General features: G+C 59.3%; 47 protein-coding genes (2 of these 47 only partly in view). 39 read left to right on the top strand and 8 right to left on the bottom strand.

All coding sequences use genetic code 11. The features are described from left to right. From B0G52_RS08070 to B0G52_RS08125, 11 genes are all read left to right on the top strand, one after another. Positions 1-1,797, top strand: partial view of an SLC13 family permease gene (locus B0G52_RS08070; protein WP_094043316.1) — the 3' portion only. The gene continues 66 nt to the left of window position 1, outside the view; only the last 1,797 of its 1,863 coding nucleotides appear in the window; its start codon lies off the left edge, out of view; the stop codon is at positions 1,795-1,797. Between the two features lie 291 nt (positions 1,798-2,088). Next, positions 2,089-3,174 carry a 3-phosphoserine/phosphohydroxythreonine transaminase gene (gene serC / locus B0G52_RS08075; protein WP_094043013.1) on the top strand — a complete coding sequence of 362 codons (1,086 nt, stop codon included), beginning with the start codon at positions 2,089-2,091 and terminating at the stop codon, positions 3,172-3,174. Between the two features lie 14 nt (positions 3,175-3,188). Next, complete coding sequence (serS, locus tag B0G52_RS08080) at positions 3,189-4,469, top strand: serine--tRNA ligase (RefSeq protein ID WP_094043014.1); 1,281 nt, start codon at positions 3,189-3,191, stop codon at positions 4,467-4,469. 166 nt (positions 4,470-4,635) lie between these two features. Next, positions 4,636-5,004 carry a CidA/LrgA family protein gene (locus B0G52_RS08085; RefSeq protein ID WP_158223628.1) on the top strand — a complete coding sequence of 123 codons (369 nt, stop codon included), beginning with the start codon at positions 4,636-4,638 and terminating at the stop codon, positions 5,002-5,004. Continuing rightward, the gene (locus tag B0G52_RS08090; RefSeq protein WP_094043016.1) at positions 4,979-5,668 is read left to right on the top strand and encodes an LrgB family protein; all 690 of its coding nucleotides are present in this window, start codon (positions 4,979-4,981) and stop codon (positions 5,666-5,668) included. The genes B0G52_RS08085 and B0G52_RS08090 overlap by 26 nt, the downstream gene beginning before the upstream one ends. A 306-nt stretch (positions 5,669-5,974) precedes the next feature. Continuing rightward, positions 5,975-6,448, top strand: coding sequence for a cytochrome c oxidase subunit II (locus B0G52_RS08100; RefSeq protein ID WP_233162481.1), 474 nt, complete (start codon positions 5,975-5,977; stop codon positions 6,446-6,448). 14 nt (positions 6,449-6,462) lie between these two features. Then, positions 6,463-8,106: a cbb3-type cytochrome c oxidase subunit I gene (locus tag B0G52_RS08105; RefSeq protein ID WP_233162483.1), complete on the top strand. Its 1,644-nt coding sequence runs from the start codon at positions 6,463-6,465 to the stop codon at positions 8,104-8,106. Positions 8,107-8,115: 9 nt separating this feature from the next. Continuing rightward, positions 8,116-8,754, top strand: a complete 639-nt coding sequence (locus tag B0G52_RS08110; protein WP_094043018.1) for an SCO family protein — start codon at positions 8,116-8,118, stop codon at positions 8,752-8,754. Continuing rightward, on the top strand, positions 8,751-9,308 hold the full coding sequence (locus B0G52_RS08115) for a hypothetical protein (protein WP_094043019.1): 558 nt from the start codon (positions 8,751-8,753) through the stop codon (positions 9,306-9,308). Before B0G52_RS08110 ends, B0G52_RS08115 begins: the two co-directional genes overlap by 4 nt. Positions 9,309-9,406: 98 nt before the next feature. Further along, positions 9,407-9,835, top strand: a complete 429-nt coding sequence (locus B0G52_RS08120) for a DMT family transporter (protein WP_094043020.1) — start codon at positions 9,407-9,409, stop codon at positions 9,833-9,835. Then, positions 9,835-10,149, top strand: coding sequence for a DMT family transporter (locus B0G52_RS08125; RefSeq protein ID WP_094043021.1), 315 nt, complete (start codon positions 9,835-9,837; stop codon positions 10,147-10,149). Before B0G52_RS08120 ends, B0G52_RS08125 begins: the two co-directional genes overlap by 1 nt. A 17-nt stretch (positions 10,150-10,166) precedes the next feature. Here the strand turns inward: B0G52_RS08125 and B0G52_RS08130 are convergent, their stop codons facing one another. Further along, a complete protein-coding gene (locus B0G52_RS08130) occupies positions 10,167-13,127 on the bottom strand; it encodes an ATP-binding protein (protein ID WP_158223629.1) in 2,961 nt (986 codons plus the stop codon). Between the two features lie 195 nt (positions 13,128-13,322). Here B0G52_RS08130 and B0G52_RS08135 point away from each other — a divergent pair, with 195 nt between their 5' ends. The 7 genes from B0G52_RS08135 (at position 13,323) to gcvH (ending at position 19,602) form a co-directional block, all read left to right on the top strand. Next, positions 13,323-13,916 carry a DJ-1/PfpI family protein gene (locus B0G52_RS08135; RefSeq protein WP_094043023.1) on the top strand — a complete coding sequence of 198 codons (594 nt, stop codon included), beginning with the start codon at positions 13,323-13,325 and terminating at the stop codon, positions 13,914-13,916. A gap of 502 nt (positions 13,917-14,418) precedes the next feature. Beyond that, the gene (locus tag B0G52_RS08140; protein ID WP_094043024.1) at positions 14,419-14,748 is read left to right on the top strand and encodes a helix-turn-helix domain-containing protein; all 330 of its coding nucleotides are present in this window, start codon (positions 14,419-14,421) and stop codon (positions 14,746-14,748) included. Between the two features lie 25 nt (positions 14,749-14,773). Beyond that, positions 14,774-15,094 (top strand): hypothetical protein, encoded by a 321-nt coding sequence (locus tag B0G52_RS08145; RefSeq protein ID WP_094043025.1) that lies wholly within the window; start codon positions 14,774-14,776, stop codon positions 15,092-15,094. Between the two features lie 120 nt (positions 15,095-15,214). After that, entirely contained in the window at positions 15,215-16,339 is a 1,125-nt protein-coding gene (gcvT, locus tag B0G52_RS08150) for a glycine cleavage system aminomethyltransferase GcvT (protein WP_094043026.1), read from the top strand. Next, entirely contained in the window at positions 16,336-17,691 is a 1,356-nt protein-coding gene (gene gcvPA / locus B0G52_RS08155) for an aminomethyl-transferring glycine dehydrogenase subunit GcvPA (protein ID WP_094043027.1), read from the top strand. Before gcvT ends, gcvPA begins: the two co-directional genes overlap by 4 nt. Next, the gene (gene gcvPB / locus B0G52_RS08160; RefSeq protein WP_094043028.1) at positions 17,688-19,145 is read left to right on the top strand and encodes an aminomethyl-transferring glycine dehydrogenase subunit GcvPB; all 1,458 of its coding nucleotides are present in this window, start codon (positions 17,688-17,690) and stop codon (positions 19,143-19,145) included. Before gcvPA ends, gcvPB begins: the two co-directional genes overlap by 4 nt. A gap of 67 nt (positions 19,146-19,212) precedes the next feature. Beyond that, a complete protein-coding gene (gcvH, locus tag B0G52_RS08165) occupies positions 19,213-19,602 on the top strand; it encodes a glycine cleavage system protein GcvH (protein ID WP_094043029.1) in 390 nt (129 codons plus the stop codon). Between the two features lie 17 nt (positions 19,603-19,619). Here the strand turns inward: gcvH and udk are convergent, their stop codons facing one another. Together udk and B0G52_RS08175 are read right to left on the bottom strand one after the other, a co-directional pair. Next, entirely contained in the window at positions 19,620-20,234 is a 615-nt protein-coding gene (udk, locus tag B0G52_RS08170) for a uridine kinase (RefSeq protein WP_094043030.1), read from the bottom strand. 139 nt (positions 20,235-20,373) lie between these two features. After that, entirely contained in the window at positions 20,374-22,299 is a 1,926-nt protein-coding gene (locus B0G52_RS08175) for a beta-N-acetylhexosaminidase (protein ID WP_094043031.1), read from the bottom strand. Positions 22,300-22,531: 232 nt separating this feature from the next. Here B0G52_RS08175 and B0G52_RS08180 point away from each other — a divergent pair, with 232 nt between their 5' ends. From B0G52_RS08180 to B0G52_RS08210, 7 genes are all read left to right on the top strand, one after another. After that, positions 22,532-23,368, top strand: coding sequence for a carbohydrate ABC transporter permease (locus B0G52_RS08180; protein ID WP_094043032.1), 837 nt, complete (start codon positions 22,532-22,534; stop codon positions 23,366-23,368). Positions 23,369-23,484: 116 nt separating this feature from the next. Further along, positions 23,485-24,849, top strand: coding sequence for an ABC transporter substrate-binding protein (locus tag B0G52_RS08185; protein WP_094043033.1), 1,365 nt, complete (start codon positions 23,485-23,487; stop codon positions 24,847-24,849). A 70-nt stretch (positions 24,850-24,919) separates the two neighbouring features. Beyond that, positions 24,920-25,828, top strand: coding sequence for a carbohydrate ABC transporter permease (locus B0G52_RS08190; protein WP_233162485.1), 909 nt, complete (start codon positions 24,920-24,922; stop codon positions 25,826-25,828). A 49-nt stretch (positions 25,829-25,877) separates the two neighbouring features. Then, complete coding sequence (locus B0G52_RS08195) at positions 25,878-28,253, top strand: discoidin domain-containing protein (RefSeq protein WP_094043035.1); 2,376 nt, start codon at positions 25,878-25,880, stop codon at positions 28,251-28,253. Positions 28,254-28,408: 155 nt separating this feature from the next. Next, complete coding sequence (locus B0G52_RS08200; protein ID WP_094043036.1) at positions 28,409-29,836, top strand: DUF4185 domain-containing protein; 1,428 nt, start codon at positions 28,409-28,411, stop codon at positions 29,834-29,836. Positions 29,837-29,856: 20 nt separating this feature from the next. Beyond that, positions 29,857-30,840 (top strand): ROK family protein, encoded by a 984-nt coding sequence (locus B0G52_RS08205; RefSeq protein WP_094043037.1) that lies wholly within the window; start codon positions 29,857-29,859, stop codon positions 30,838-30,840. Continuing rightward, the gene (locus B0G52_RS08210; protein WP_094043038.1) at positions 30,803-33,424 is read left to right on the top strand and encodes a glycoside hydrolase family 38 N-terminal domain-containing protein; all 2,622 of its coding nucleotides are present in this window, start codon (positions 30,803-30,805) and stop codon (positions 33,422-33,424) included. Before B0G52_RS08205 ends, B0G52_RS08210 begins: the two co-directional genes overlap by 38 nt. A gap of 74 nt (positions 33,425-33,498) precedes the next feature. Here the strand turns inward: B0G52_RS08210 and B0G52_RS08215 are convergent, their stop codons facing one another. Next, entirely contained in the window at positions 33,499-34,398 is a 900-nt protein-coding gene (locus B0G52_RS08215) for an AraC family transcriptional regulator (protein ID WP_094043039.1), read from the bottom strand. 337 nt (positions 34,399-34,735) lie between these two features. On the opposite strand from B0G52_RS08215, the gene B0G52_RS08220 reads away from it, so the two are divergent. The 4 genes from B0G52_RS08220 (at position 34,736) to ku (ending at position 39,786) form a co-directional block, all read left to right on the top strand. Then, positions 34,736-36,475: a class I mannose-6-phosphate isomerase gene (locus tag B0G52_RS08220; protein WP_094043040.1), complete on the top strand. Its 1,740-nt coding sequence runs from the start codon at positions 34,736-34,738 to the stop codon at positions 36,473-36,475. 27 nt (positions 36,476-36,502) lie between these two features. Beyond that, positions 36,503-37,456, top strand: a complete 954-nt coding sequence (locus B0G52_RS08225) for an ROK family protein (RefSeq protein WP_094043041.1) — start codon at positions 36,503-36,505, stop codon at positions 37,454-37,456. A gap of 7 nt (positions 37,457-37,463) precedes the next feature. Then, positions 37,464-38,882: a sialate O-acetylesterase gene (locus B0G52_RS08230; protein ID WP_094043042.1), complete on the top strand. Its 1,419-nt coding sequence runs from the start codon at positions 37,464-37,466 to the stop codon at positions 38,880-38,882. Positions 38,883-38,949: 67 nt separating this feature from the next. Continuing rightward, positions 38,950-39,786, top strand: coding sequence for a non-homologous end joining protein Ku (ku, locus tag B0G52_RS08235; RefSeq protein ID WP_094043043.1), 837 nt, complete (start codon positions 38,950-38,952; stop codon positions 39,784-39,786). 406 nt (positions 39,787-40,192) lie between these two features. On the opposite strand, the gene B0G52_RS08240 is transcribed toward ku, so the two are convergent. From B0G52_RS08240 to B0G52_RS08250, 3 genes are all read right to left on the bottom strand, one after another. Next, positions 40,193-41,116 (bottom strand): transposase, encoded by a 924-nt coding sequence (locus B0G52_RS08240; RefSeq protein ID WP_158223630.1) that lies wholly within the window; start codon positions 41,114-41,116, stop codon positions 40,193-40,195. 1,187 nt (positions 41,117-42,303) lie between these two features. Further along, positions 42,304-43,431, bottom strand: coding sequence for a transglutaminase domain-containing protein (locus B0G52_RS08245; protein WP_094043045.1), 1,128 nt, complete (start codon positions 43,429-43,431; stop codon positions 42,304-42,306). Positions 43,432-43,560: 129 nt separating this feature from the next. Further along, positions 43,561-44,436, bottom strand: a complete 876-nt coding sequence (locus tag B0G52_RS08250; RefSeq protein WP_094043046.1) for a helix-turn-helix transcriptional regulator — start codon at positions 44,434-44,436, stop codon at positions 43,561-43,563. A gap of 117 nt (positions 44,437-44,553) precedes the next feature. On the opposite strand from B0G52_RS08250, the gene B0G52_RS36130 reads away from it, so the two are divergent. The 10 genes from B0G52_RS36130 (at position 44,554) to B0G52_RS08300 (ending at position 57,192) form a co-directional block, all read left to right on the top strand. Then, positions 44,554-46,056 (top strand): L-fucose/L-arabinose isomerase family protein, encoded by a 1,503-nt coding sequence (locus tag B0G52_RS36130; RefSeq protein WP_094043047.1) that lies wholly within the window; start codon positions 44,554-44,556, stop codon positions 46,054-46,056. 19 nt (positions 46,057-46,075) lie between these two features. Beyond that, complete coding sequence (locus B0G52_RS08260) at positions 46,076-47,125, top strand: autoinducer 2 ABC transporter substrate-binding protein (protein ID WP_233162487.1); 1,050 nt, start codon at positions 46,076-46,078, stop codon at positions 47,123-47,125. Beyond that, complete coding sequence (locus B0G52_RS08265) at positions 47,115-48,950, top strand: sensor histidine kinase (protein ID WP_094043048.1); 1,836 nt, start codon at positions 47,115-47,117, stop codon at positions 48,948-48,950. Before B0G52_RS08260 ends, B0G52_RS08265 begins: the two co-directional genes overlap by 11 nt. After that, positions 48,937-50,607 carry a response regulator transcription factor gene (locus B0G52_RS08270; protein WP_094043049.1) on the top strand — a complete coding sequence of 557 codons (1,671 nt, stop codon included), beginning with the start codon at positions 48,937-48,939 and terminating at the stop codon, positions 50,605-50,607. Before B0G52_RS08265 ends, B0G52_RS08270 begins: the two co-directional genes overlap by 14 nt. Beyond that, positions 50,591-50,917: an L-rhamnose mutarotase gene (locus tag B0G52_RS08275; RefSeq protein ID WP_094043050.1), complete on the top strand. Its 327-nt coding sequence runs from the start codon at positions 50,591-50,593 to the stop codon at positions 50,915-50,917. Before B0G52_RS08270 ends, B0G52_RS08275 begins: the two co-directional genes overlap by 17 nt. 122 nt (positions 50,918-51,039) lie before the next feature. Beyond that, positions 51,040-52,575, top strand: coding sequence for a sugar ABC transporter ATP-binding protein (locus B0G52_RS08280; RefSeq protein WP_094043051.1), 1,536 nt, complete (start codon positions 51,040-51,042; stop codon positions 52,573-52,575). Further along, complete coding sequence (locus tag B0G52_RS08285) at positions 52,572-53,612, top strand: ABC transporter permease (RefSeq protein WP_094043052.1); 1,041 nt, start codon at positions 52,572-52,574, stop codon at positions 53,610-53,612. Before B0G52_RS08280 ends, B0G52_RS08285 begins: the two co-directional genes overlap by 4 nt. Before the next feature lie 3 nt (positions 53,613-53,615). Next, on the top strand, positions 53,616-54,605 hold the full coding sequence (locus tag B0G52_RS08290) for an ABC transporter permease (protein WP_094043053.1): 990 nt from the start codon (positions 53,616-53,618) through the stop codon (positions 54,603-54,605). Positions 54,606-54,702: 97 nt separating this feature from the next. Continuing rightward, entirely contained in the window at positions 54,703-55,767 is a 1,065-nt protein-coding gene (gene rhaS / locus B0G52_RS08295; protein WP_233162489.1) for a rhamnose ABC transporter substrate-binding protein, read from the top strand. A gap of 66 nt (positions 55,768-55,833) precedes the next feature. After that, positions 55,834-57,192, top strand: a complete 1,359-nt coding sequence (locus tag B0G52_RS08300; RefSeq protein ID WP_094043054.1) for a methyl-accepting chemotaxis protein — start codon at positions 55,834-55,836, stop codon at positions 57,190-57,192. Between the two features lie 62 nt (positions 57,193-57,254). Here the strand turns inward: B0G52_RS08300 and B0G52_RS08305 are convergent, their stop codons facing one another. Further along, a protein-coding gene (locus B0G52_RS08305; RefSeq protein ID WP_094043055.1) for a lipoate--protein ligase family protein crosses the window boundary here: on the bottom strand, positions 57,255-57,671 show its 3' end. The gene runs 432 nt beyond the window's last position; the window shows 417 of its 849 coding nt (coding positions 433-849); its start codon lies beyond the right edge, outside the window — the gene reads right to left on this strand; the stop codon is at positions 57,255-57,257.

Genomic DNA, 57,671 nt, shown 5'->3' on the forward strand with positions numbered 1-57,671 from the left:
AAAGTGCGTTCCGATCTGGTAGCGGTCGGAGCGCTTATTCTGTTAATGCTGTGCGACATCTTGACGCCCGGGGAGGCGCTGTCCGGATTTTCCAACTCCGTCGTCATTATGATGGTCGGCTTGTTCGTCGTCGGCGGGGGGATCTTCCAGACCGGACTGGCGAAAATGGTCAGCAGCAAAATGCTCCAACTGGCCGGCACGAACGAAACCCGGCTGCTCGTCATGATCATGGTCGTCACCTCGGCGATCGGCGCGTTCGTCAGCAACACGGGGACGATCGCCGTCATGATGCCGATTGTCGTCAGCCTGGCGATGAGCGCGGGGACGAATCCGGGGAGGCTGCTGATGCCGCTCGCTTTCGCCAGCAGCCTTAGCGGCATGCTGACGCTGATCGGAACGCCTCCCAACCTGGTCATCCAGGAGACGCTTCAAGCGGCGGGATATACGGCCGTCTCGTTTTTCACCTTTACGCCGATCGGCCTTGTCTGCATCGTCGTAGGCGTCGTCGCGCTGCTCTTCCTTCGCAGGTTCCTGCCGAAGAACGACCGGGATGCGGACGACGGCCGCCGGGGCCGCTCGCTGCAAGACCTTGCCCGGCAATATCAGCTTAGGCAGAACCTGTACCGCGTTCAGGTCGGAGCCGGTTCGCCGGTGTGCGGCAAGCGGCTGCACGAGCTTGATATCTCCGCCAAGCACGGCCTGAACATTATCGAGATCCGGCGCAAAATTTCGGCCAAAAACCAGTTTTTCAAGACGATCAACCAGGAAATTGCCGCTTCTCATACGATCATCGAAGAAGAAGATATTTTGTACGTGCACGGTCCTTTCGAGAGCGTACAGGCGTTTGCGCTGGACAATGGCCTGAAGATGATGGACCGCCGCGTCCCCGAGAACAAGCAGGCGCCCGGTTCCGAGCAGTACGCCACGGAAGACGTCGGCATCGCCGAGGTGATGCTCACGCCGACCTCGCGGCTTATTAACCGGCTGATCAAGGAATCCGGCTTCCGCGAGAAATACCGCGTGAACATTCTCGGCATCCAGCGCAAGGATCAATACCTTCTGCACAACCTGAAGGAAGAGAAGATGCGCTTCGGCGACGCGATGCTCGTGCAGGGCACGTGGCGGGACATCGCCCGGCTCGCCACCGAGCCGGACGTCGTGGTCGTCGGCCAGCCGATCGAGGAAGCGCGCAAGGTGACGATGGACAACAAGGCGCCGATCGCCGCCGGCATTATGGGGCTGATGGTGCTGCTGCTCATCTCCGAGCTGATTCCGGCCGTGGCGTCGGTCATGATCGCGGCTGTGCTGATGGTCGCGTTCCGCTGCGTGCGCAGCATGGAGGACGCCTACAAGACGATCAACTGGGAGAGCGTCGTGCTGATCGGCGGCATGATCCCGATGTCGATCGCGATCGAGAAGACGGGGGCGGCGGCGCTGCTGTCCGACGGAATGGTCGGCTTGCTGGGCGGCTATGGACCGCTTCTCCTGCTGGCGGGCGTCTACTTCACGACGTCGCTGCTGACGATGTTCATCAGCAACACGGCCTGCGCGATCCTGCTTGCGCCCATCGCGCTCGCGGCCGCTCTGCAGCTGGGCGTCAGCCCGTATCCGTTCCTGTTCGCCGTATCGGTCGGAGCGAGCATGTGCTTCGCCTCGCCGTTCTCCACGCCGCCGAACGCGCTCGTCATGTCGGCCGGCCGCTACCGGTTCTCGCACTATATCAAGGTCGGTCTGCCGCTCCAGATTATTATGGGGGTCGTCATGGTCGCGGTGCTTCCGCTGTTTTTCCCTTTTTGACGGCCGGTTGTTGACAGACGGCTGTGAAGACGTTAGTATAATCAACAATCGAACATTCGGATCATGCCTGTGAAGAGCATCCAACTCGGAGGCGTTTTCGTCAAGAACGGCCCGGTCGCCCGCGCCGTATCCTAAGCTTACCGGCCCCGCCCGTTATCGCGGAACCAAGAGGATCGGAACGCGCCGCGTTCCGGTCAAGTTGGGTGGCACCGCGAGCAGACGCTCCTCGTCCCAATTCGGACGAGGGGCGTCTTTTGTCGTATCCATCCAACTAAGGGAAGGTTGAGGAGCATGAAGAGAAGCTGGAATTTCAATCCGGGACCGGCGGCGCTGCCGCTGGAAGTGCTGGAGCGGGCGAAGGAAGCGTTCGTCGAATATGGAGACCAGGGCCTGTCGCTGCTGGAAATGTCGCATCGAAGCAAGACGGTGGAGCGGATCGTCGAGGAGACGGAGAGACAACTGCTCGATCTGATCGGACTGCCGACGGGATATCGGGTGCTGTTCATGGGAGGAGGAGCGAGCGCCCAATTCGCGCTTGTTCCGATGAACTTCCTTCTGCCGGGGATAACCGCGCGTTACCTCGTATCCGGCAGCTTCGCGGAGAAAGCCTATAAAGAGGCGAAAACGGTCGGTCAGTCGGAAGTGTTGGCGAGCGGCAAGGCCGAGGGTTGGAGGAGGCTCCCGGACTTGCGGCAGATGGAGATCGCTCCCGACACCGCCTACGTTCACATGACCACGAACAATACGATCGAAGGCTCGCAGTTCCGCGACTTACCCGATACCGGAGAGGTCCCGCTGATCGGGGACATGACGAGCGACATTTTGAGCCGCAGGCTGAATTGGACGAAATTCTCGCTGATCTACGCGGCTGCGCAGAAGAATCTCGGCCCCGCTGGCGTGACGGCCGTCATCGTCAAGGAAGAACTGCTGAAGGCGGGCAACGCGGACATTCCGGCGATTTTCCAGTATCGCACCTGCGCCGAGCACGGTTCGCTCTATAACACGCCTCCGGTCCACGCCATTTACATGATGAAGCTGACACTGGAGTGGACCGCACGCCAAGGCGGCATCCCGGAACTGGAGAAGCGGAACGAGCGGAAAATAGGGTTCCTCTACGAAGCGATCGACACCGGGGACGGATTTTATCGAGGGATCGTGGAGAAGCCGTATCGCTCGATGATGAACGCGACGTGGCGAATGCCGGACGAAACGTTGGAGAAGCAATTCTTGCTGGAAGCGGAGCGGGAAGGCTTTATCGGTCTGGCCGGCCACCGCAGCGTCGGCGGGCTGCGCGCTTCCGCCTACAACGCGGTGCCGGAGGAGGCCTGCAAGGCGCTTGCCGAATTTATGAACGATTTCCGCAGGAGATGCGGATAGAGGGGGACGAACGAATGTTGGATATGGCGTATATAAGAGAGAATGGCGAACTGCTGCAGCGGACGGCCGACGGTAAGGGCATCGCTTTGTCGGTGGCGGAGCTGATCGAACGGGACGATCGGAGAAGAGGGCTGCTTCGCGAGGTCGAGAGGCTGCGCGGGGAGCGCAACCGGTTGTCGGAGCTGGTCGGCAGGCTTCTGAAGCAAGGAGCGACGGAGGAAGCGGAGCCGGCAAGAAAGGAAGCTCAGGCGACAAACGACGAATTGGGCGTGCTGGAAGCCGAGTTGGTCGAAGTCGAGGCAAGCTGCCGGAAGCTGATGCAGCTTGTCCCCAATCCCGTATCGGCGGATACGCCGGAGGGTAAGTCGGATGCGGACAACGTGGAGGTTAAGCGGGTCGGGGAGCTCCCGAGCTTCGAATTCGAGCCCCTCAGCCACGTGGAGCTTGGAGAGAAGCTTGGCATTGTTGACCTGCCGCGCGGGGTGAAGATCGGAGGCGCACGCCAGTATGTACTGAAAGGTATGGGCTGGCATCTGCACCGGGCGGTACAGCAACTCGCAATGGACGTATTGGAAAGCCGGGGCTTCACGCTGTTGGACGTTCCGTTGATGGTGCGCGGCGAAGCGCTGCTGAACACCGGATTTTTCCCGACGGGTGAAGACCAGGTGTTCTCGATCGCCGAAGAAGACCGGTATTTGGTCGGTACTTCGGAAGTGAGCCTGGTATCGTACCTCGCGGGCGAGATCGTCGAGCTGGACGGTCCGATCCGGTTGGCGGCGGCGACGGCGTGCTTCCGCAGAGAGATCGGTTCGTCGGGGCGCGATGTGCATGGGCTGTACCGCGTACACCAGTTCTCGAAGGTCGAGCAGGTCGTCGTCTGCGAGAACGACCCCGAGCTGTCGGAGCGGCTGCTGCAAGAAATTACGGACAACGCCGAGCGCATTTTGCAGCTGCTGGAGTTGCCCTACCGGATCGTCGCCGTCTGCATCGGCGACATGTCGCAGAAGACGCACAAGCAGTACGACATCGAGACGTGGATGCCGAGCCGCCAAGCTTACGGCGAGACGCATTCGGCCTCGAATCTGCTCGACTTTCAGGCGCGGAGGGCGAACATCCGCTATCGGGACGAAGCCGGCAAGCTGCGCTATTGCCACACGCTGAACAACACGGCGATTGCGACGCCGCGCATCCTGATCCCGCTGCTGGAGAATCATCAGAGGGAGGACGGTTCGGTCTACATTCCCCGCGCGCTAAGACCGTACTTGGGCGGCAGGGAGGAGCTTCGGGCGGATTAAGTAAATGAAGCATGAACGAAGGAACGGAGCTTCCCTTGGCGACCAGGGAGGCTCCGTTTTACATGAGGGTCGAAAAAAACTCTTCCCAGCGCCCGCATCCCAAGAGAGAATAGACGGAGAAGCGCAATCGCCCCAATTACATTATGACAAGGGAGTGTCAGCGATCGTGAAAGGCATCGCGATCTTGATCGCGTTCTATTTGGCGGGAGTCGCGCTGGAGGCGTGGCTCCGTCTGCCGCTGCCGGCCAACGTGACCGGCATGATTCTGCTCGCGCTCGCCCTGTTCTCGGGCATCGTGAAGCTGGAATGGATCGAGAAGGAATCCGGGCTGCTGCTCCGGCATATGGGCTTGTTCTTCGTACCGGCGATTGTGGGAACGATCGCGTTCGCGGACATGATCCAGTCGCATTGGATGTACGTCATTGCCGGCGTCGTTCCCGGCACGCTGCTCGTCATGGCGGTCTCCGGCTTCGTGACGAAGGGATTAAGCCGAAAGGAGAAGAACGTCCATGACTCTGCCGACGTGGCTGGATAACCCGGCGTTCGGCGTCGGGTTGACCCTGCTGGTCTATTGCGCGGCGGTAGGGTTCAGGAGCAAACGGCGCGGAATCAACCCGCTCGTCGTCACCTCGTTATTTCTGATCGTATTCCTCTCGGTAACGGGAATTCCGTACGAAGCCTATCGCGCCGGAGGAGATTGGATCGCTTACGGGTTGGGTCCCGCGACGGTCGCGCTGGCGGTTCCTCTCTACAAGCATGCGGCCGCTATCCGCCGAATGCTGGGTCCCGTCCTTCTAGGCATAATCGCCGGTTCGATTCTTTCCCTGGCCGCCGTGTTGCTGCTGCTCTATATTCCCGGAAGTCCGAGAGAGCTGCTCCTGTCGATGCTGACGAAGTCGGTATCCTCGCCGATCGCCCTTGAGATCACGAAGCGAACGGGCGGCATTCCTGAGCTAAGCGCCGTGTTCTCGGTTTTGTCCGGCCTGTTCGGCAGCGTAGCCGGCCCGGCGTTCATGCGGATATGCGGCATCCGCGGAGACGTTCCCCTCGGCGTCGGCATCGGCACGAGCTCCCACGGGATCGGAACGGCCCGCGTGCTGCTGGACTCGGAGTGGGCGGGCGGCGTCAGCGGCTTCTCGATGGCCGCGGCGGGAATCGCGACTTCCATTTTGATGATACCGGTATACGGCTGGCTGTAACGCCCCGATTTGACGTTTTCATGACGTCTTGTCGGGGCTTTTCGTTTTTTCTTCGTTAATGTGATTCGTATCACGAACTCGAATTCCCGATCCGCTACGATAACAGCAGGAACCATTATTCATCGAAAGGGGCGTTCGGCGATGGAGTCCGCGAAACCGAAACGCGAAGAGGATCGGAACGATGAGGTCCATTCGCAAAAAGGCACTTTATTTTCCGTATTCATGCTCGGAGCTTTTATTGCTCTTTTGTTCGTCGTAGTGTTCGGTCTGTATATGTCGAGAGTGTAGCCGGAGGGAGGGATTAAGATGAAGCTGAAAATGCATCGGTACGAAGAAATATGGTTAGTTTGCGGCATTTCCCTGATTGTCGTATTTATGCTCATCACCGGGTACCAGACGTTCGCTCTGGACATGGGGCCTCCGAGTCACATGGAGACGATCGATCCGCAGAAGGTGGACGAGACGGCTCCGTTCGACAAACCGGGCGTGTACAAGATCGGAGAGGACGAGTATGAAGTGGTCATGTCGTTGGAATCGTTCGCCTTTACGCCTGTGGACATCGAGATTCCCGCGGGCTCGACCGTGCATTTCATTTTGACTTCCAAGGACGTGACGCACGGCTTCGAGGTGGCGGGCACCAACGTCAACGCGATGGTCATGCCGGGCTATATCCAGAAAATTTCGCAGAAGTTCAGTAAAGCGGGCGAATATTTGATCGTCTGCAACGAATACTGCGGAGCCGGCCACCAGTACATGAGCACGATCATCAAAGTCGTATAGAGGAGGCGAGTCGATTGAATAAGCTGCTGGGAGCCCAGCCGAAGGACGCGGCCCTGTCGAGAACGTATTTGTTCGTAGCCTTCGCGGCACTGCTGCTGGGCGGCATCATGGGATTGCTGCAAGCGACGGAACGGGCAGGATTGTTCGAAATGCCAAGCTGGTTTACTTATTATCAAGCTTTGACGACGCACGGCATCGTGCTGGTCGTCGTGCTGACCGCGTTTTTCACGATCGGTTATTTCTACGCGGCGTTATCGCACACGTTGGGCGGTCTGCTGCCTAAAGTCAGGAAAATGGCGTGGATCGGCTTCGCGCTGAAAATCATAGGCTTCGTATTCGTCGTCATTCCCGTCGTGATGAACAAAGCCACCGTTATGTATACGTTCTACCCGCCGATGAAAGCGTCCCCGTACTTCTATATCGGCTTGGTGTTTATCGTGCTGGGCGTGTGGATGTGCGCGTTCGGGGCTTTCGTTCAAGTCGCCACCTGGAGAAAAAACAACCGAGGACAGCATCTGCCGATTCTATCCTTCTTCGCCACCGGCGTGTTCGTGCTGCTGTTCTTCGGCAGCCTCGGCGTGACGGTCGAGGTGCTGACGCTGATCCCTTGGGCGTTCGGATGGACGAAGACGGTCAACGTCATGGTCAGCCGCACGCTGTTCTGGTCGTTCGGGCATACGCTGGTCAATATCTGGTATTTGACGGCGGTGTCCGCCTGGTACGTCGTCGTGCCTAAGGTGATCGGCGGAAGAAGGTTCAGCGACGTGCTGACGAGATTCGTCATCATCGCCCTCGTCATCACGAACATTCCCGGAGGCTTCCACCACCAGATTATCGACCCGGGCATGTCGCAGTCGCTGAAATTCATGCACGTCTTCATGAGTCTGGTCATCGGCATTCCTTCCATGATGACGGCGTACGCCATGTTCTCCGTCTTCGAGCGCCGCGGCAGAGAGCTTGGAGGCAAAGGGCTGCTCGGCTGGTTCAAAAAAATGCCGTGGGGCGACGTCCGGTTTCTGGCCCCGTTTATCGCGATGGTCGCGTTTATTCCCGGAGGAGCGGGCGGTATCGTACAGACGACGAACCAGTTGAACCAGGTCGTGCACAATACGCTGTGGGTCGTCGGCCACTTCCATCTGACGGTCGGCACGTCCGTCATTCTGACTTTCTTCGGCATCAGCTATTGGTTGATTCCGTTCGTCTCCAAACGCGTATTGACGCCGCGCATCAACAAGCTGGGGGTCATCCAGACGATCTTCTGGACGATCGGCATGCTGATCATGACGGTTTCGATGCACATTTCCGGCCTGCTCGGTGCGCCTCGCAGAACCTCCTATACAACGTATGGGGACCATGCGGTCGCGGCAAGCTGGGATCCGTATACGATTCTCGTCGTGATCGGCGCGGCGTTCCTGCTCGTCGGAGGGGCTCTTCAACTGTACGCCGCTTACTACTTGATGTTCCGTGCGCCCAAAGGCCATACCGAATTCCCGCTCGCGGAAGCCGAGGAGAACGCTTCGGCCACGCCGTACTGGACCGAACGCTGGGGCCGCACGATCATTGTGATGCTGCTGCTCGTCGCGATGGCCTACGTCGCGCCGCTGGTCAACTTTATTGCCAACGCTCCGCCGGGGTCTCCGCCTTTCGTCACCTGGTAGGCGGTCGGTATGAAGAGCCTTCGTCCGAATTCCCTCGCGACGTTCGCCGTCATTTTATTCGGAATCGCGTTGTTTTACTGGGGAACAGACGGCTTCACCGCCTATACCGCGGAGTCGGCCAGAGTGAACCGGCTGCTCGACGCTCGTCCGACGTTTCCGCAGACGACGTTCGAGGACAGCAAGGGCCGAAGCTACTCGATCTCCGAGTTCGAAGGCAAATACGTGTTCCTCACCTTCTTCTACTCTGCCTGCTCGACCGTATGCGTCCAACTGGAAGGGAATATGGGACGGGTGTACGAGACGATCCCCGCCGAGCGGCTTGGGCGAGAGATCGTGTTCCTGAGCGTCAGCTTCGATCCGGACAGGGACGACCCGGCGAGATTGGAGGAATACAGGACGTTCTTCGACAGCGACGGAGAGACGTGGCGGATGGCCAGAGTTCCTGATCGGACCGAATTGAACCGGCTGTTGGACGAGTTCGGCGTCATCGTCATTCCGGATGAGAGCGGAGGCTTCGCGCATAATTCCGCCTTCTACCTCGTCGATCCGGCAGGAACGTTGATCGACGTGATGGACTACACCCGGCCGGAAGAGGCGGCGAACGAAGTCGCCCGCATCCTCGATCAGGAAAGGGGGGACGGAGGATGAAGCAGTCCGTATACGGGCTTGTACTGTTCATCCTGCTGGCTCTTCCTCCAGTGGCCGGCCTGATGGAATCGCTTATGATCGCGCACATGCATATGCAGATGCCGCTATTGGTCGCGTCCGGCTTCCTGATGGCGAAGTACGGGCAAATCCGCTTTCCCCGGTTCTGGGAGCGCTGGAACGATAACGGCGTTCCCGGCATCCTGCTGTTCGCGATCATCGCGGTATACTGGATGCTGCCGCGCGCGATGGACGAGGCGTTGGCCTTCCCGGGAATGGAGGCGTTCAAGTTCGTCAGCCTGTCTCTCCTATGCGGCATGCCGCTAAGGGACAGCTGGCCCAAAATCGGCTATGCGGCCAAAAGCGCGGTCATAATCGGCTTCACGCTGCTCTTCGCCGGAATGGGACTGCTGTACGTCATCGCGCCCGTGCAGCTCTGCAACAATTACGTGCTGCTCGAACAGATCGCGCTGGGCTGGGGCTTCCTGACGACGGCGTTTTGCATGGTCATTTTCATAATCTATCACTTGTTTACGCGTCACTCCGCATATGAATGAAGTCCCCTTTTGAACATAGAGATACCGGCAACCGCGACCTCCAACGGCCGCGGTTTTGTCGTTCCGCCGGCTCTCACTTATACTGGAGGGTGTAGGCGATGACGGGAGGGACGAAAGCAGTGACGGACGAAGCGCAGACAGAAAAAACAGAGGCAGAAAAAACAGGGACAGAAAAACCAGCTGCGGAGAAGGTGGATAAGAAAATCAGCGATGCGCGGGCATGGACTTACGTGGTTTTGGGAGGGCTGCTGGAGATCGTGTGGGCAAGCGGATTCAAGTACGAGGAAATTCCCGGCTTGATCGTGCTCGTCGCGCTGCTGACCAGCTTCGATCTCATTATTCGGGCGACCAAGGTGCTGCCGGTGGGCACGGTGTACGCCGTATTCGCGGGAATGGGAACGCTCGGAACGACGATCGTGGAGATGAGCCTGTCCGGCTCGGTGAGCGCGATGAGGATCGCGTTTATTCTCCTGCTGCTGGCGTGCATCGTCGGGCTGAAATTGTCGAGCAAAGGAAGTGACGGCTAATGGACTGGGGGCTGCTTATCGCCGCCGGATTGCTGGAAGTGGTCGGAGTTATCGGGATCAAGCGCGTCGCGCAAAACAACAATTGGACGAACAACATCATCCTCATCGCCGGGTTCGTAATCAGCTTCCAACTGCTGATTCAGGCGATGGAGACGATTCCGCTGGCCACGGCGTACGCCGTATGGACGGGAATCGGCACCGTCGGCGCGGCCGTGGTCGGAATGATCTTCTTCAAGGAGCCGAAGAGCTGGCTGCGCATCGGTTGCATCCTCGGCATCATCTTCTCGGTCGTCGGACTCAAATTGGTTAGCTGAACGCCGCGTTCGCCGGTTCAGTTCCCGGCCAGCCAGCGATCGATTTTCCCGTACAGCTGATCGGGATCGAACGGCTTGGTTAAAATATCGGTCATTCCCGAGCGGAGATAGAGTTCGTGGTTTTCCTTGAAGGCGTCGGCGGTCAGCGCCACGATGGGCAGAGCGCGGTGCCGCGGATCTTGCCGAATGCGGCTGACCGTCTCGCAGCCGTCCATGACCGGCATATGGATGTCGATCAGCAGCAGGTCCCACGCTTCGCTCTCGAGCAGCTCGAGCACTTCGAGGCCGTTGTCCGCCACGCCGACGACGTAACCCTTGTCCTTCAGCAGCTCGACGACGATGAGCTGGTTGATCTCGTTGTCTTCGCCGAGCAAAATTTTCCTCGTTCCTTCAGGCGGTTGCGGGGAGGGATCGGACGAGTCGGAACGTTCCGGCTTCTTAAGCGCGTGAGGACGGTCGGATGCCGCTGCGGGAGAAGGCTCGGGGGAACGATCCGGCGCCGCCGAAGCGGCGGCCTGCTCCCGGCCGCTGCGAAGTTCCTGCCAGGAGGCCAACGCCTCGGCGAGATGCTTGCGGCTGACGGGCTTCAGCAGCATAAGCGCATGCTCTTCCGCATCGACGCGCTGAAGCAGGAGGCCGCGCGTATGCGCGCTCGCGAGCGTCAGCACGGGGATGCCCGCCTTGCGGGCCGCGTCGACGAGCGAGTCCCAACGGCCGGTCCGGGCGTCTTCCTGCGAGAAGTCGACGATCAGCAGATCGGCCTGCGGCAAGCGGCTCGGAGAGTCGAAGACGCGCAGCCCTAACGACGTCAGCATTCCGGTTACGGACGCCCGGACGATCTCCGAGCTCCCCGCGACGATCGCGCTGCTCTGCGCCGACGATGCCGATGCCGGCTCGGGCGCGTCTTGCCCGGCGTCCAGCTCGCAAGGCAGCTCGAAGGCGAACAAGCTGCCTTGCCCGGGCTCGCTTCGAACTTGAATCGAGCCGCCCATCCGTTCGATCAGCTGCTTGCTGATGACGAGGCCGAGCCCCGTTCCGCCGAAGCGGCGGCTGATCGAATCGTCGGCTTGCGTGAACGGCTGGAACAGCCCCGCCAGCTTATCCGCCGGAATGCCGATGCCCGTGTCTTGCACCGAGCACTGCAACGAACAGCTGCTCTCGCCGATCGGCACGGCTTCCACGTACACGCGCACGAAGCCGCGGGAGGTGAACTTGATCGCGTTGTTGCACAGGTTGAGCAGCACCTGCCGCAAGCGAAGCGGATCTCCGACGAGCCGGTCCGGCGTACCCGGGGCGACGTCGAAGACGATATCGACGGGCTTCTCCCCGATGAACGTTCCGACGACGTCGGCTGCTTCGGCGAGCCAGTCCTCCACGGAGAAGGGTACGCGCTCGATCGAGATTTGGCCGGCTTCGATTTTGGAGAAGTCGAGAATTTCGTTGATCAGCGCGTTCAGCGTTCGCGAGGAGGAATGGATTTTGTTCGCGTAGTCTCTCTGGACGGCAGACAGCGGCGTATCCAGCAGCAGCTGGCTGACGCCTATAATGCCCGTCAGGGGCGTTCGGATCTCATGGCTCATGTTGGCGAGGAACCGGCTTTTCGCTTCGCTGGCTTTGTCGGCTTCCTTCCTCGCGATCAAATCGGTGAGATCGTGGATGGTCGCGGTAACTCCGGAGGCGGCCGATCCGGCCGGAACGCTGGGGGACAGCGTCAAAGAATAAGCACGGACCGATTCGCCGTCGGCATGCTCCCACTCCCATTGTTGGGCGGCGCCTTCGCTCAGCGTCAGCTCGACTGCGGCGTTCCACTCGTCCGTCCGGTCCCGGAACAGGAAGTCGGTTAATCGGCGGCCGCGGATTTGCTCCGGCTCAAGCTGCAGCAGCCGGCATAAAGAACGATTGACGGACGTAATGGCGCCGTCTCTGTCCAAGCCGATAATGAAGTCGTGCGAGCTTTCGACAAGCGTCCGGTACCGTTCTTCCTCTTCCGCGAGTCTCTGATCGGCCTTCTTCCGGTCGGTGATGTCGATCGCCGTCCCGATAATCTCGGACACGTATCCGTCGGGAGCGGAGATCGGCTGAAGCGTGACGAGCAGCGTCCGGCTCGCAATCTCGGCGGCCAGAATGCCCGGAGAGTAGAATCCCGACGAAGATTCGAGCTCGAAGCTGACGCTCTCCCCCCGCCAGACCTTCTCCAGATGCACCTGGGTCCTTTGGGCGGCCTCCGGGGACAGCAGCTCCGCGGGCGAGCGTCCGATGGCGTATTCCGGCCGCACTCCCAACTGCTCCAGAAGCTGTCCGCCGAGCATGGAATAGACGAATAGATCGCCTTGACGGACCATTTTGAAGGAGAAGCCGTTCTGCATGCGCACGATGTCCAGCACGTCCTGCTGCGCTTGCCGCAGTCGGCGGTCCAACGTTCGTTGTTTGTCGAAGAAATTCATGATTGCCGCGATAAGCAAGGCGTTAAGGGCGCAGATCAGCAAGAAGGGAATCAGCGTATCGTAGAGGGGGGCGGGATAGACGTATTGGAACACGATGAAGTAGCCGACGAGCATGAGCGCGATCATGCCGCTCCATTGCGCGGTAAAGCCTCTGACCCGGCGAACGATCCAGCCGCATAGAATCGCCAGCGCGTGCATCACGATGAGAACGGACCAGAAGACGTCGGGGTTTTGCAGCGACCGGAAGACCGTAATGATGGAAGCCGTGATGAAGGCGGCGGCCGGACCGCCGATGTAAGCGGCCAGCAGAACGGGGAGCATGCGCAGGTCCAGAACGTTCGCGACGCTGCTGAAGTTTGCGTCGATTCCGATCATGATCAGGGTAACGGAGATGATGCCGTGCGCGGCAGCCACAGACAGCTTGAACTTCCAGGAGTCGGGGCGCTCGGAGCTCGCGTAGAAGTGTCCAGCCAAGAAAGCGAAAGCGATCAAGATCGCGGAATTCATGATCAGATCCCGTAATAAGAAGCTCATCGCACCACTCTCCTTGCATGGAATACATCCGGTCATACATCATTCTCGGAGCTCCCCCGTTTTTCCTGCTTGCGAACCCGTTCCTTCGACAACATTTTCGACAAAAAATCCTCGGTCTTAGGCACCTTGACCGGTCCATACCGGCATTTCATAATAGGAATTGTATGACATATTTTACAGTGGGGAGAGGATTCGATGTCCAAACGGGTGTTGATTGTGACGGGCGACGGCGCGGAGGTTCTGGAAGTGTACTATCCGTTATACCGGGTCAAGGAAGAAGGCTATGAAGCGGTTGTCGCCGCTCCGAAGAAGAAGACGCTGCATACGGTATGCCACGACTTCGTCGAGGGCTGGGATACGTACACCGAGAAGCCCGCTCATCTGCTCGCGGCGGATATCGCCTTCGAGGACGTGGCTCCCGCCGATTACGACGCCCTGATCATCCCTGGCGGACGCGCGCCGGAATTCATTCGCAACGATCCCGAGCTCCCGCGCATCGTTCAGCACTTCCTGGACGCCGACAAGCCGGTGGGCGCGATTTGCCACGGCGCTCAAGTGTTTCTGGCGCTGCCCAACCGCTCCTACTTCGAAGGCAAAACGTTAACCGCCTACAACGCCTGCAAGCTGGAAGTCGAATCTCTCGGCGCCGAGTACGCCAGTGAGACGCTGCACGTGGACGGCAAGCTCGTAACCGGCCACGCCTGGCCCGACTTGCCGGGCTTCATGCGCGAGTTTCTGAACCTGCTCGGCCGGACATCGGACAAGGAAGTATCGCCTTCCGTGAATTAACGCGGATGAAATAGAGGTAGTCTAAGGAGCAAGCTGTCCCATAAGTAGGGGCGTACAAGATTATTGATGAAAAGAGAAGGGCATCTATCTCCTGGAGACTGCCTCATACGGTCCTGAAATTACATTGCGACGGGTCTATCCATTCCAAATTTCAGGATCGTATAGCATCGGAAGGAGATAGATGCCCATTACCCTGCATCCATCGATAATCGTTTGGTACGACTCTTTTACTTATGGGACAGCTTCTTTTTCGCGCACGCAGAGCCTGAATGAACAGGAACCAATCCCCTTCTGTCGAAATAAGCAATCATCGCAACAATCCAAAGACTCCGCTGAAACGCCGCTGCGCGAATACGCGAAAACCCGACTTGACGCATTTTGACGTACGGTCGGGTTTTTTTATACAAAATTATCCTTCCGCATGAACTTATAGGTTGATATTGAATTTGTAGATATGTAATCGGGAGAGGGGGCTTGTTATAGTCGGATTGGGTGATGAACATTGGGCTTCGACTACTCGGTAATAGGCAATCGGATCAGGAAGGCCAGGGAAGAGAAAGGAATTACGCAAGAGACGCTCGCGGAATCTCTGGACGTGTCGAACGCTTACATCAGCAAGATCGAAAGAGGACGGACTCCGGTCAATCTGAACAACCTGGATAAAATATGCGCGGTTTTGGAGACATCCGCAGACTATATTTTGCGCGGCGCGAATACATCGAACGAGGATTACATGCGCAATGAGATCATAGACATGCTGGAAGGATGTTCGCCTGAGAAGATCAAGCTGATCGCGCAGATCATCAAGCCGATCGTCGATTACGAGGGATAACGTCATTCGTAAGGAGGCGCCAGCCTTGGATCTGGATCTGAAAATTTCGCTCGGCTTTATCCGGAACAAGCTGCAAGCTATGGGATTGACGCATTTGAGCGTTCGCTCGCAAGGACGCAGTCTGATCATCTTCTCTATGGAGCCGAAGGAAGAGGCGATACGCGCCGTGCTGACCCGCCTGGACGGTCGTCAGGAATACGTGATGACCATCGCCAACCATCGCGGCAAGTGGCAATTGGTTCCGGTCGTGGGACCGCTCCAAGAGATGCTGGACATGCTGACGGACGATTTGGCGTTTACGCTCGCTTACTGGCACGATGCCGGCCATTATAGAGGCATACAATAGCCGTGCCGCAAGACGGATGAGCATACCGTTTCCCCTCCTGTCCCCCTTAATGGGGGATTTTTTGCGTTGTCCGATCAGGACATGCTTGGCGCTGAATATATTGGTGGGGGAGGTGATGGAATGGGAGAGCTAAGACGGACCCCGCTGTTTCCGTTATACACGGATTTCCCGGCCGTCCGGTGCGTCGATTTCGGCGGTTGGGAGCTTCCGGTCCAGTTTTCCGGCATCCAGAGAGAGCACGAGGCGGTTCGCGAGAGGGCGGGACTGTTCGACGTGTCGCATATGGGGGAGTTTCTGGTCTCGGGCCGGCAGGCGGAAAATGTTTTGCAGAGAATGACGACCAACGACGTCTCCAGGCTGCAGGAAGGGCAGGCTCAGTATGGTCTGATGTGTTATCCGGATGGAGGAACCGTGGACGACTTGCTCGTCTACAAGCTGGCACAGGACCGCTATTTGCTTGTCGTGAACGCTTCGAATATCGACAAGAACCGGGCGTGGCTCGAGGCGCATCTGGCAGGGGACGTCGTTCTGGAGAATCTGTCCGATTCTAAGGCGCTGTTAGCATTGCAGGGGCCAGTAGCGGCCTCCATTCTGTCCCGCGTTGCCGACCAGGAGATCGCCCGGCTCCGGCCCTTCCGCTTCCTGGAAGCGGCGGAAGTGTGCGGACGGCGGGCGCTCGTGTCGCGCACCGGGTATACCGGCGAAGACGGCTTCGAGATTTGCCTGGAGGCCGGCGATGCCGCGCATGTGTGGCGGGAGCTGCTGCGGGCAGGGGAAGCGGACGGCCTGCTGCCCGCGGGGCTGGGCGCCAGGGACACGCTACGCTTCGAGGCGGCGCTTCCGCTGTACGGCCATGAGTTGTCTGACGCGATTACGCCGCTGGAGGCGGGACTGGACCGATTCGTCAAGCTGGGCAAGCCGTTTGTCGGCCGGGACGCGCTGGAGCGGCAGAAGCGCGAGGGGCTGCGGCGCAAGCTGGTCGGCATCGAGCTGCTCGATCGCGGCATTCCGCGCGGCGGCTATCCGGTGTATGGAGGCGGGCGGCGGATCGGCGAAGTGACGACGGGGACGCATTCGCCGACGCTGAAGCGCGGTCTGGGCCTGGCGCTGCTGGAAACGGCTTATGCCGCGCTGGACACGGAAGTGGAAGTGGAGATTCGAGGCAAGCGGCTGAGGGCCGTCGTCGTCCGAACGCCGTTCTATCGCAGGCCGAATCATGCAAGCGAAGGAGCGAAGCCGGAATGAAGCATCGCTATTTGCCGATGACGGAGCAAGACGAAGCCGAGATGCTGCGGACGATCGGAGCGGAGTCCGTCGAAGAGCTGTTTCGCGACATTCCCCGCTCGGTCCGCTATGAAGGCAATCTGCCGATGTCCGGCGCGCTCGACGAAGCCGCGCTGCTGAAGCATATGCGGCGGCTCGCGGGCCGCAATGCCGACTTCGACGAGTACGCCTGCTTCCTCGGAGCGGGAATTTACGATCACCACATCCCCGTCGTCGCGAATCATATCGTCTCCCGCTCGGAGTTTTACACGGCGTATACGCCGTACCAACCGGAGATCAGCCAAGGCGAGCTGCAGGCGATCTTCGAATTTCAGTCGTACGTGTGCGAGCTGACCGGCATGAAAGTCGCCAACGCCAGCATGTACGACGGCGCGACCGCGCTCGCGGAAGCCGCTGCGTTGGCTGCGGGAGCGACCAGGCGGAGACGAATCGTCGTCTCCCGCGCCGTTCATCCGGAAGCGCGCCAAGTATTGCGCGTTACGGCGAGGGGGCTGGGCCTGGAGATCGTCGAGGTCGGCTGCGCCCCGGACGGAACGACCGACTTGGCCGGGCTGGAGGCGGCGATTACCGGCGATACGGCCGCCGTGCTCGTGCAGACGCCGAATTTTTTCGGCTGCCTGGAGGACGTTCGCGCGATCGAGCCGCTTATCCATGCGCGCAAGGGGCTGCTCGTGCTCAGCGTAAACCCGCTGTCGCTCGGACTGCTCGAATCGCCCGGAGCGCTGGGCGCGGACATCGCGGTCGGAGACGCGCAGCCGCTCGGCATCCCGGCGTCGTTCGGCGGCCCGACGTGCGGCTTCTTCGCCGTCACGGAGCCGCTGATGCGGCGGATGCCCGGGCGCATCGTCGGGCAGACGGTCGATTCGGAAGGCAGGCGCGGCTTCGTGCTGACGCTGCAAGCGCGGGAGCAGCATATCCGCCGGGAGAAGGCGACGTCCAACATCTGCTCCAACCAGGCTTTGCTGGCGCTCTGCGCGTCGGTCTACCTGTCTGTCATGGGCAAGGAAGGGATCAGGGAGACGGCGCTGCTTAACGTGCGCAAGTCTCATTACGCTTCCTCTCTTGCGGCGGCCGGCGGCAAGCTGTCCCTGCCTTTCTCCGCGCCGTTCTTCAACGAATTCGTCGTCAAGCTGCCGGAGGGGGCGGACATCGGGGCTGTTAACGGGAAGCTGCTGAAGGCCGGCTTCATCGGAGGCTGCGATCTGGGCGCGGCTTATCCCGAGCTGAAAGGACATTTGCTCATCGCCGTAACCGAGCGAAGAACGCGGGACGAGATCGAGAGCTTCTTCCGCGAAATGGAGGCGGTCTTATGAAACCGGACAAAGCGCTGATTTTCGAGCTGAGCCGGCCGGGACGCGCCGCTTACTCGCTGCCGGAGTGCGACGTTCCGGAGCTCTGCGCCGACTCCGTCATTCCCGCCGGCCTGCTGCGCGCCAAGCCGGCCGAGCTGCCGGAAGTGTACGAGGTCGACGTCATCCGGCACTACACGGAGCTGTCCCGCCGCAACTTCGGCGTGGACAACGGCTTTTATCCGCTCGGCTCCTGCACGATGAAATATAACCCGAAGCTGAACGAAGACGTCGCCCGCTTTCCCGGCTTCGCCAAGCTTCATCCCTATCAGCCGGAGAGCAGCGTCCAAGGGGCGCTTGAGCTGCTGCATACGCTCCAGAGCGACCTGGCCGCGCTGACGGGCATGGACGGCGTGACGCTGCAGCCGGCGGCGGGGGCGCACGGGGAGTGGACCGGACTGATGCTGATCCGGGCGTATCACGAGAGCCGGGGGGAGCGGAGGACGAAGGTGATCGTGCCCGACTCTTCTCACGGCACAAACCCGGCCAGCGCTGCGGTCGCCGGATTCGAGACGGTCACACTGAAATCCGACGAGCGGGGCATGGTCGATCTCGAGGCGCTGAAAGCCGCGGTTGGCGACGACACGGCCGCTCTTATGCTGACGAACCCGAGTACGCTGGGGCTGTTCGAGGAGCGTATCGTCGAGATCGCCGACATCGTGCACGAGGCGGGCGGCCTGCTCTATTACGACGGCGCCAATTCGAACGCCATCATGGGCATCGCGCGGCCCGGCGACATGGGCTTCGACGTCGTGCACCTGAATTTGCACAAGACGATGAGCACGCCGCACGGAGGGGGAGGCCCGGGAGCGGGGCCGGTCGGCGTGAAGAGCAAGCTCCTTCCGTTCCTGCCGGTACCGACCGTCGGCCGGCGGGCGGACGGCGCGTACTTCTGGGACGGAGACCGGCCGCAATCGATCGGCAGGGTCAAAGCCTACTGCGGCAACTTCGGCATTCTCGTCCGCGCTTACGCATACATTCGAACATACGGGCCGGAAGGCTTGCGCCGGGTGTCCGAATGCGCCGTGCTGAACGCCAACTACATGATGCGCCGGCTCGCGCCGTATTACGACGTGGCGTTCCCCGGCGTCTGCAAGCACGAATTCGTACTGTCCGGCAAGCGGCTGAAAGCGTTCGGCGTACGTACGCTGGACGTGGCGAAGCGGCTGCTCGACTTCGGCTATCATCCTCCGACGATTTATTTTCCGCTTAACGTGGAGGAGAGCATGATGATCGAGCCGACGGAGACGGAGAGCAAGGAGACGCTCGACGCCTTCATCGACGCGATGATCCGGATCGCCGAGGAGGCGGAGACCGACCCGCAGCTCGTCCTGAACGCGCCGTACACGACAGTCGTCAAACGGTTGGACGAAGCGACGGCGGCGCGCAAGCCGGTGCTGAATTGCTCTTGCGGGTGAATCAAATTGCAAGGGCGTGTATGCATACTCCGAGGAAAGCAGATTTTAGGGAAAGAAGGCGAATGCGATGAGCGAGATCAGGGAAGGGCTGGCGTACAGCCGGGAGCATGAATGGGCGGAGAAACGCGGAGAGCGGATCGTCAGAGTCGGGATTACGGATTACGCGCAGAGCCTGCTCGGCGACATCGTGTTCGTCGAGCTTCCCGAACCGGGGACGCAGGTAAGCGCCGGAGACAGCGTCGGCTCCATCGAATCGGTCAAGACCGTCTCCGAGCTGTACAGCCCGGTCGGCGGCACCGTTACCGCCGTCAATGAAAGCCTGGTCGACAGCCCCGAGCTCGTCAACGGCGAGCCCTACGACAGCGGCTGGATGATCGAGGTGGAGCTGGGCGGCGACGCCGAGGAAGCCTTCAAGGGGCTGCTGACCGCGGAGGGATACCGGGAGCATCTGGCGTAGCGGGCGGCCAGCCCTCGTCAGTCATTCAAATATTTCTCCGTAAGCACGGTCAGCATCTGGATGCCGATTTCGTTCTCTCCCCCTTCGGGAAGAATGATGTCGGCATATTTTTTGGACGGCTCGATGAACGCTTCGTGCATCGGCTTCACCGTCGTCAAATATTGCTTGTGGATCGACTGGATCGAACGTCCGCGTTCCTCGATATCGCGAAGCACCCGGCGCAGGATGCGCACGTCCGGATCGGTATCGACGAACACTTTGATGTCGAGCAGCGCGCGCAGCTTCTCGTCCGACAGTACGTGAAGCCCTTCGATGATGACGATGCCGTTAGGCTTAAGCTCGACCGTCCTATCGGGATATCTGCCGTCGGCCGCAAAGTTGTAGACAGGGGCGTAGGCGGCTTGTCCGGCGCGAAGAAGGCCGAGATGCTCGATCAGCAGCTCGTTGTCGAAGACGAGGGGGTGGTCGTAGTTGATCGCCCGTCTTTCCTCCGCGTTCAGATGAGCATGGTCTTTATAGTAATTGTCCTGAGAAATAAACGTCACTTTGTCCGGGCCGAGCCGTTCGATGACGGAACGGGCTACCGTCGTTTTGCCGGACCCGGTGCCTCCGGCGATGCCGATGATCAGCATGGCGGTTCAAGCCTCCTGAGCGAGATGATGCGAACACCGTATTTTAGCATAGTTGCTGCCGATTTTCACCATGACGAAAAAGCCTCTTCCCGGCGATGGGCGATGCCGGAGGAGGCTTTTAGGCCATGCAAGATTAATCCTAGAAAGGATTAATCACGTGAAAGAACACGTTCGGAGAAGCCATGCGGTAGTAGTAGCTGCACCAGCCGACGCCCTTGTTGTTGAACCGGTTGGTCGCGTTGAAGAGCAGGCGTTCCTGTTCCAGCTCTTCGATTCCGCCGATGCGTCCCTCGACGTAGTCGAGCAGTCTGGCCGAGGCGGTCTCGAGCCGGTTAACGACGCCGCCGTAGCGAATGTCCAGCACCTCCCAGCCGAACGGCTTGAACATGCGCAGCCACTGCGTGCGATGAGCGGCTCTCAGCTCCCGCACCGCCTCCGCGATCGCGGGCAGCTCAACCGTCGCCGCATGCGCCAAAGCTTCTTTGTCCTTCGAGTCGTAAGCGCGTTTTAACCTGATGCCGGTCTCGCTCTTAAGCTTGAGCACGGCGCTCAGCTTCTCCGGCACGTCGAACAAGTAATCGAGCTGAGCGTCCGGCGCCCGGCGGGCGCGAATTTGCGCCTCCAGCCATTCGTAATGGGCGTTCAGCTCCAGATCCTCGATCTGCTTGTCGAATTGACCGAGCAGCGTGTCCTGATACAGCAGGAACTTGGACGGATTGCTCTGCTTGCTGTTGTTGGGCTCCGACCCCGGCGTCTCGTCCAAATACTTGATTTGAAGGAACGCGTCCGCCTCGATCCCCGTGCACAGCTTGACCCGTTCCGCGAGCCATTCCTGCGTCGGCTTGCCTTCCGTATAGGCATGCTCCGCGTACAACTGAAGGCCGAGCAGCGCCGCGAACGGGTTGCTCTCGTTGCCGTCGTCGCCCCACATCGTCGCGTATACTTCGCGGATGCCTTCCTTCTTGCAGGCCGTCAGCGCGACGTCGGTCGCTCCGAGCGACAAGCCGTAGTTGACGCCGAACGTATTGAAGATCCACACCGCTCCCGCGAAAACGAGGTTGCAGCCGAGCGGACGGTGATTGGCGATCACTCGCTCATAGTGCTCCGGCTCCGTATGAACGTAGTCCCAGTACACCATGTCGACGTCCTTCGGAATGCGCTGCGCCATTTCTTCCGGAATTGTCGTGTTTCCGTCGTAGTAATTGCTCTCGGTGCCGGCGTTGCCGACAGCCAGCTTCAGGAACATATCGCTCCAGATCATCGGCTTCAGACCGAGGCGGCGAGTGACGGAGAGCACCGTGTCCAGATGGGAAGCCATAATGTCGAAGCGGCTGCCGTAGCCGTTTTTGTCCAAATATTTTCCCCGGCCCAGCTCTTCCGCTTCATCCATGCCCACATGAATTTTACGGCTGCGAAAAGGCGCGCTGGCCGCTTCGATCATGTTCTCGACCAGCTTGTTCGTGCGTTCCTCCCCGACCAGCAGCGCGCCTTTCGTATCCCGGTAATGCCAGACCGTCTGCCATTTCAGGAACTCCTCGAGATGGGCGAGCGTCTGGATGCTCGGGAACGCCTCGATCCCGAACAGGTCGGCGTAATCGTCGATTTCCCGCAGTTCCGCATGCGAATAGCGCCCCCTCATATATCCGAAATAAGGCTCGCTTGGAACCTCGTACGTATCCTCCATATACAGCATGACCGTGTTCATTCCCATCAAGGCCAGCTTGTTCAGCATGAGCTTGAAGCTGTCGACCGTCAGAACCGCGTTGCGGGACAAGTCGAACATCGGTCCGACCAGATCGAATTGCTGCTTCTCCCGAAGGCGGAACGAGTCGCTTTGGCGGCCGTGCTGAACGAACAGCCCGAGTCCGCGGAAAAACTGATGCTTCTTCCCGTAACGCACGTATCCCTGTCCGTCCTCCAAGCCGATTTCCAGTTCGTCAGCGGCTGGAGATGTCTCCACGCGCACGGGAATTCCATCTTCCCGCAATTCGATGCCCAATTCCGAAGCCAAGAGGTTGATGCCGGGCAGCAGGTGTTCGACCTGGCCCTCCAAACGCAATTTCATACCGGTTCCTCCCGAATCGCAATAAGATAACCCAAACAAAAACATTATAACGTTATATTGTTTAAGTGGGAAGAGGAGGTAAAAAATAGATAGGGGCGAATGAAAGCCTCTTCGCGACGATGTCTCGATTTTATAAAAACGAGACGTCTATTCAAAAAGACGGGAGCCGCGCGGGAGCCGTAAAATAAAAGCGAGTTGTAAGCGGATACACAAGAGATGGGAGATCGAACACATGACGTTGAAATCGGAAGGCCTATTCCATCGGATCGTCGTATACACGCTGCTGTTGGCCGGAAGCGCGGCGTTTATCCTGCCGCTCGTCTGGCTGTTGTCCACTTCCCTGAAAGGGGATACGGGATTGTTCGAGATTCCGCCGAAGTGGATTCCCGAGCCGGTCCATTGGGACAATTATCGCAAAGCGGTGGAATCGTTCCCGTTCCTGCGTTATACGTGGAACACCGTGCTCATTACCGGGCTGTCCATGATTGGCGCCATATTGTCCTCGTCGCTCGTCGCCTATGCGTTCGCGAGGCTTCGGTGGCCGGGGCGAGACGTCTGGTTCGTCCTTCTGCTCGCCACGATGATGCTTCCGGGCCAGGTCACGATGATTCCGCTGTTCATTCTGTTCAAGGAGCTCGGGTGGGTGAACACGTACTTGCCGCTGATCGTGCCGTTTTTCTTCGGCAGCGCTTTCTACATCTTCCTGATGCGGCAGTTTTTCATGACGATCCCGAAAGAGCTCAGCGAGGCGGCCAAAATCGACGGGTGCTCCGAAGGATACATCTGGTGGAGAATTTTCATGCCTCTGTCGAAGCCCGCGTTAGCGACGCTCGGAATTTTCACCTTCACGCTCGTCTGGAACGATTTCCAGGGCCCTCTGATTTACCTGAACGATCCGGACAAGTTTACGCTGATGCTCGGGCTTCGCAGCTTCCAGCAGCAGTACGGCACGCGCTGGAACGTCATGATGGCGGCTTCATTGCTCGTCATGCTGCCGACGTTGGCTCTATTCTTCTCCTTCCAGCGCTACTTTATCGAGGGCGTGACGCTGACCGGGGTCAAAGGCTGACCGGCGGGGATTCCCCGCCGACGCGAGAGGGGTGATGCGGGTTTAGGCAACGTAATCCGATCAGGCTTGGCGCAACGCAAAAATTCGAACCATTCCTATGGGAGGTCACGACAAAGATGAAAAAGAAGGGCTTTATCCTTATGCTTTCCGCCGTGCTGTCGCTGTCCGCATTGTCCGCTTGTTCCAGCAAAAACAACAACGAAACCCAGCCTGCGTCCCAAGGGGCGTCGGCATCCGCATCGCCGTCGGCTTCCGCTCCGGCCAGCGAAGCGCCGAACCAGGACCCCGTTACCATTTCGTACTGGCACATTTACACGGACGGGCCGATGAAGGAGCTGACGGACCAATTGCTGGCCGATTTCCAGGCCAAAAATCCCCATATCACCGTCGAGCAGCTCGGCGTCAACTTCTTCGACTACTGGACGAAGCTGTCCACGGCGATGGCGGCCGGAAGCGGCCCGGACCTGGCGCTCAACGATACGAGCACGGTGCCTTCCCGCGCCAAGACGGGAGCGATTCTGAGCACCGACGAGTTCATCGCCCGGGACGGCGTGCAGTTGGACGACTACTTCCCGGTTCTCGTCGACCGGATGACGTACGAAGGCAAAATGTACGGCATGCCTAACGATACGGACGTGCGGGTGCTGTACTACAACAAGAAAATGTTCGCGGACGCCGGTCTGGACCCGAACACGCCTCCGGCCAACTGGGATGAGCTGGAGCAGTACGCCGACAAGCTGACCAAGTGGAACGACAACAAAATGCTGGACGTCATCGGCTTCTCCCCGGCGCTCGGCAACCTGCACTTCTGGACGCTGGCCTGGACGAACGGCGGCGACTTCTGGGACGACGAGGGCAAGCCGACCTTCAATTCGCCGCAAAATCTCGAAGCGCTGCAATGGGAGAAAAAGATTCAGGACAAATACGGCGTCAAAGCGATGTCCGCGTTCAACTCCCAGGCGAGTGCGCTCGGCTTCAGCCCGTTCATCGCGGGCAAGGCGGCGATGATCGTCGACGTGAACAACCTGTACAGCGAGATCCAGACCCGCGCGCCCGATCTGGACTTCGGCGTCGCTCCGATTCCTTACAAGGCCAATCCGGCCAGCTGGTCCGCGGGCTTCAGCCTGGAGCTCGTCAACAACAAGGACGACAAGCGCGCCGCGGCGGCATGGGAACTGATGAAGTATTTGACCAGCGCAGAGGTGCAGGTGCAAATTCACGAGGCGTCCGGCTCGCTCGTCTCCAACATGAAGGCGGCCACCGATCCGAAGTTTATGGACGACCCGAACTGGAAAATGATCGTGGATCAGATGGAGCATTCCAGATTCATTGAATACATCGAGGCGATGCCGTCCTGGCACGGCAATCTCGATCCGGTCGAGCAGGCGGTGCTGAACTCCGGCAAGGATCCTAAGGAATTCCTGGACGGAGCGCAGAAGGACGCCGAGAACGCTGTCGCCAACTTCGCGAAGACGCAATGACAGAGCTTCGGTTTCGCCGTCCGCCCTTCAGGGGCGGACGGTCGAAACGCCAAGAAAGGGGTACGATTCCGTGCAAGCACGCCGCCCGATGAAATTAAGCACCAAGGAAGCGCTGAACGGCTATCTGTTTTTCTCGCCGGGCCTGATCGGATTTCTCGTGTTTATGGGCTTTCCGATTCTGTATTCCCTGTATTTGAGCTTCACCTCCTACAACATCTACAGCCCGCCGAAGTGGGTCGGCCTGCTGAATTACAAGTTCATGTTCACCCAGGACCCGCTCTTCTACAAGAGCTTGGGCAACACGCTGTATTACGTCGCCTTGAGCGTGCCGCTGAACACGGTGCTGGGCGTGCTGGTCGCCGTCCTGATGAACCAGAAGGCGTTCGGTATCCGCGTGTTCCGGACGATTTACTTTTTGCCGAGCGTCGTGTCCGGCGTGGCCGTGGCGCTGCTCTGGCAGTGGATTCTCGACGGCAACTTCGGCCTGATCAACACGTTCCTGGCGAACTTCGGCATCGTCGGACCGGGCTGGCTGACCGACGAACTCTGGTCTAAGCCTTCCATGGTGCTGATGAATCTGTGGGCCGTAGGCGGCACAATGATCATCTACCTCGCAGGGCTGCAGGGCGTCCCGAGGAGCTTGTACGAAGCGGCCATCGTCGACGGGGCGGGCAAGCTCCGGCAGTTCTGGAACATTACGATCCCGATGCTGACGCCGACCATTTTCTTCAACGTGATCATGGGCGTGCTCGGCGGCTTCCAGGTGTTCATTCAAGCGTACATCATGACGGGCGGCGGACCGAACAATTCGACGATGTTCTATGCGCTGTACCTGTACAACAAGGCGTTCAAGGATTTGCAGATGGGCTACGCTTCGGCGCTCGCCTGGGTGCTGCTGCTCATCGCGATGGCGCTGACGCTCGTCATTCTGAAGACGAGCTCGAAGTGGGTTTATTACGAAGGGGCCGATTCGAAATAGCCTTCCGAAGGGCGGTACGAATCGGACCGGCGGAAATGGGGTTGCCCCGATGAAGAGAAGCACGAAAATCGGCATTGCCGCATGCGCTTCCGTGTTCGTTCTGGCGCTTGCCGCCGCGATAGGAGCGTTCTGGCCGTCCGGCGGGAAGCCGGCTGCGGAGGCTGCGTCGAACCGCGGAGCTTATATGGCGGTGGCGTCCGCGACGGGGGCCGAGGCCGACGGGTGTTTCGCGCGCCGAGCGGCGGATCAATCGGGCATGTCCGGCACAGAAGCGCGCTCGCATGCTCACGGCAACCGCAGCGGCACGATGTGGTGCGCCGAGACGAAGCCGGGCGAAGCGGCCGTCCTGACCTTCGACTTGGGAAGGGTGGAGCCGCTCGGGGAGATGTGGATCTGGAACTACAACGACAACGAAAACAATTCGCCGGACGCGCCGCTAACCGAGCGCGGATTGAGGAACGTAAGCCTCTATCTGTCGGCGGATGGAGATACATGGGACGAGTGGAAGGGCGACGGGTATCCGTTCCGGCTGGCCAAGGCGGACGGTTCGGCGCGGCTGTCCGCGACGAACCTGGACGACGGGAAGGCAAGCCCCTTGCGGTTCGGCGGCGCGCCTGCGCGTTACGTCAGGCTGGAGGCGGCGGAGAAGCCCGGCGAAGGCAATTGGTCCTCGCGGGAAGAACGCGTCTTTGGTTTGGCGGAGGTTCGCTTTTACCGCCATGCCGGCGAAGTATCGTACGGCGGGGCAATCGATCCGGCGGGCGCGTCCGACACTTCCGGAGACGAAGCGGCTTCCCGTCCGGAGAATGCCGTCAACCGGTACGGCATTCTCACGGGAAGCGGCAAGGATGTCCGGCACGGCAGCGACGCCCGCACGATGTGGCTCGCGCCGGGAAGCGGCGGGGAAGCGCCGGCGCTTACGGTCGATCTCGGCGGAACCTATCCGCTCGGAGAGATGCGGGTTTGGAATTACAACGCCGCGGAAGCGGGCAAGGACGACGGCGATCCCGGCGCGGCCGGAGTGAGAGACGTCGCCATCTATTATTCGATCGACGGAACGGACTGGACCGAGCTTCGCGGCGACGGCTACCCGTACCGGCTGGCCCGGGCGGACGGCTCCGCGCGGCTCGCGGCGACGAATTTGGACGGCGGGAGGGGACCGGTGCGATTCGGGGACGCTTCGGCCCGCTACGTGAAGCTGGTTCCGCAGGGCGGAGCGGGCGAAGGCAATTGGGGCGCGGAGGAGAACGGGCAGCCGCTCTACGGGCTCAGCGAGCTGCGCTTCTTCGCCGGAGCGGGGCTGGCCGCCGAGCCGGAGCCGGAGTGGACGGGGCTGTTCAGCCGTTACGAGGGCTGGACAGGAGCGGACGGCATCTTCTCCGTTCCGGTCGGCGGCTCGGAGCGTCCCGGCTCCGCCGACGGCGACGCGCAAACCGTGTTTCTGTTCAGCGACACCTACTCCGGACAAGCGAATCCGGTATCGCGGGCAAGGGAGTCGGGCGCGATCGTTAACAACTCCATCGCGGTGTTAAGCGGCGGGGAGCCCGACCCGAACGCCATCCGGTTCGAATGGGCGCCGAAGTCGGCGGATCTGTCCCTGTTCACGCCGCATACGCCGCTGGCGGCCGAGATGCCGGGAAGCTGGTACTGGCTGCAGGACGGCATCGTCCGCGACGGGAAGCTGATTGTGTTCCCGCTGCTGATGACGAAGGACCCGGCCCAGCCGCCCGGCTTCCAGTTCGCGACCCGCGGCGTGGCTCGGATCGCCGTGCCGATGACGGAGAGCGGCCCGGATTACGCGGCGCAGACGCAAGAGGACACCGGCCTCTTCAAGCAGCTTCCGGCCGGCGGAGAGATCGCGTTCGGAGCGGGCATTGTGGACAACACGGCGGAGGCGGAAGCGCCCGAGCCGGACGGCTATATCTACGTGTACGGCTATAAGATCGACGCTCAGGGCGTCAAGCGGCTGACCGTCGCCCGAACGTTGCCCGAATCGATTGGCGACGACGCGAAGTGGCGTTTCTGGGACGGCGCCGGCTGGTCGGAGCGGATCGAGGACGCCGCGGAACTGCTGGACGGAGTTTCTCCGGAGCTTAGCGTGACCCCGATGACTTGGGGACGGTGGAAAGGAAAGTACGTGCTCGTCTGCGAGAAGGATTCGATCAGCGGACTTGTGGCGTATTCCGTCGGAGACTCGCCGTACGGCCCGTTCGCTCCGCTGACGCCGATCTACCATACGCCGGAGCTGGCGGAGGGGCAGGACATCGTGACGTACAACGCGAAGGCCCATCCGCATCTGTCCAAGGACGGCGAGCTTCTCGTCACCTACAACGTCAACTCGACGAGCTTGGCGGCGAACGCGAACAACGCCGATATTTATCGGCCTCGCTGGATTCGCTTGCGGGAGCTTGCTCCGTCATCTTGACGAACGCCGGATTAACGGGCTCGGAACCAACGCCCGGGATTTAACGAATACGAGATGAGCGAATACGAGATTAACGGTTACGCAATCAATGCGCGGAATAGACGGAACCGCAGAACGAAATACGGCGATACACAGATCAGGAGGTGCTTGAGACCATGAACAACGAACATGAAACGCGCCTCCCGAGGCGCAAAGGAGATCCGATACCGGTCGTCCGAAGCTGGGGCGCGGAAGAAGGAGCGGCCGGAAAATGGACGATTTACGATTTCGGCGCCACGTATCCGCTAGGCGAAATCCGCGGAAGCGACGGTGACGACCCGCTTGGGGGAGCGGAACTTTCTCTCAACGGCAAAGATTGGACGCCATTCTCCGCCCCGCAGCCGGGCGACCCGCAGCGGCCGGAGAGCGTGCCGCATGCGAGATACGTCAGGACGAAGGGGGAGGCGGGAGCCTTCCTGGCCGGAGTGGGTTTTGCGGCCGAGCCGGCCGAGGAGTGGACGCGGCTGTTTCATAGAAGAGAGGGCTGGACGGGCTCCGACGGCATCTATTCGATTCCGCTGAACGGCGTGGAAGCGCCGGGCCGCTCGGCGGAGACCCGAACTTTGTTTCTGTTCGGGGACACATTCATCGGCACGGTCGACGAGCAGACCGACGAACGCAAAAATACGGTCATGATCAATAATACGCTGGCTTTGCTGGACGGAGATCGTCCGGACCCGGCGGCGATCGCCTTCCTGTGGAACCGGGAAGGAGACGTCCCCGACAGCGCGATCGTGCCGCGAACGCCGAACGGTCTGGCGCACGAAGGCACGTATTACTGGCTGCAGGACGGAACGTCGGTCGGCGGCAAGTTTCACTGCTTCCCGCTGATCGTTGGGCCGAATCCGAACGGTCCGGAAGGCTTTCAGTTCGCGGTGCACGGCGTCGTCCGGGTATCCGCGCCGATGGAGGCGGACGGCCCGGACTTGGAGCGCCAGGAGCAGGCGGATACGGATCTGTACTTCCAGTCGGCCTCCGGCCATACGACTTATTTCGGCGCCGCTGTGCTGCCCTGTACGGAAGAGGCCGGAGTTCCCGATCCGGACGGTTGCGTCTACGTGTACGGGCTGCAGAACGACGGCGTCACGAAGCTTGTCGTCGCCCGCGTTCCCGCGGAGGAGCTGGAACGGACGGACAAATGGACGTTCTGGGACGGAAGCGGCTGGACGGAGCGCAAGGAGCTGTGCGCGCCGATCGCCTCCGGCGTCTCGTCCGAGCTGAGCGTCTCTCCCGTAACCGGCGGATTTCTGGACGGGAAATACGTCCTCGTCGTCCAGCAGGGCGGAGTGTCCGGGAACCGCGTGGCGGTGAGCGCGGGAGACAGCCCGGTCGGACCCTTCGGCCCGTATGTGCCGGTGCATGCTTGCATGGAGCCCGAGGAGGGGCACGGCATCTACTCGTACAATGCCAAAGCCCATCCGCACCTGTCGCGTCCGGGCGAGCTGCTGGCCAGCTACAACGTAAACACGACGAGCATGGACGCCCACATGGCGTTCGGCGGCATCTACCGGCCAAGATTCATCCGGATTCGGCAGCTTGTCTAAACGAACGGGAGAGCGGGAACATGAAAAAATATACTATCGTATTCGACATCGGCGGCCTGTTCATCAAGACGGCAGTCATGAACGCGCTCGGAAAGCTCGTTCCGGATTCCTACATGATCTATCCTTCCAAGTCCAAGGAGTCGAAGGACGAACTGCTCGCGCATTTCGTCGAATTGATCAAGCAGCAGACGAACCGGATTATGGACAAAACGTTCCGGATCGACGGCATCGGCTACGCCTTTCCCGGGCCGTTCGATTATGAGGAAGGCATCAGCTACATTCGGGGCGTGGACAAGTTCGAGAACATCTACGGGGTGAATTTGCGGCAGGAGCTGACCGCGAGACTGGCAAACGAGAGCTGGTTCGCCGGCAAGCGCTCGCCCGATTTTCACATCGTATTCGAGAACGACGCGAACCTGTTCGCATTGGGGGAATACGCCGCAGGCAAGGCAAGAGCTTACGGCAGGGCGCTGTGCCTGACGATCGGTACAGGTGCAGGCTCGGCTTTTCTGGAGGAAGGCTCCCTCGTCAAGTATCGGGAGGACGTGCCCGAGCACGGCTGGATCTACAATCAGCCGTTCCGGGACTCGATCGTGGACGATTACATTTCCAAGAGGGGCATCGTTCGCCTCATGAGGGAAGCGGGACTGGACGATGGCCTGGACGTGAAGAACGTAGCCGAGATGGCGCGCGAAGGAGACCCGCAAGCGATCGGCGTCTTCCACCGGTTCGGCGACATGATCGGCGAGATGCTGCTGCCGTTTCTGGAGGCGTTCCGTCCGGAAGCGGTCGTTATCGGCGGACAGATCGTCAAGAGCCAGGAGCTGTTCCTGGATCGCGTGCGGCAGGCGCTCAGCGGGTGCGACGTCGCCCTGGAAGTGACCGACGATACGTCGCTGAGCGCGTTCGCCGGAGTGTCGCTGCTGCTCCGCCAAACCATTAACGAGACGAAAGCGAGGGAAACTTATGGCCGGGATCCGGGAAATTCTCGTATACCATCATAGCCATTTGGATGTCGGCTATACGCACCCGCAGCCGGTGTTGTGGGAGCTGCAGAAATCGTATATCGATCAGGCGATCGAGCTGTGCGAAGAGACGGCGGACCAGCCGGAGGAGGACCGTTTCTATTGGACGTGCGAGGCGACCGAGCCGGTCGTGCGCTGGCTGGAGACGGCGGACGAGGCAAGCGTCGAACGCTTCGCCGCGTGCGTGCGGAGCGGGCAGATCTGCCTGACGGCGGTGAACCTGCACAGCACGCCGCTCTGCTCCGCGGAGGAGATGATTCGCGCGCTGCGGCCGGTCAGGGTACTTCGCGAGCGCTTCGGCGCGCCGATCCGCACCGCGATCAACCATGACATTAACGGCCAGCCGTGGACGTTCGCGCAAATCCTGCTCGACGCGGGCATCGAGCTCTACACGACCGGCGTCAACATCCATTTCGGCGGCATTCCGTTTAAGCGCCCGAGCGCGTTCCGCTGGTCGGCGCCGAACCGGCAAGAGCTGCTCACCTTCCACGGAGAGCACTACTCGCTGTTTACGCAGTTCGGAGAGCTGTGGGAGAACGACATGGCCAAGATGAAGGCGGGGCTGGACCGTTATTTGTCCCGCCTGGCCAGCGAAAATTACCCTTACGAGTTCGTCTATCTGTCGGCGACCAACATCCCGCTGTTCGACAATACGCCTCCGGACACCGAGCTGCTCGGCATGATCCGGCGCTGGAACGCCGAGGGGCTTGGTCCCCGGATTCGCATGGCAACGCCGGAGATGCTGCTTGAGCGGCTGCGGGAGCTCCCTCGCGAGCAAGTGCCCGCCTATTCGGGAGACTGGACCGATTACTGGAATTTCGGAGCGGCCAGCTCCGCCGACGAAACCCGTTTGAGCCGTCGGTCCAAGACGGCCCTCCAGAGCGCGGAGTTTCTTGCCGCCTTCCGCGGCGAGCCGCTGCCTGCGTCGGACGCAGCTTTGTACGACGAAGCTTGGGAACAGGTTCAGCTGTACGACGAGCATACGTGGGGAGCCAACATTTCCGTCACCGATCCCGACTCGACGTACGCCAAAGTGCTGTGGGGGCACAAAGCGCATTTCGCCCATCAGGCGAACAGCCTTAGCGGGTATTTGCTCAACAGAGAACTGGAGCGCTTCGCCGGCAATCCGCCGCAGTCCGGCAAGCCGGAGGGGACGCTGCTTGTGAACGCGTCGGCCGTGGAGCAGACCGTCGATCTGCGGCTGCCGGAGCATTGGTACCACGTAGGCCGTCACCTGACGGCATCTCGGTTATGCGTGCATGCCAACAACCTGGACACGGATTGGAGCCTGCCGTCCTTCGGCAAGATCACCGTCCCTCCCTTTAGCTGGAGGAAGGTTCCTCATTCGGTGCTTGCCCGCCCCATAAAAGCGGAGGACGAACTGAAGCTGGAGCCGGGGCGGATCGAGACCCCGTATTACCGGCTCGACTACGACCCGCAGACCGGACGGATCGCGGAGCTGTTCGATAAGAAAGCGGGCTGGTCGATGATCGATCCGGACAGCGAGTGGACGTTGTTCCAGTACGTGTACGAGATGCCCGATCCGCTTCGCGGCCGGCGCCACCGGGAGACGCTGTTCTTGCGCGACATCGACAAGGGCAACAACAGTATCAGTTGCTGGAACAATGACTGGAAGGCCCGCCGCAGAGGCGCGGACCGGTTGCTGTCGTGCTCCGCCGCCGAGCACGACAGCGGAGTTACGCTGACGCTCGTCTGGGAGGCGCCGGGCGTCCGCAAGCTGGAGCAGCGGATCACGCTGTTCCGCGATCGTCCGGACATCGAGCTGCGGGCGCTGATGGACAAGACGGACGACCGGGAACCGGAGTCGCTCTACTTCGCTTTTCCGCTCCGTTTGAACGCGGGATGGGAAGCCGTCTTCGACACGGCCGGCACGCCGGTGCGGCTGGACGACGACCAGCTTCCGGGCGTCAGCCGGGATTGGGTGACGGCGGATCGCGCCGTATCGGTGTACGACGGCCGCTACGGGGTCACTCTGGCTTGTCCGGATGCTCCGCTCGTGCAGATCGGCGGCTTCAATTTTGGCCGGGAGAGCGCGACGATTCTGCGCGACGCCAATCCGTTGCTGCTGGCATGGCCGCTGAACAACTACTGGGACACCAATTTCCGGGCCAGCCAGCCCGGCCCGATTGCCCTGACGTATCGGCTCCTTCCGTTCTCCGGTCCATTCCGGCCGGAGGAGATGGCGCGCGTCGGGTTCGAAGCTTCGCTGCCGATTCAGCAGTTTCCGGCTTACGTTTGCCCGGAGGCAGCGGAAGGAACTCTGCTGGAGGTATCCGGCGAAGGCGTGGCCGCGACTTACGTCAAAGCTGCCGACGACGGCGACGGCATCGTCGTCCGGCTGCAGCATATTCAGGGCGTATCGGGCGGTGAGGCCGCTCCATACGTGCTTGGAGTGCCGGGCGCAGCCATCGCTCGCGCCTTCCGCGTGAACGTATTGGAAGAGAACGTAGAGGCGCTGGAGGCGACGGGGGGAGAAATACGCGGCGTTCTGGAAGCCGGCGGGCTTTCCGCTGTCCGAATCTCCTTCGCAGCTTCTTCGTAACTCCTCAAAAAAACGGTTGGCCGGGTCCTTTATCCCCGCCAACCGTTTTTTGCATTGTGCGACGAATGCCTGGGTCAGAACATCTCCGTCTGCTCCTTCAGCTTCTTGAGGAATTGCCCCGGAGGCTCGCCCATTTCGGCTTTGAACACGGTCGTGAAATAGTGCACCGTCTCGAAGCCGGTTTCCTCCGCGATCCGCTTGATCGACCAGTCTGTCGTCGTGAGCAGCGACACGGCCTGCCGGATTCGTTCCTTCCGGACGTAAGCGGAATACGACTGGCCCAGCTCTTCGCCGAACAGACGGGAGAGATGGCGCGAAGACACGTGCAAGTAATCGGCGACCGTCGAGAGCGTCAGCTCTTGGGCCAGATTGTCGCGAATGTACAGCTTCGCCCGGTGCACCAGCGTGGACGAGGAATTGGGGACGGGCACGGTTTTGGCCGGTCCCTTCTGATCCGAGAATACGCTTTCGAAAGACGTCATCAAAGCTCGGGCCAGCCCGAGAATGCCTTCCTCGAGAAAATGCCGCGAAGCGGCCACCTGCTGCAGCAAGGCGAGCCAGATCAGCACCGCGGGGCAGCTCTGCGCGTCTCGCAGGAAGAAGGTGCGGGATTTCTCCAGATTGCGAAATCTCCTCAAGCCTTCCTTGGAAGATTCCGCCGGAATGAGTTCGAAAGCGACGAACACGATGTACAAGCCTTCCTCACTGACGATCTGATGCTTCAGATGAGGCCGCGACATAAACAGCGTGCCCGGCCCGATCGGCAGCCGATGCGCGCCTTCCTCATAGGTTCCGTTTCCGTCGATGACATAACAAATTTCGAAAAAGGAATGTTTGTGAACATGGTTCGTGTAGAGCTTCTTTTCACCGCCCCAATAGTGGACGTAGAAGGAGAGCTCCGAGCCGCTCAGATTCGCGGCGTAGTCGTTAAGTACGGCATTGAAGTGATTCAAATCCTGCTGCGTGAATTCCATTGTTGAACACCATCCGTTACCTTCATCTTAACGAAGGAGGCATCCGAAAGCAACGGAAGACGTTGATCTCCTAGGGCGTGTATGCAAACCCGCTCAGAGGCATCTATCACCTCCCCTGCTGCGCCACTTTTGCTTGACGTACCCCCGGTACGCCTTCACAAAAGTTCCTTGCATGGAACGAAAATTCGGCAACATCTGCTGTCCTCGGAGGTTGCATACACGCCCTGTCCGGTTTCTGTCCATTTTTTATAAAACGCCGTCTCTTCTCTGAAAAGACGCGAGAACGCTTCCAGCCTAAGATGAAGAGGAGAACAAGAACGAACAGGGGGACGACGGAGTGGCATTGTACGATAAGGAACCGATCGTCAAGATCGACGGATGGGGACGGGAAGCATGGGCCGGTTACGGTCCGATTGCCGGCAGGCTGGCCGAGGAGGCGGGCGAGCGGGACAAAACGGTGATCGTCGTGGAGTGTTATCCGGCCGTCCGCGTCGACGAGATCGTTCAGGGCCTTCGCGGGCTGAATCCGGCCGGGGTTTTCCTGGCGGAGGATGCGGCTCTGGATGCCGAACGTCTGCAGGCCAAGCTGGAGCGTTACTTAACGGACGACCGGGTGTTCGGTTACCTGGCGCCGTTTACGATAGACGAGTTTTACGACTCGGAGCGGTTAAACGCAATGTCCGCCCAGGTTCGAGAGATCGAAGAGGGAATCGTTATCGTCATCGGATTCGGAGCGTCTCTTGTCGCCGACGGCGACGTGCTCGTCTACGCCGATCTGGCGCGCTGGGAGATCCAGCAACGCTACCGCAGCAAGGAGTTCGGCAACTGGCGGGCGGGCAATGAAGACGAGGACATTCTCAGAAAATACAAGCGGGGGTTCTTCGTCGAGTGGCGTACGGCGGATCGATTGAAACGGTCGCTGTTGGAGCGGGCGGATTACTATCTCGATACGAACCGGAAGGACGATCCCCGGATGGTGACGGGGGCGGCGCTGTTCGCCGGCATCCGCGAAACCGCGAGCAGGCCGTTCCGCCTCGTTCCGTACTTCGACCCCGGCGTCTGGGGCGGGCATTGGCTGGTGGAGAACATCGGCCTTGAGCCGCGGGACAATCCTTACGCATGGGGCTTCGACGGCGTACCGGAAGAAAACAGCCTTTATTTCCAATACGACGAGCTGCGCCTCGAGCTGCCTTCCTTAAACGTCGTGTTCTTCGAACCGAGGGCGCTGCTGGGAGAGCGGGTATACGCGCGCTTCGGAGCGGAGTTTCCGATCCGATTCGACTTCCTGGATACGATCGGCGGACAGAACCTGAGCTTGCAGGTGCATCCGCTGACGGATTATATCAAGCAGCATTTCGGCATGAGCTACACGCAGGACGAGAGCTATTACATTTTGGAGGCCAAGGAAGGCGGAACGGTATATCTGGGGTTAAAAGAAGACGTCGATCCCGAGAGCATGATCGCCGATCTGGAGCGGGCGCAGCAAGGCGGCTTCACCTTCCCCGCCGAGCGCCACGTCAACGAGTTCGCTGCCCGCAAGCATGATCACTTCCTGATTCCGGCCGGAACCGTCCACTGCTCCTGCACGGACACGATGGTGCTTGAGATCAGCGCGACGCCGTACATTTTCACGTTTAAGCTGTGGGACTGGGACAGGCTGGGATTGGACGGCAAGCCTCGCCCGGTACATCTGGAGCACGGCAAGCGCAACATCCAGTGGGATCGCAGGACCGAATGGGTAAAAAGCAATTTGATCGATCGAACGGAGCGGGTCGCGGAGGGAGACGGCTGGACGGAGGAGCGGACAGGGCTGCACGAGCTGGAATTTATCGAGACCCGGCGCCACTGGTTCACGGGCAAAGTGCCTCATCATACGAACGGCGGCGTTCAGATGCTGAACCTGGTCGAAGGGGAAGAAGCGGTCGTCGAAAGTCCAAGCGGCGCGTTCGAACCCTTCGTCGTCCGCTACGCCGAAACGTTCGTCATTCCCGCGGCGGTCGGCGAATATACGATCAGCCCGACCGCCCGCAGCGAAGGAACGCGCTTGGCGACGATTAAAGCCTACGTGAGAACCTGAATCGAGCGGTAAGCGGAGGAATGCACCATGAACATCGCCATTGACTTCGGCGGAACGAACATTAAAATCGGATTGATAGACCAAGGAAGAGTGACGGCCAAAGCGAGCATTCCGGCCTATTCGGAGCAGGGGCTGGCCGGGCGCCTTCCGGAAGTCGAGCAGACCGTCGAAGGGCTGCTGCGGGAGAACGGCTTGTCTCTCCCGGCATGCCGCGGCGTCGGATTGGCTCTGCCCGGCATCGTGGACGCGGACAATCGCGCGCTTCTGTCGATCAACGATAAATACCCGGACGGGATCGGCTTCGATTTCCGCCGGTGGGTGGAGAACGCCTTCGCTCTGCCGTTCGTCATGGAGAACGATGCGCGCGCGGCCCTGCTCGGCGAGGCGGCATACGGCGTGGCGCGCGGCACGAAGGATTCGGTGCTGATGATGTTCGGCACCGGCATCGGAACGGCCGCCATCATGAACGGCGCGATCGTTCGGGGCAGGCATTACCAGGCCGGCATTCTCGGCGGACATCTGGCGACGGACATCCATGGCGAGAAGTGCGCCTGCGGCAACGTCGGATGCATGGAAGCCCAAGCCAGCCACTGGGCGCTGGGCCTCCGGGCGAGCCGGATGCCCGGCTTCTCCGACAGTCCGCTGGCGAAGCGTCCGGGAGCGCTGGGGTATGAGGACGTGATCGCCGCCGGCGAGCAAGGAGAGGATTGGGCGCGCAGACTGGTCGACAGTCTGCTGGAGCATTGGAGCGCCGGTATCGTGAACCTGATCCACGCGTACGATCCCGAAGTCGTCGTGCTCAGCGGAGGGCTGATGAAATCCGCCGACCGGGTGCTGCCTCGCGTCATCGAAAGAACGCTGGCGTCCGCCTGGACGCCGTGGGGAGCGCCGAGGTTCGCTGTAGCGAAGGACCCGGAGACGTCGGTACTGCTCGGTTTGTCGCATTTGGCGGATTCGGACGATCCGAATCGGAAAGGGTGACGCGCGATTGGAAAAGCGGGCGAACGGCTCATATTTGACGGAGGCTCCCTCCTCTTGGACGATTTTGCAGCAAGAAGCGGATGGATACGCGGAACTAACGCTGCGAGGAATCTGGCATGCGGAAGGCGACTATGAACTGGCGCGAGCTCAAGTGTATGCACGAGTCGTTCGCGAGGACGACGGACGACTCGTGCTGACTTGGACGCCCGGCGTAATGGAAGAAGGGCGGCGATGGACGGCGACGCTGCGCGTTCCCGCGGGAGGCCTGTATCGGGTCGAGACCTGCCTTCGCGTCCGGCAAGACGATCCGGCGATGGAGTGGCCGATGCGCGGCGACATGATCCATCATCTCGGCGTCGGAGATCTTTGGATCATCGCCGGGCAGAGCAACGCGGCCGGATACGGGAGAGGGCCTTGCGACGACCGGCCGGAGCCGGGTGTCCACATGCTGCGGTTGAACGGTCAATGGGACATGGCCAGCCACCCGTTGAACGATCCGACCGACACGTTGTTCGCTCCCAACCGGGAGTGGTCGAATCCCGGGCATTCGCCATTCCTCCTATTCGGGAAGCGGTTGAAGGCGGAGCTCGGCTATCCGATCGGTCTCATTCCGGCCGCGCTCGGCGGATCGCACCTGCGCAGTTGGAACCCGGAGGAGCAGGGCGAGCTGTACCGGAACATGCTCGAGATCGCGGCTGCCGCCGGCAGTCGGCTGAAGGGCCTGCTCTGGTATCAGGGCTGCTCGGACGCAAACATGCCGGAGACCGACGAATCCGCGACCTATCTGGAGCGGTTCGGAGCGTTCGTGCGTCATTTGAGGGAAGATTTCGGGGACGACAGCCTGCCCGTTCTTACCGTCCAACTGAACCGCTTGATCGGCTGGGAAACCGGAGACGAACTGGATCGCTGCTGGGGACGGGTCAGGGAAGCCCAGAAAGAGGCGGCCTTGCGGCTGCCCGGCGTATATGTCGTTCCTTCGCTGGACTGCGGAGTGTGCGACAACATTCACAACGGCCCCGACGGCAATCGCCTCATTGGCGAACGGTTGGCTGCCGCAGCTCTTGGCGGAGTTTACGAAAGACGCGGCTATGAGCGTCACCGGGCTCCGCGCGCCTCAGCCGCTTCTATTCGCCAGAGCGAGGAAACAGGCACGTTCGAAATCGTTCTTCGCTTCTCGGATGTCTCCGGACAGCTGCTCGCACACACGAAGGAGGAAGTTTTCACAGCGGAAGACGAACACGGCCGGATTGAAGTAACCGAGTGGCGCGTAACCGGAGAGACCGAGATCGTTCTCGCATTGTCGAGAGAACCGTCGGGAGAGACGTTCGTTCACGGCGCTTACGAGACCAATCCCGCCTACTACGTTCCATTCGACGACGAGTCGCGGCTGCCGATGCTGGCCTTCTATCGCCTGCAGGCGGAGTGAGGCGTGTATCCGATTCTACCGTTTGGGCAATCCTGTTGATAGATTGCGATAACGGGAGGAATCGGAAATGCATGCCATGTGGAAAGGTACGATCCAAATCGCCAAAGTCCAGATCCCGATCAAGCTCTATGCGGCGACCGAAGACAAGGAAATTTCGCTTAAGACGACCCATACCGTCTGCGGAGGCTCCCTGTCCCACTTGAAATACTGCCGGGCCTGCGACGCTAAGGTCGAACCGGAAGACGTACGCAAAGCTTACGATCTGGGAGGGGGCAATTACGTCGAGTTGACCGAAGAAGAATTAAGCAGCATCGCTCCGGCTGCCTCCAAAACACTGTTCATCGAACAATTCTCCGACGAATCGGACATTGACCGCATCCGCCTGAAAAAGCACTACTACGTCGGAACCGACGAGCTTGGAGAAGAAACGTTTAGGCTGCTTCACGCCGGTATGCTTCGGGGCAGAAAAGTCGGGATCGGATACGTTACACTCAGATCCGCGCAGAGTCTCGCCGCTTTATGGCCGACGGCGGAGGGACTTGTCCTCTCTACGATGCTCTATGAAGACGAGGTTCGGCCGATGGAGCGAATCGCCAACGCCGGCAACCGCGTTCACGCTCATATTTCGGAGGATCATCTTTTCGTTTTCTCCCAGTTGATTGAGGCCATGTCTTCCGCGTTCGTCGGCGCGAAGTACCCGAACAAATACGACGAGGCGCTGCGGGCTCTGCTCGAAAATAAAATGACTAAGCTCTCTCCTCAGCAGCGAATTCAGGAAGAACCCATCTTGCGGCGCGAGACCCATCTCGGGGATCTGTTGTCCAACTTGACCGCCAGCCTGGAAATGGCCAAAAGCGGCGACGACTCTTTCGCTTCTTCCGGGGACGACTCTCTCCCTCACTGACCCTTCCGGTACACATCGGATTTTCGGCCATATGGCCATTATCCCCATGTCTCAGGTGCGCTAGGGGCTGCCGAGCCTGCCGTGCTTGGCCCTCCCAATACACATCGGATTTTCGCGCTTATGGCCATTATCCCCGCGACTCAGGAAAGCAGATTGGAATGGGGGAAATGTGATCCGGGAATGCGAATTGTAAGCCGGGAGACGTGGCTCAGGAAAGTGAATGGACACGGATAAATGCGGCGCAGAAAGAGAAATGCAGGCGGTGAAAGGGACGGACGATTGTTGAACGATTTAGAACGTATAAAATTCGCTGTACTTTTCGGAAGCATTTTCGACAAAAACGCTATTCTGCGTCAAGAGGACGCCGAAGGCGTTTTTTGTTTAGACGGGTGGTACGGAAGAGGAATTAGCAGGCTTCGCGCAGCAGTTTCTCGTACGCAATCTTGCGTTGGGCAGATTGATCCTCGCGTTGGATCAAATCAGGATAAGTCAACGTGGGAGTTGCGGCGCTATGGGTCAACAGTATTTGAAAAGAATCGGTCTTTCGTTGAAGCTGATTATAACCGAAGCAGTATTGATCCAGATAGGATTGGAGATGCTTGGGGCCAATTCCGCTGAATGTCCAGTTGATCCAGTTGGAAGCATTCGAAGCAATCTCAAGAAGCGGTCTGTATCTGTGAATGCTGAATTCCTGAATGATGACGGTGACGTCGGCTTTCGCGGAATCGATATGTTTTTGGACGAATTCGTGACTACCCCGAGAGGTAATTCGATCTTGAATGAGATGGTCGTCGGGAACCTGCTTGATCTTGAGATGGGTGATTCCAATCTCCGCGCAGACCGTTCCGCCCAAAATCAGAGGCTGCTTTTGAGGATGGCGGAAAACCGTTGGATTGTAGGGACGGCCGTATTTCCCATAATTGACCCGTACCAGTCCGGAAAGCAGCTCTTGGGAATCGCAGGCCGACATGGCATGACGAATCTTGTGACAGATCAACCATGCGGTCTTGTAGGTGGTACCGATAACGGAAGCCAGGCGGGATGCGCTGATTCCTTGCGGACGGGCATGGAGAAACAGAGCCTGAAACCAAAGCGTCAGTGGCGTCCGGCTGCCCTCCATGATCGTGCCGACGATCAACGAGGTTTGACGGCGGCAGGAGCGGCATTCATATAAGGGCAATCTGCGGGTGCGGAGTTCGTAGCATTCTCGGTGCCCGCAGCTTGGACAATTGAACCCGTTAGGCCAACGCGCGTGAAACAAAGCCTCGGCGCATACGGCTTCTGTGGCGTAGCGAGTGCGAAATTGTTCGAACGTCATTTCGTTGGGCATGGGAACCACCACCGCTTTCATTGGCGATTAAACGATATCGTCGGGAAGAGAAGTCATCCATCCAGAACGTATGTTCTTATTATAATTCATATTTGGATTTTTTACAATATTTTATATAAAAATATTCATCAAATGGAAGCGGATTGGCCGTAGTTTGATTATAGGATCGGAAAGTGAACGGAATCCGGAAATTCGAGCGATTTCTGAGGGAAAGGGATAATGGCCATAAGGGTGAAAAAGACAGTAATGAAGGCGAAAGAGACGGTAATGGAGGCAGAAAAGACGGTAGTGAGGGCGGAAAGACGTACTTGGGATGGAAAAGACGGTAATTAGGGTGAAAAGTGAGCGGGAACGGGGCGCATGACATAGGAACTGAGTCGAGGGGATAGTGGCCGTAGGGGAAAAAAAGGAGGGGGAGCGGGCGCCGAATTTTAACGGATTCTGAGCCAAAGGGATAGTGAGCATAAGCAGCCGAATGGGAGGAGAAAGCAGCCGAGAGAAGAAGGAGGACGATGGCGTATAACGAGAGGCAGGATACTGTTGCATAACGAGAGAGGGAGGATGTTTACGTATAACGAGGGAGAGGATGCTGGCGTATAAGCGGGGGAGGAAAAGGGGCGTCGAAAAATCGCGAACAATAGAGAAAGAGCGACCATACGGAAGCAAAGTTCAGGAATTCCGCCCATTTCCCAATAAAACTGAATTATCTGAATATTTAACTTATTGTAAAGATAGGCTATAATGAAGACAGCAACACACCAGCAAGCAAACGAGTTAGCAAGGAGCTACGACAAGGCAGATTGTCCTGCTTCAGGCGAATCGCAGGTGACCAAACGGCGTCTCGCAGCAACTCTTAAGACGGTCCGGCTCACCCCCAACTTTTAATCGCCTGAACTGACAATATACACGACGGGAAGAAGGGAGAATCATCCGATGACGTAGCGACAGGCGAAGCGTGCCAGCATACCTCCCGGCATGCGGGTATCCGAAAGCAAGGGATTTAAGCGACACATAAGCAAGAAGAACGTGAATGGTTACATGCCAAGCATGTTCGGGCAACATTATTCTGAAGCGCATGCAGTGCATGTATCGGAGGTTAGGACGAGTACAAATGAATAGCTTACCGCAACGCTAGCCTCGGCCATGTAGATGCATGGTCGGGGCTTTGGCGTTTTAAACGGCGCAGGTTAGCGGTGAAGCGTAATGCGGAGAAGCTTGTCGTTGGCCGGAGTCCGGGTGTAGTCTTCGAGCGTGTAGCTGATGCGGGAGGCGCCGGACTGGGCGTTGAAGGCTTTTTTGAGATCCGAAGTCACCGTAGTCCCCTTCGTGTAACGGACGACGAGCGCGGATTCGCCGTTGTCGGCGGCTGCGCGGATTTGCTCCGTCAGCTCGGAGACATTGGTAGCGGTATACGAGTCTTCCAAATAAGCGTAACCCATCAAGCCGTGCAGCTGACGGTAGAAGCCCGCTTTGCTCCCGCCTTTCTTGGCGAGATCGGAGACGACTTGACCGTAATCGGTCGAGGCGGCGGGATAACCGTCCGAGGCGGACCATTTGTGATCGACCCGGATTTGGGCGTCGGTCAGATTGTAGTACCCGTATTGCACTTTACCGACGGCGTCCGGCACGGGATCGTTCCAGGTCGTGTCGAGATGGTACCACTTTCCGTCGATCCGTACGAGATTCCACGTATGGGCTCTTCCCCTCGAAGTCCCTTCCGCAATCCGCACGGGCACCCCCGCCTGCTTCATCATTTCGTACGTAAGCAAGGCATACCCCTGGCATACCGTCGATCCGTCGATCAGCCCGTCGTAGGCGGAATGGGAGACAAGGCGGGTATCGTAGGCCAAATTCGCGACGACCCAGTCGTGAACGGTTTTGACCTTCTGATGATCGTTCATGCCGGGAGTTACGATTCTTTTGATAATGGACGCAACTTGTCTGCGCACTTCGGCGGTCTGCGCCAGCGACTCCCAATAAGTAAAGCTGAAGTCGATCGTCGCGGAATTCCCTTTGATCGCAGCCTTATATTTGTAAGTTTTCACGATATAGTGCAAGTAGTCGTCGGAGCGGATGGCGGCTTCGAGGACGTCCTTGATCTCTTGCTTAAGCGTGGCGTTTTTGTTGCCGACGAATTTCAATTGGATCGAGCTCTTCCGCTGGCTGATGGCGGTTACGAGATCTTGCTGCATCCGCGCCTGGGGCGTTGCGCCGTCCGCGGCGTGAACGATCTGGAGCGAGCTGCAGCCCGCAGTCAACAGCAGAATGCCCAACAAGAGCGAGGAAGCGAGCAAAGCTTTGAGTTTGTCGTTCATATTCGTCGTGTCCTCTCTCTCGTACCGCGGGGCAGCGCGCGATTGCGGCCGTATTTTCCCGGACGGTTATATTCGTAATATAGCATACCGTTCGTTAGGCCGTACATCCTTATTCCGGGGGCGGCCGATTTATGATTGTCTCCACGTTTTGCGGTACGCGAGCGGGGTCGTCGTCTCCCGGTCGCGGAACAAATTGATGAAGTGGCTGACGTTGTCGACGCCGACGGACGAAGCGATCTCCGCCACGGGCATGTCGGTGAAGCGAAGCAGCTCCTTGGCCCGGGTGATCCTCGTATGGATCAAGTATTCGTTCGGGGAGAAGCCGGTGTACCGTTTGAATTCCTTGGACAGATGATATTTGTCGACGGAGAACGCCGAGGCTACGTCGTCCAGCTTCAAAGGCTCTTCGTAATGCCGATCGTAATGCTTCATGACGTCCCGCACGAGCGCGGGAATTCCCGGCGCGGCCGACGCGTCGCGGTTCTGTACGGCCAGCAGCAGCTCGGTCAGCAGATCGACGATCAGCCGGGAGCCCGTCAGCTCCGAATGAAACGTTCTTCGTTGGCCGAGAGAAACGATGTCCCCCATAATGGCTGGAATTCTCGAATCGTCGGACAAACGGAGAACGGGGCTGCCGGCAGCGGAGAATCGCTCGTAATAGGCCGGCGAAGAGCCGCCGTTAAAATGAACCCACACCATTTCCCACAGCTCGTCGGGATCGGTTCGGTAATGCTGATATTTGCGGCAGTCGACGTAGAAGAGCTGTCCTGGCGAGAGCACGTAGCTTTTGCCGTCGTAGGTCAGGCTGCCTCTTCCGCTCGTCGTATAGAGGACTAAGTAGGAGTCCAGGTTTTCGCGTTCGGTATAGTAAGCCGGCATCGTACGGAACTTTCCGGATTCTTGTACATAATACAGAGACGCTTTGGCGAATGCGGAAGGGGTGGCGATCGTGCGGATCGAATCGCCCGTCCAGTCGTGAGAGGCGTCTTCCCGGTAGCCGGGCATATCGGATCAACTCCAAGATAGTGTTATTTTTGACCAAGATCGTAGGATGTCAGAGCTGCTGAAAGCATTTACAATCAAGTTATACTCATTATTCCATAAGATAACGGGGTGGTAAACGTGTCTTTCAAGCAAGCGATAAAACCGCCGCGCAAAGCGCGAATCGGATTGTACAGCGTCGGCCTTCGGGCGTATTGGGAACAGTTTCCGGGCCTGCGGGAGCGTCTCGTCGAATACGGCAAAGCGATCGAAGAACGGATGTCCCAATGGGGCGAAATCTACAATTACGGGCTGGTCGATACCGAATACGAGGGGCGCAAAGCGGGCGAGTGGCTGAACGCCAACAACGTCGACCTGGTATTCTGTCATGCGGCCACGTATTCGACGAGCTCCACGGTGCTGCCCGTCCACCAAATCTGCGGGGCGCCGGTCGTATTCTTGAACCTTCAGCCTACCGATCGGATCAACTACGAGCAGACGACGACGGGGGAGTGGCTAGCCCATTGCGGCGCGTGTCCCGTACCGGAGTTCGCCAATGCGTTTAATCGCGCGGGCATTCCTTTCCGGGTCGTCAACGGTTTGCTCGGATTGGAGAAGACGCCGGAGATCTCCCTGACGAACGAGAATACGAGGCAGATGCCGGAGGCGGTCCGCGCATGGCGGGAGATCGAGGAGTGGGTTCGCGCCGCATCGATTCCTCGCAACCTGAAGCATAGCCGGTTCGGGTTCTTGGGCAATACTTACAGCGGCATGCTCGACATGTACAGCGATTTTACGATGGTGCAGGCTCAGACGGGGCTTCACGTGGAAGTGCTGGAGATGTGCGATCTCGACCGTCAGCTGAAGGAGGTCACCGAACGCGAAGTCAAGGAGAAGCTCGAAGAGGTTCGTCAGATGTTCCAGATCAGCGGCGATTCTCCGTCCGATCCGATCGCCAGGAAGCCGAGCGACGAGCAGCTCGACTGGTCGTGCCGGGTCGCCGCCGCCCAAGAGAAGCTCGTTCGGGAATTTGATCTTGACGCGTTATGTTATTATTACCATGGCGCGCCCGGAGGAGAATACGAGAAGCTTCAGGGAGGATTCATCGTCGGTCATTCGCTGCTGACGGCCCGAGGCATTCCGTGTGCCGGGGAAGGCGATCTCAAGACGGCTCTTGCGATGAAGATCTGCGACCTTCTCGGCACGGGAGGCAGCTTCTCGGAGATTGTCGTCGTCGATTACAAGGACGGCACGATCCTGCTCGGGCACGACGGTCCGTTCCATATCGCCATCTCGGAAGGCCAGCCGGTGCTTCGGGGAATGGGGCTGTATCACGGCAAGCAAGGCACGGGCGTATCCGTGGAAGCGAAGGTCAAGACCGGACCGATCACGACGCTGAACGTGACGCAGACGGGAGACGGCAAGCTGAAGCTGATCGTCAGCGAGGCGGAATCGACGGACGGTCCGATCATGCGCATCGGCAACACTCAGACTCCGGTCAAGTTCCGTATGCATCCGGACGACTATATGGCTCGCTGGTTCGCGGAAGCGCCTACGCACCATTGCGCGATGTCCATCGGACATAACGCAGGATTGTTCTCTAAAGCAGGAGAACTAATGAAACTTGAACAAGTCACTCTATAAAGAGAGCGGGAGGAGTCTTGTGTTCCGTATATTTGCTATTTTTCTGGCCGCAGCGCTGCTGACGACGGCGTGCGACTCCAGCACGTCCAAAGGGTACGAGCTGATTTACTCGATGGAGCCGGAAAGCTCAGCCGAGGCGAAGCCTCCTGCGGAGACAAGCGGTCCTCCCGCCCGATATCAAGTTGCCTTCGTTCCGAAGGTCGGGAACGACTATTTCATGTACGCGGCGGAAGGCGCCAGAGAAGCGGCCGAAGATTTAGGCATCGACTTGCTCTACCGGGAGCCTGCAAGCGCGGACGCCGAGCTTCAGATCGAGATCGTCGAAGAGCTGATCGAACGTCAGGTCGATCTGATCGCCTTGTCGGCCAACGATCCGGACAAGCTGGTTCCGATCCTGAGAAGGGCGATGGAAGAAGGGATCGAAGTCGTTACGTGGGACGGAGACACCCAGGCGGAAGGCAGAAGGTTTTTCGTCAATATGGTCGATCCCGAAGTGCTGGGGCGTCATCTGCTGGACACGCTCGCCTTAACGATGGGGGAAGAAGGCAAGTTCGCGATTATGACCAGCTCATTTTCCGCCGCCAACAACAACGAGTGGCTGAAATGGATCAAAGTCCAGCAGCAGCAATACTATCCGGACTTGGAGCTCGTGACGACGGTCACGACGGACGACGTGACGGAGAGAGCCTACGAAGCGGCCAAACAGCTGTTGGCCGACTATCCGGAGCTGGACGGCATTATCGGAAACTCTTCCGTAGCGCCGCCGGTAGCCGCGATGGCGGTCAAGGAAGCCGGCAAGCTCGGACGGGTGAAAGTGGTCGGCCTGTCCAATCCGAATCTGATGAAGGAGCATCTGCTGGACGGCTCCGCGCAGATGTCGACGCTGTGGAGTCCGAAGAAGCTCGGCTATTTGACGATTCAACTCGCCAACGATCTGCTAAGCGGCAAGTTGCCGGTCGATGGCCGGGAAATCGACGGTGTCGGAAATATACGCGTGAACGGGGATATGGTCATTATGGGGGAGCCGCTCGATTTTACGGCGGAGAACGTAGGTCAATATGATTTTTAAGCGTCGGTTCGGATGGAAGCTGCGGGATTATCCGATCGCGTACAAGTTGACCGTCACCTACGTTTTATTGACGGTAATCCCGCTGCTGCTGCTCGTCTACGTGTCCTATACGCAATACGCCAGGTCGGTCGAAGAGCAGATCGGCGAATATATGCCCCGGTTCCTGTATCAAGCGAACGCGGATATCGAGAAGCATATCGACGAGTTGACGAGGCTGCCGGACATGCTCTTCAATTCGGAAGACGTGCTGACGATTCTGCGGCGCGAGACCTACGATCGGAGATCCGCGTTAAACCGGGATCAATACGCGATGAACAGCTATTTGGCGCGCACATACACGAGCGGCAGGAACGCCGACGTCATGGGCGTGTTCGTCTTGTCGAACGGACGTTTGTTCTACAGCGCGAAGGCCGGGTTTAAGGAAGACGATTGGAACGCCAAGCTCGGCGATTATATCGGGGGAGTGAAGACGACGGGCAGTCAAGCGCGCGTCGTGCTTCCGGACGAGATCGACGTAAGTCTGGACACGGATGTTCCCTACGTGTTTATTCATAAACCGATTAGCGATAACGACAATCGCAGAAATCTGGGAACGATGATGATCGCCGTCGACCTGAGCTTTATCGACGACATCGTGCGCAACTTCGAGAAGAACGAGCGGGCGGAGCTATGGGTCATGGCTTCGACGGGCAAAATTATCTACCATACGAACCACCATAAAATCGGCGCGATCGACGAGGAGAAAATCCGGTATCCGACGCTGAACGGCAGCTTCCGGACGAGCGCTTCAGACCCTGCCAAGCTGGTCAGCGTCAACCAGTCTCCCGAGAGAGGCTGGATTCTCGTGCACAGCATTCCTCTCAAGGATTTGACCGAGAGGACGGACCTCGTTCGCAACGTGACCGTTTTCGTCATTATCGGCATCATTCTCGTCACTTCTTTTATCGCCATCCTCTTGTCCTATAGTATGACCCGGCCGCTCAAGAAGCTGAGCAGCCTGATGAAATCCGTCGAGAGAGGGGATTTCCAGGTCGATCTTCAAGTCCGAAGCGGCGACGAGGTCGGGACGCTGGCGCGAAGCTTCAATTCGATGATCTCGACGATCCGGGAATTGATTCAGCAAAATTACCAGATCGAGATTCGCCAGAAGGAGGCGGAGCTGTACGCGCTGCAATCCCAGATTAACCCGCACTTCATGTACAACACGCTCGAGACGATCGGCATGGCGGTCGAAGAGGGAGAGACGGAGCAGGTGGTCGATATGGTCACGCTGCTCGGGAGGATGCTGCGGTTTTCCGTGTCCAATCAATCCAAGTCCGTCGCGATCGCGGAGGAAGTTCAGCACGTGAAAGATTATTTGACGATCCAGAAATTCCGCTTCGAAGACAGGGTGCATTTCGAGATCGTTCAGATGATGGACGACGAGGATTATCATACGCTCTATACTCCGAAGTTCATCCTGCAGCCGATTGTGGAAAATTCGATCAAATACGGACTGGAGACGCGCAAAGCGCTCGAAATCTACCTCTCGGTCAGCCAGGAGTTCGGAGCCCGTTCGGGCAAACGGGACATCGTGTTCCGGGTGCGGGACAACGGTCCGGGCATCAGCGGGGAGCGGATGGAAGAGCTGGAGCAGTCGCTTAAGAAAATCAGCTTCGAAGGACGGAACGCGCACTTCGGACTTATTAACGTCAATGCCAGAATCGTGATGATGCACGGCGCGGATTACGGGCTGCAGCTTCACAGCATTGTGGGCAAAGGCACGGAAGTCATCATCCGGATTCCGATGACCAGAGGGGAGACGATCGCAAATGCAGACGATTAGAACGCTCATCGTGGACGACGAAGCGAGAATCCGCAGAGGCATCGAACGGCTTGTCCTCTCCTGCGGAGAAGGCTGGGAGGTCGTGAAGACGGCCAGCGACGGCAGAGAGGCGCTCGATTATTTTCACGAGACGAACGGCGCGGTCGACTTGCTCATTACGGACGTGAAGATGCCCGAGATGGACGGACTGACCTTGATTCATGAAGCGAAGAAGAGCTTCTCTTTCTATCCTCTGCTCGTCAGCGGCTACGACGATTTTCAATATCTTCAGACGGCGCTCCGGGAAGGCGCGCTTGATTACTTGCTCAAGCCGGTCGACCGCGAGCAGTTCCGCAGCCGGATGGCGGAGATTCGGACGATCGTCTCCGAAGGGCGGTATCAGCGGCAGAAGCGCGGCGAGATGGAGCGGGACGCGGAAAAGCACCGCAAGGCGCGGCAAATTCAGACGCTGAGCTACATCACCTCGATGGATATCGATATGACCTCGCTCGGATACTGGGTCGACGATTTTCCGAGGGGGCAGTACGTGCTGCTCGCGGTGCGCATGGATACGATGCCCGTCAAGACGAGAAGCTACAAGCCCGGGGATTGGAAAGCCTACTTCTATGCGCTGGAAAATATAATGGGCGAAGTGCTGGACAACCACTTCGGAAGTTCGGATCGGCAAGGCTGGTGCTGGAGGGGCGGAGAAGCGGAATTCTGGATGCTGCTCTACAGCCCCGATTCCGAGCTGGAGTGGGAGGAGGCGACCTTCGAGCTGGCGTCCAAGCTCCGCTCCTCGATCCAGACGTACACGCCGTTCTCGGTGTCCGTCGCCTACGGGGATCCGATCGAGGACTTGTACCTGCTGCCGGAAGCGAAGCGGCAAGCGGTAGGGCTCATGAATTACCGGCTTCTTCACGGAGGCAATCGCATCTTTCGCCAGGAGCGCTCCGAAGCGGAGGGGGATGCCGTCCAGACCGGAACGCCGGACAAAGAGCTGGCCGCGGCGCTGCGCAAGCTGAAGCTCGGCGTCGAGCTGGGCCAGGCGGAGGAAGCCCGCGAATGCTCCAGGCGGCTGTTCGAGCTGCTGGATCGGATGGATTCTCCCGAACGGCTGCAGAAGACGGCCAGGAACGCGATGCTCCTCATCCATTCCGCAGGCTTGGAGAATCTCAGCGGCTACGCGATCTCCTTGTCGATTGAGGAAGAGCTGCATAAGGCGGAACGCGCGGCCAATCTGCAAGAGCTGAAGAGGGTCGTGAACGATTTGCTGGAGCGTATTCTGGAAGACATCGGACAGGCTCGCGAGAGCGGCAGCCGCAAGCCGATCGACCAGGCGAAAGCCTGGATGACGGAGCATCTGGACCAGGAGATCACGATCAAGAAAATCGCGGACCAGGTGTACATGAACCCGACCTATTTCAGCGAGTATTTCAAGCAGCAGACGGGGGAGACGATGCTGGACTATTTGACCGGCCTGCGGATCGAACGCGCCAAGACGCTGCTGGACGACCAGAAGCTGAAGATTCAAGACATCTGCGGCCTGATCGGCTATCAGGATGTGAAATATTTCAGCAAGCTGTTCAAACAGCGGACGGGCATGACCCCTTCGAAATACCGGGAACGCCTGCTGCTGCAACATGGAGGAGGAGATTCGAATGGCCAAGAGCAATAAATTCGCCTGGACTTGGACGATCAAAGAGGACCGAGTGGACGAATACGTCGCGCTGCATGCCGAACCGTGGCCGGAGATGATGGAGGAGCATTCCCGGGCCGGCATCCGCAATTATTCCATCTTCCGCAGCGGGAACCGATTTTTCTATTGTTTCGAGTGCGACGACGTGGACAAAGCGTTCGCCTGCGTCGCCGCAAGCGAGGTTTGCCAGCGCTGGAACGCCCTTACGTCGGAGATGGTCGAAGGCTCCTTCGATCTGAAGGAACCGGAGCCGATCCGGCCGATGGCGGAAGTGTTTTATTTGAAATAACCTCATTCATGACCCGAAAGATCACCCCCTTACCTGAATAATGTCCCCTATGGAAGCCCTCCCGACCCCTGTATCCTTAAGCTACACGTTGAGCACCAAGAGAAAGAAGGAGGGGAAGGGAGATGGCAGAGGCGGAATACGTCCTGGAGCTGCGAGGCATCACGAAGATTTTTCCCGGTGTCAAAGCGCTGGACGACGTCTACTTCAAGCTGAAGCCCGGCGAGATTCACGCCTTGATGGGTGAGAACGGAGCGGGCAAATCCACCTTCATCAAAGTGATTACCGGAGTTCATGCCCCCGAGGAAGGCGATATGTTCCTGAACGGACGGAAGGTATCGTTCAAGCATCCGACGGACGCGCAGAAAGCCGGCATCGCGGCGATCTACCAACACGTAACGAACTATCCCGACCTGAGCGTGACCGAGAACATCTTCATGGGTCACGAGAAAATACAGAAAGGCACGCGGCGCATTCGCTGGAAGGAAATGCACGAGGAAGCGGGGCGTCTGCTGAAGGAGCTGGGCGCGGGTTTCAGCCCGAAAACGCTGATGGGCGCGCTGAGCGTAGCCGAGCAGCAAATCGTGGAAATCGCGAAAGCGCTCTCCGTCAACGCCAAAATCATCATTATGGACGAGCCGACGGCGGCGTTGACGAAAAACGAGAGCGAAGAGCTGTACCGCATTACGGAACGTCTGCGGGATAACGGCGCGTCGATTATTTTTATTTCCCACCGGTTCGAGGACATGTACCGTTTGGCGAGCAAAGTGACGGTGTTCCGCGATTCGAAGTATATCGGCACGTGGGACGTTGACGAAATTTCCAACCCTGATCTGATCGTGGCCATGGTCGGCCGGGAAATCTCCCAACTGTTTCCCAAGACGGAGGCGAAGATCGGCGAAGAGCTCCTTCGTCTCGAAGGGCTGGGCAAAACGGGCTATTTCGCGGACGTCTCCTTCTCCTTGAGAAGAGGGGAAATTCTCGGACTCACGGGTCTCGTCGGCGCGGGCCGCACGGAAGTGTGCGAGACGCTGTTCGGCGTATCGAAGCACGACAAGGGAACAATCGTGTTCAAGGGCCAGGAGCTTAAAGTCAAGAGCCCCAAGGAAGCGATGAAGGTCGGCATCGGCTATTTGCCGGAAGATCGGCAGAAGCAGGGACTCGTGCTGCAGTGGGGCATCGGCCGCAACATTACGCTTCCCGCGCTGAAGAGATTTTCGAATAAAGGGATGCTGAACAACCGCAAGGAGCTGGATCTGGCCAAGCAGCTGGCGGAGAAGGTCGGCGTCAAAGCGAAGAGCGTATTCACGCTGGCCAGCGCCCTCTCGGGAGGCAACCAGCAGAAGGTCGTGTTCGCCAAGCTGCTCACCGGAGACTTGGACGTGCTCATTCTCGACGAACCGACCAAAGGGGTGGACGTCGGCGCGAAGTCGGCGATCTACGAGATGATCAGCGATCTGGCGAACGCCGGGTACGGCATCATCATGGTGTCATCGGAAATGCCGGAGATCATCGGCATGTGCGACAGGGTCGCGGTGATGCGCGAAGGGCGGATTACGGCGATTCTCGATCGCGAAGGCTTGACGCAAGAGGCCATTCTGGCCGCTTCGATGGATGACTCGGCGCCCGCGACAGACGGCAAAAGGGGGGCTGGAGCATGAAACAGGCGGCAACGAATTCGGCGGCTCTGCAAGGAGCGGGACACGACAAGAGCGGATCGCTAAGCGCGAACATCGCGAAGTTCCGGGAGCTGGGACTGCTGCTCTTCATCGTGATCCTGTCCGTCGGCGTGCAGCTGCGCAACCCGAGCTTCCTCACCTGGGAAAATATTAGCGACATCGCCACCAACACGGCGATTCTGAGCATTTTGGCGGTCGGCATGATGCTCGTCATCATTACGCGGGGGATCGACCTGTCCATCGGCGCAACATTGGCGCTGTCGGGGATGGTGTCGGCGCTTACGGTCAGCCAGTATCCGGACCTGCATCCGCTGCTCGCGGTCGGCGTCGGCGTCGGAGTAGGGCTCGTATGCGGAGTCGTCATCGGCTTCCTGGTGTCGTGGATCAACATTCTTCCGATCATCGCCACGCTTGGCATGATGAACGTCTTCCGCGGGTTGACGTTCGAGACGAGCGGAGGCAAGTGGGTCAGCGCCCACCAGATGCCGGAAAGCTTCAAGGCCATCGCCACAGGATCGGTATTCGGAATTAACAATCTGATTCTGATCGCGATCGCCATCTACATCGTCGCTTATTATTTTGTCAGCCATACCCGCACGGGAAGAAGGGTATATGCCATCGGCAGCAATCCGGAGTCCGCGGAAATCAGCGGCATCCGGACGGGACGGATTTTGTGGCTGGTCTATTCGATCATGGGCGGTCTGTCCGGACTGGCGGGCGTGCTCTGGGTATCCAAGTTCGCCTCGGCGCAAGGGGATACGGCGTCGGGCTATGAGCTGAGCGTCATCGCCGCTTGCGTGCTCGGCGGGGTCAGCATCGCCGGAGGCGTCGGCAAGCTGTCCGGTGTCATTCTGGGCGCCGTGCTGCTCGGCATTTTGAACAACGCGCTTCCGATGATCAACGTTTCGCCGTTCTGGCAAAATTTCATTCAAGGCTCGATCATCCTCATTGCCGTGCTGGTCAACGCTCTGGTCAAGCGGGGAATCGACCGCAATAACCTGATGAGGAGGAAGATATAAGCCATGGAACAACGTCTGATCGCCAACAAGAAAGAACTTACGCTTAAGGGTTTCTTCCTCCAATGGGAATGGCTGCTCGTTCTCCTCCTCATCGGCGTGTTCGTCATGAACTCGAATTTGTCGGAGTATTTCCTGGACTCCGCCAATCTGAGGGACGCGACGATGGGGTTCCTGGACAAGGCGTTCATCGTGCTCCCGATGGTGTTCATCATTCTGCTCGGGGACATCGATATTTCCGTCGCCTCGATCGTCGCCTTGTCGTCCGTCATTATGGCGGATCTGTACAATCACGGCGTCCCGATGGAACTGGCCGTCATTATCTGTCTGGCAATCGGTACGATCTGCGGCTGGGTCAACGGGCTGCTGATCGTCAAGTACAAGGAGCTGTCCGCCGTTATCGTCACGCTGGCGACGATGATCATCTATCGCGGGATCGCTTATATCCTGCTCGAAGATCAGGCGTCGGGCAAATTCCCGAGCTGGTTCAAGTTTCTCGGCTGGGGTTACGTCGGAGGCATTCCCTTTATTCTGATCGCATTCGTCTTCTTCGCGGTCGTGTTCTGGATTTTGCTTCATAAGACGACGTTCGGAAGAATGGTGTACGCGATGGGCAACAACGCGACGGCCGCCAGATTTTCCGGCATTCAAGTCGACAAGATCAAGATCATCGTCTTTACGCTGGCCGGCCTGATGTCGGCGATCACGGCGCTGTTCCTGACTTCGCGGATGGGCAGCACCCGTCCGAACATCGCGATGGGGTACGAGCTGGAGGTCATTGCGATGGTCGTGCTCGGCGGAGTAAGCACCGCGGGCGGCAAAGGCCGCATGATCGGCGCGATTCTGGCCGTGTTCCTGATCGGATTCCTGCGGTACGGTCTCGGTCTCGTCAATGTCTCCGCTCAGATGCTGCTGATTATCATGGGCGTGCTGCTGATCGTCTCCGTGGCGATTCCGCAGCTCAAGCAGCGCTTCGCTTACGCCCGCAGGAAATAAACGAACGAATCGCACCCTCTTACGTTACATCACAGTCCACAGACTGTTTTGTATAGCTGTCTTCATCAGAAACGAAAAGAAAAGGGAGGAAAAGAAAGTGAAAAAGTTCTTCGGTATTTTCCTTACTGCGGTTATGCTGGTGGCGGTCCTGTCCGCGTGCGGCGGCAAAAATGACGGCAACTCGGGCGGCCAAGCTTCCGGAAGTCCGGCGGCCGGCGGCGATTCGGGCGCCAAGAAGAAATTCGCCATCATCTATAAGAATACCGGCAACCCGTACGGCGAGAAAGAAATGGAAGGCTATAAAAACGCGATCGAAGAGCTGGGCTACGAAGCGATTCTGAAAGCACCGGACCAGCCGACCGCGGAAGCGCAAATCACGATGATCGACGAACTGATCTCGCAAAAGGTGAACGCTCTCGCCATCGTAGGCAACGATCCGGACGCTCTGCAGCCTGCTCTGGAGAAAGCGATGAACGCCGGCATCAAGGTGCTGTCGCTCGATTCCGCGGTTAACGCCGAGAGCCGCATGCTGCACATTAACCAAGCGGACCCGGAACGCATCGGCCGCACGCTCGTGCAAGGCATCGTGGAGATGATCGGCGGCTCCGGAGAAATCGCCATTCTGAGCGCGACTTCCCAAGCGACGAACCAAAACCTGTGGATCGATTGGATGAAAAAAGAGCTGGAAGATCCGAAATACGCCGATGTGAAATTGGTCAAAGTCGCTTACGGCGACGACCTGCGCGACAAGAGCGTATCCGAGACGGAAGCGCTGCTGAAATCGTATCCGAACCTGAAGGGCATCATCTCCCCGACGACGGTCGGCGTCGCGGCGGCCGGCAAAGTGCTTACGGACAAAGGCCTCAAAGGCAAAGTGCAATTGACCGGTCTCGGCTTGCCGAGCGAGATGGCCGAGTACATCCAAAGCGGCATCTGCCAATGGATGTACCTGTGGAATCCGCTTGACGTCGGCTATCTGTCCGGCTACGCGGCGGACGCTCTCGTGAACGGCACGATTACAGGCGCCGTCGGAGACAAGTTTACGGCCGGCAAGCTCGGCGAGAAGGAAATCATCGCCGACGGAGACGGAACGCAAGTGATGCTGGGCGACCCGTTCAAATTCGACGCATCCAACATCGCTGAATGGAAAGACGTTTACTAATCCCGAGTAAATAGACAAGGGAAGCCGTTTCGAAAGGTCTGTTCCAGATCTGGAGAGGCGGCTTCTTTGCCGAAGGAGGAGTGTCAATTCAAGACTAAGGCCGAGGAAACGGTCGGCTTGATCGAGACGAACCTCAACAAAGCCTCCGTGACGATGAAAATGGACATCGAGCCGCTGGCCAACCGAATGATCGCCGAGACGAACCGGATCGTTCAGCACAGCCAGCAGCTCAAATCGGAGCGCGAAGCCGCGATCGACAAGCGGGTTAGCCGCACCATCGTCGGCATCGGCATCGCGAGCTTGGCGCTGTTCGCCGCGGCGATTGCGGCCAGCTACGTCTATGCGCGGCGAATGGCGAAGCCGCTCGCCAAGATGGCGGAGCAGACTGCGCAGATCGCCTCGGGCAATTTGCAGGTGGAACGGACGCGGCATGTTTCCACGGACGAGATCGGGCGACTGTCGAGTCATTTCCTGGAGATGTCGGACAGTCTTCGGGACTTGATCGAGCGGATCGCAGGCACCGCCGACGAGATCGGGCAAGCCGCGGGCAGCTTGCGGGTCTACTCGACCGAGACGAAGCTGGCGAGCGGACAAATTGCGTCCGCGATGGAGCAGGTGCAGGAGGCGGTCGAGCTGCAGACCCGGCACGTCGACGAGACGGAGCGTTCGGCGCGCGGGATGGCGGAAGGCGTAGGCGGCATTGCCCGCAACGCGCGGGATGCGGCTGACCGGGCGGAAGGAATGATGAGGCAAGCCGATCGGGGAGCGGAGGAGATGTCTGCGACGGTGGAGCAAATGTCCGCCGTCGCCGAATCGATCGGGCAGCTTCGCGACGCCGTCATCCGCTCTGGCTCCAAGAGCGAGCGGATCGGCGAAATTGTGGGCGTCATCTCCTCGGTCGCGAAGCAGACGCAGATTCTGGCGCTGAACGCTTCCATTGAAGCGTCGAGAGCGGGAAGCGGCGGCCAAGGCTTCGCCGTCATTGCGGAGGAGGTGCGCAAGCTGTCTGCGCAGACCGCCGAATCCGCGGCCGACATCGGCCGGTTCGTGGACGAGATCGCCGGCGAGACGCGGCTGTCGTTCGACGCGGCCGAGCAAAGCCGGATGGAGGCGGATAGGGGCATGACGTCGGTTCGGCAGGCGAGGGCGACGTTCGAGACGTTCCGGAGCTCGTTCGAGACGCTGGCCGACGGCATCCGCGAGATCGACGCCGCGGCGGCGCGGATCGACCGTATGACGGAGGAGGTGCGTCATACGATGGCGTCGGTGCTGGACGCGGTGCGTTCCACGACGGGCAAGGCGGAGGAAGTGTCGGCGTCGACCGAGGAGCAGTTCGCGGCGATGGAGGAGATGGCGTCGTCGGCGGAGGCGCTCGGCAGGTTGGCCGATCGGCTTCAGGAGGCGACCAGCCGGTTCAAGCTGTAGAGGGCTCGTTGAGCGCATCTTCTGAAGGGACGGTGGAGGCAGCGTTCGATGCCTGCCAAGGTCTAGCTCAGCAGCGGGTACCTCTCACGCAGTTTTCGGCTCATGCCCGCGATGGCTTCTGCATCGAGCAGGTGCAAAGGGAAGCGTTGAAGCGGGGCCGGGGAGGCTGGCTGAGCCAGTTCCTCCAGCGCACGGACGATCGCCGCGGAGAACTCTTCCGCGGAGGCGGGGCCGGACGGAGCCCGCTCGGTCAAGCTGGCCATCGTGTCCGGGCGAACCTCAGGGTACGCGTCCGGCGCGGCGCCGTCCGCAGCCTCATCGTAGAACGCCTTGACGAGCTCGGCTCGCTCGGCCCCCGAGCCTTCGACGAGGACGAAGGCTTGAATGATCATCGACTTCAGCTGCCTGCGCTGCGCGATGCCGCAAAACTTCAGCCCGTCCACGCTCAGATCGTAGTCCCCGGGGCAGTAAGAGCCTGC

It is taken from the genome of Cohnella sp. SGD-V74 (assembly GCF_003001675.1).
Lineage (GTDB): Bacteria > Bacillota > Bacilli > Paenibacillales > Paenibacillaceae > Cohnella.

Coding starts and splice junctions, on each gene's coding strand:
- B0G52_RS08270 (WP_094043049.1), top strand. CDS start 48,937: ATGCAGACGATTAGAACGCTCATCGTGGACGACGAAGCGAGAATCCGC.
- B0G52_RS08280 (WP_094043051.1), top strand. CDS start 51,040: ATGGCAGAGGCGGAATACGTCCTGGAGCTGCGAGGCATCACGAAGATT.
- B0G52_RS08090 (WP_094043016.1), top strand. CDS start 4,979: ATGACTCTGCCGACGTGGCTGGATAACCCGGCGTTCGGCGTCGGGTTG.
- B0G52_RS08100 (WP_233162481.1), top strand. CDS start 5,975: ATGAAGCTGAAAATGCATCGGTACGAAGAAATATGGTTAGTTTGCGGC.
- B0G52_RS08285 (WP_094043052.1), top strand. CDS start 52,572: ATGAAACAGGCGGCAACGAATTCGGCGGCTCTGCAAGGAGCGGGACAC.
- B0G52_RS08215 (WP_094043039.1), bottom strand. CDS start 34,398: ATGGAATTCACGCAGCAGGATTTGAATCACTTCAATGCCGTACTTAAC.
- B0G52_RS08210 (WP_094043038.1), top strand. CDS start 30,803: ATGGCCGGGATCCGGGAAATTCTCGTATACCATCATAGCCATTTGGAT.
- B0G52_RS08120 (WP_094043020.1), top strand. CDS start 9,407: ATGACGGGAGGGACGAAAGCAGTGACGGACGAAGCGCAGACAGAAAAA.
- B0G52_RS08225 (WP_094043041.1), top strand. CDS start 36,503: ATGAACATCGCCATTGACTTCGGCGGAACGAACATTAAAATCGGATTG.
- B0G52_RS08250 (WP_094043046.1), bottom strand. CDS start 44,436: ATGCCCGGCTACCGGGAAGACGCCTCTCACGACTGGACGGGCGATTCG.
- B0G52_RS08125 (WP_094043021.1), top strand. CDS start 9,835: ATGGACTGGGGGCTGCTTATCGCCGCCGGATTGCTGGAAGTGGTCGGA.
- gcvPA (WP_094043027.1), top strand. CDS start 16,336: ATGAAGCATCGCTATTTGCCGATGACGGAGCAAGACGAAGCCGAGATG.
- B0G52_RS08185 (WP_094043033.1), top strand. CDS start 23,485: ATGAAAAAGAAGGGCTTTATCCTTATGCTTTCCGCCGTGCTGTCGCTG.
- udk (WP_094043030.1), bottom strand. CDS start 20,234: ATGCTGATCATCGGCATCGCCGGAGGCACCGGGTCCGGCAAAACGACG.
- ku (WP_094043043.1), top strand. CDS start 38,950: ATGCATGCCATGTGGAAAGGTACGATCCAAATCGCCAAAGTCCAGATC.
- B0G52_RS08200 (WP_094043036.1), top strand. CDS start 28,409: ATGAACAACGAACATGAAACGCGCCTCCCGAGGCGCAAAGGAGATCCG.
- serS (WP_094043014.1), top strand. CDS start 3,189: ATGTTGGATATGGCGTATATAAGAGAGAATGGCGAACTGCTGCAGCGG.
- serC (WP_094043013.1), top strand. CDS start 2,089: ATGAAGAGAAGCTGGAATTTCAATCCGGGACCGGCGGCGCTGCCGCTG.
- B0G52_RS08275 (WP_094043050.1), top strand. CDS start 50,591: ATGGCCAAGAGCAATAAATTCGCCTGGACTTGGACGATCAAAGAGGAC.
- B0G52_RS08115 (WP_094043019.1), top strand. CDS start 8,751: ATGAAGCAGTCCGTATACGGGCTTGTACTGTTCATCCTGCTGGCTCTT.
- B0G52_RS08130 (WP_158223629.1), bottom strand. CDS start 13,127: ATGAGCTTCTTATTACGGGATCTGATCATGAATTCCGCGATCTTGATC.
- B0G52_RS08180 (WP_094043032.1), top strand. CDS start 22,532: ATGACGTTGAAATCGGAAGGCCTATTCCATCGGATCGTCGTATACACG.
- B0G52_RS08265 (WP_094043048.1), top strand. CDS start 47,115: ATGATTTTTAAGCGTCGGTTCGGATGGAAGCTGCGGGATTATCCGATC.
- B0G52_RS08175 (WP_094043031.1), bottom strand. CDS start 22,299: ATGAAATTGCGTTTGGAGGGCCAGGTCGAACACCTGCTGCCCGGCATC.
- gcvT (WP_094043026.1), top strand. CDS start 15,215: ATGGGAGAGCTAAGACGGACCCCGCTGTTTCCGTTATACACGGATTTC.
- gcvPB (WP_094043028.1), top strand. CDS start 17,688: ATGAAACCGGACAAAGCGCTGATTTTCGAGCTGAGCCGGCCGGGACGC.
- gcvH (WP_094043029.1), top strand. CDS start 19,213: ATGAGCGAGATCAGGGAAGGGCTGGCGTACAGCCGGGAGCATGAATGG.
- B0G52_RS08110 (WP_094043018.1), top strand. CDS start 8,116: ATGAAGAGCCTTCGTCCGAATTCCCTCGCGACGTTCGCCGTCATTTTA.
- B0G52_RS08245 (WP_094043045.1), bottom strand. CDS start 43,431: ATGAACGACAAACTCAAAGCTTTGCTCGCTTCCTCGCTCTTGTTGGGC.
- B0G52_RS08205 (WP_094043037.1), top strand. CDS start 29,857: ATGAAAAAATATACTATCGTATTCGACATCGGCGGCCTGTTCATCAAG.
- B0G52_RS08240 (WP_158223630.1), bottom strand. CDS start 41,116: ATGCCCAACGAAATGACGTTCGAACAATTTCGCACTCGCTACGCCACA.
- B0G52_RS08195 (WP_094043035.1), top strand. CDS start 25,878: ATGAAGAGAAGCACGAAAATCGGCATTGCCGCATGCGCTTCCGTGTTC.
- B0G52_RS08135 (WP_094043023.1), top strand. CDS start 13,323: ATGTCCAAACGGGTGTTGATTGTGACGGGCGACGGCGCGGAGGTTCTG.
- B0G52_RS08290 (WP_094043053.1), top strand. CDS start 53,616: ATGGAACAACGTCTGATCGCCAACAAGAAAGAACTTACGCTTAAGGGT.